Raw genomic sequence first — 56652 nt, forward strand, 5'->3', positions numbered from 1 at the left:
GCGATGACTGTGCCGTGCGTGTCTCCGAACACCTGGACCTCGATGTGCCGGGGGCGCTGCACGAGCCTCTCGAGCACCAGCGAGTCGTCGCCGAACGCGGCTGTCGCCACACGCCGCGCCGTCTGCAGCGCCGCCTGCAGTTCCGCACCCGAGCGCACGACCTCCATGCCCTTGCCTCCGCCGCCGGCGCTGGGCTTGACCAGCAGCGGATAGCCGACCGCGTCGGCCTGCGCGCGGATCTGCTCGTCGTCCCCGTCCGCGGCATTGAAGCCGGGCACCACCGGGACGCCGTGCCCGGCGACGTGGTCGCGCGCCCGCGCCTTGTCGCCCATGATCTCCAGTGCCCGGGTGCCGGGGCCGACGAACACGATCCCGGCTTCGGCGCAGGCCCGCGCGAGCGCGACGCTCTCGGAGAGGAACCCGTAGCCTGGGTGGATGGCCTGGGCACCGGTCCGGCGGGCCGCCTCGATGATGGCATCCACCCGCAGGTACGAGTCGGCGGCGGGCGCCGCGCCGATGTGCACGGCCTCATCGGCCTCGTGCACATGCGGTGCGTCGGCATCCGCATCGCTGTAGACGGCCACGCTGCGGATGCCGAGGGCGTGAAGCGTGCGGATGATGCGGCGGGCGATCTCGCCGCGATTGGCGACGAGCACGGTGTCGAACATCTTCATCTGCATCACATCCGGAAGAGGCCGAAGCGGGGTTCGGGGAGGGGTCTGCGGGAGATCACGTCGAGAGCGAGGCCGAGCAGATCGCGGGTCTGGTCGGGGTCGACGATGCCGTCGTCCCAGAGCCGTGCGGTGGCATAGTACGGCTCGCCCTGCTGCTCGTACTGCGCGCGGATCGGCTCTTCGAACTCGGCACGCTCCTGCGGCGTCCAGGACTCATCCCGCGCCGCGAGCTGGTCCTCCTTCACGGTCGCCAGCACGGATGCCGCCTGAGTGCCTCCCATGACCGAGATCCTGCTCGCGGGCCAGCTCCACAGGAAGTGCGGCGAGTACGCGCGGCCGCACATGGAGTAGTTGCCCGCGCCGAAGGAGCCGCCGATGAGCACGGTCAGCTTCGGGACGCGCGTGGTCGCCACAGCGGTGACCATCTTCGCGCCGTCTTTCGCGATCCCGCCGGCCTCGGCATCCGTCCCGACCATGAAGCCGGTGATGTTCTGCAGGAACAGCAGCGGGATGCCGCGCTGGTCGCACAGCTCGATGAAGTGGGCGCCCTTGAGCGCGGACTCGCTGAACAGCACGCCGTTGTTGGCGACGATGCCGATCGGATGTCCGTGCAGCACGGCGAAGCCCGTGACCAGCGTCGTGCCGTATTCGCGTTTGAACTCCGAGAAGCTGTCGGCATCGATGAGCCGGTCGATCACCTCGTGCACGTCGTACGCGGCGTTCACATCGACCGGGACGACGTCGTAGAGGCTCCCGGTCTGCGCGGGCGGGCGCGAAGCCGTCACCTGCCAGGCGGGCGCTGCGGGCCGCGGCAGGGTCGCGACGATGTCGCGCAGGATCTCGAGAGCGTGCTCGTCGTCTTCGGCGAGGTGGTCGACAACACCCGAGCGGCGCGCGTGCAGCTCTCCCCGCCGAGCTCCTCGGCGGTGACCACCTCTCCGATCGCCGCTTTCACCAGCGGCGGGCCGCCGAGGAAGATCGTGCCCTGATTGCGGACAATCACCGTCTCATCGCTCATCGCCGGCACGTAGGCGCCGCCCGCGGTGCAGGAGCCGAGCACGGCGGCGAGCTGCGGGATGCCCTCGGCCGACATGCGCGCCTGGTTGTAGAAGATCCGGCCGAAGTGGTCGCGATCGGGAAAGACCTCGTCCTGCATGGGCAGGAACGCGCCTCCGGAGTCGACGAGGTACAGACAGGGAAGGCGGTTCTCCAGCGCGATCTCCTGCGCACGCAGGTGCTTCTTGACCGTCAGCGGAAAGTACGTGCCGCCCTTGACGGTCGGATCGTTGCAGACGACCATCACGTGGCGTCCGTGCACCAGCCCGATCCCGGCGATCACCCCCGCCCCCGGGGCGGCGCCGCCGTACATGCCGGATGCGGCGAGCGGGGCGATCTCGATGAAGGGGCTCCCCTCGTCCAGCAGCCGGGTGACCCGATCGCGCGGCAGCATCTTGCCTCGCGATACGTGCCGTTCCCGTGACCGCTCGGGGCCGCCGAGGGCGGCCTCTGCGAGGTTCTCCCGCAGCTCATCGGCCAATTCCTGCTGGGTGAGAGCCATCGTGGGTCCTCCTCGACTCACAGGGAAGCTGATATTTCGCTTCGGATTGGTTAGTGTTCACTAACCCGACAATTCAGGTTAGCGAGGATTAACCGAAATGACAACGCTAGGAACGGCCCGTGATCGGGCGAAGGCAGAACGCACCGATGCGATCCTCGTCGCAGCCGCCGAGCTGTTCGGCGCCCGAGGGTACTCGGGCGTGAGCCTTGAGGAGATCGGGTCGGCTGTGGGTGTCTCAGGTCCGGCCGTGTACCGTCATTTCGCCGGCAAGCAGGCGCTGCTGGGTGCGCTGCTGATCGGCGTGAGCGAGCGCCTCGTCGCCGGCGGACTGGACGTGGCATCCCGCACCGACCCTGGGGTGGAGCGGATGCGGGCACTCGTGGCCTTCCACGTCGAGTTCGCGATCGGCAACGCTCCTGTCATCCGCGTACAGGACCGCGATCTGGCCCACCTCAGCGACGAAGGGCGATCCGACGTGCGCCGGCTGCAGCGAGCGTACATCGAGCTGTGGATCGACGCGCTCTCCACGCTGGTCGACGAGGATCGCGATGCGCTGCGCCTGCGTGTGCAGGCGTGCTTCGGCCTGCTGAACTCCACCCCGCACAGCACGAGCGCGGCGGTACGCGCACGGGTCGATACCGCGCATCTGCTCTCGGCGATGGCGCTCGCGGCGCTGCTCGCCGAGAGCTGAGTCGCCAGCAGAGCCGGTCAGTACAGCATCGCGCGGCCGGGCTGCTCGAGCAGATCGGCGACATCCTTCAGGAAACGCGAGCCCTCGGCGCCGTCGACCAGCCGGTGATCGAACGACACGCTCAGCGTCATCATCTGCCGCAGCGCGATCTCGCCCCGATACTCCCACGGCTGACGACGCACGGCTCCGACGGCGAGGATCCCCGACTGCCCGGGCGGAAGGATCGGGGTTCCCGCATCGATGCCGAACACGCCGATGTTCGTGATCGAGAAGGTGCCGCCCGCGAGCTCGGCCGGGCTGGTCTTCCCGGACCGGGCCGTCTGCGTGAGCCGGGTGAGCGCGTCCGCCATCCCGGTGAGCGACAGCCTCTCCGCGTCGCGGATGATCGGCACGATCAGGCCACGCTCGGTGGCCGCTGCGATCCCGAGATCCACGAAGTGGTTCTCGACGATCTCGCCCGCGTCTTCGTCCCAGGTCGCATTCAGCGAGGGATTGCGGCCGAGAGCCAGGCACACCGCCTTGGCGATCATCACCAGCGGCCCGATGCGGTGATCGGCCAGTGCCTTGTCGGCGCGCAGCTGCTCGATGAGGTCCATGGTCGCCGTGACGTCGACGGTGTGGAAGGTGGTGACATGCGGTGCGGTGAAGGCGCTGCGCACCATGGCCTGCGCGGTGTGCTTGCGCACGCCCCTGATCGGGATCCGCGTCTGCGCGCGCTCCCCGCCAGGAGGAGCGGATGCGGTACGCGGTGCGTCCGTGGTCTCACCGCCGCTCGCAGTCGTGGTCGCTGAGCCGGTTGCGCCGATGCGCTCAGCATAGGCGTCGACATCGGATCGCGTGATCACACGATCGCCCACCTCGGCGGCCACGAGCACCAGATCCACCCCGAGCCGCTTGGCGTAAGCGCGCACCGGAGGCGTCGAGCGGGGCCTCTCCCCCGTCACCGGCTCGGCCTCGCTCGGCGGCAGCGCGTCATGCGGGGCGGCTTCGATCACCGCAGCCTCCGCCGCAGCGGCGGAGGAGGTCGCCGCCGTGCCGCGTCGCGCCCTGCGCGCAGGACGCCCACTGGAGGCGGGAGCGGCACCGTAGCCGACCAGGTTCGGCTCGGTCTTCTCCTCGGCATCCGATGCCGGCTCGTCGCCCTCCGGCTCGTCACCGGCGACGTCGAAGGCGATCAGCGGAGCGCCCACGGCGACCGTGTCGCCCGCCTCGGCATGCAGCGTCGATACCGTGCCCTCGTATGGCGAGGGCAGTTCGACAACCGCTTTGGCCGTCTCCATCTCGGCGACGGTCTGGTTGAGCGCCACCGGGTCGCCGGGCTTGACCAGCCACTGCACCACTTCGGCCTCGGTGAGCCCCTCGCCGAGGTCAGGAAGATGGAACTCCGTGATCACAGCTGAACTCCCCTCAGATCGCTGACGCTGTTCGGGCGATCCAGTACGCGGTCGACGGCATCCAGAATGCGATCCAGGTCGGGCAGGTGGAACTTCTCCAGCTTCGCGGGCGGGTACGGGATGTCGTGCCCGGTGACGCGCACCGGTGCGGCCTCCAGGTACTCGAAGCAGAACTCCGTGATGCTGGCGATCACCTCGGCGGCCACCCCTGCCTCGCGCGACGCCTCATGCGCGACCACGACGCGGCCGGTGCGGCGGACGGATGCCGACACCGTCTCGTAGTCCACCGGCGAGAGGGAGCGCAGGTCGATGACCTCCAGCGAGATGCCTTCGTCCTCCGCCGCTTCGGCCGCATCCAGCGCCGTGCGCACCATCGCCCCGTAGGTGATCAGCGTGGCATCGGACCCACTGCGCACGACGTGCGCCAGCCCCATGGGCGGAGCGTCGGCGAGCGGCGCGTCGAGGTCCACCTCTCCCTTGTGGTGGTACAGCCGCTTCGGCTCGAAGAACAGCACCGGGTCGTCGCTCGCAATGGCCTGGCGCAGGCAGCGATAGGCATCCTGCGGGTTGGACACGGCGATCACGCGCAGCCCCGCAGTGTGCACGAAGTACGCCTCAGGAGACTCCGAGTGGTGCTCGGCTGCGCCGATGCCGCCGGCCCAGGGCACACGGATGGTGATGGGCATCTTCACCCGGCCCTGGGTGCGGTAGTGCAGCTTGGCGACCTGTGACACGATCTGATCGAAGCCCGGGTAGATGAAGCCGTCGAACTGGATCTCGATCACAGGACGATACCCGCGGAACGCGAGACCGACGGCGGTGCCGACGATGCCGGACTCCGCCAGCGGGGTATCGATCACGCGCTTCGCGCCGAACTCGTCGAGCAGTCCGTCGGTGATCCGGAAGACCCCGCCGAGCTTCCCGATGTCCTCGCCCATCAGCACGACCTTGTCGTCGTCCCGCATGGCCTGGCGCAGGCCGGCGTTCAGCGCCTTGCCCAGTGTCAGCTGCGTCATCTCACGCCTCCTCGAAGGTCGCCAGATACGCGGCGTACTCGTCGCGCTCCCGCTCCAGCCCGGAGTGCGGCTCGGCATAGACGCCGTCGAAGACCGCGAGCGCCGGCCGGGTCTTCATTCCCAGGCACGTGGCGCGCATCTGCCGTGCCATCTCGTCGGCCTGCGCCTGTACGGCGTCGAGGTGTTCCTGCGGCAGCTCACCGGCCGCACGCAGGTGGGCTTCCAGACGCGTGATCGGGTCACGTCGTCGCCACTGCTCCAGCTCGGCGTCGTCCCGGTAGCGCTTGGGGTCGTCTGCGGTGGTGTGCGGACCCATCCGGTAGGTCACCGCCTCGAGATAGGCGGGGCCCTTGCCGGAACGCGCGTGGTCGAGCGCCCAGCGCATGGCGGCCAGGCAGGCGACCACGTCATTGCCGTCGACGCGCAGGCTCGGGATGCCGAAGCCGGGGGCGCGGCCCGCGAGGGGAACTGCGACTGCAACCCGACCGGCTCCGAGATCGCCCAGTGGTTGTTCTGACAGACGAACACCACCGGCGCGCGGTACGACGAGGCGAAGATCATCGCTTCGTTGACATCGCCCTGGCTGGTGGCGCCATCGCCGAAGTAAGTGACCGCCACCTCATCCGCACCGTCGTGCTGGATGCCCATGGCGTAGCCGACCGCATGCAGGGTCTGCGCACCGATGATGATCTGCAGCGGTGCGATCCGCAGTTCGGCGGGGTCGTAAGCCGCGCCCTCTTCGCCGCGCCACATGCGCACGTAGTCGCCCGGTTGCGCGCCGCGGCTGTACATGACGCCGGTCTCGCGATAGCTCGGGAACACGAAGTCGCGCGCCTCCAGCGCGCGGCCGGTGCCGATCTGGGCAGCCTCCTGGCCGTTGCACGGTGCCCACAACCCGAGCTGCCCCTGACGCTGCAGCGCGACGCCTTCGGCATCGATGCGCCGCAGCACGACCATGTCCCGGTGCAGATCTCGCAGCAGCGAGAAGTCGAGGTCCTCGACATAGCGATCGAGCTGTGGATTCGGCATCCGCGTGCCGTCCGGAGCGATGATGCGCTCGATGAGCTCGAGATCGCTCTGCGTGTCTGTGATCGGTGAGATATGCGGTGACATCGGCGTCCTCCTGACGTGGGGCCCTTGTGGGGCATGCACGGCTGCTCCGACGGCTTCGTCGGCCTATCTGAAGGGTACGTCGACCTGACACGTCGCTCAAGCATGTCTGCGAGCCTTGAGCATGTTGCGCAGAATCCGCCCCGAAGACCCTGATACCGTGTGGCACTATGCCCTCTCTTGATCGCGTCGACCTCGAACTGCTCACGGCGCTCGCGGAGGATCCGCGCACCACGGTCGTGGCACTGGCCGAACGGCTGCGACTCTCCCGCAACACGATCCAGGCCCGGATGGCGCGACTGGAGCAGACCGGCGTATTCGAATCGTACGAACGCTCGTTCTCGATGGAGGTGCTCGGCTTTCCGCTGCAGGCGTTCATCAGCATCGGCCTGCGGCAGACCGAGCTGCCGCGGATCATCGCGGAGCTCGCCCGTGTGCCGGAGATCGTTCAGGCGCACGGACTGAGCGGTTCGATCGACCTGCTCGCTCGGGTGGCCTGCCGTGACGCCCGTCACCTGTTCGACACGGACGCCCGGATCCTGTCGATCGAGGGCGTCGAGCGCACCGAGACCTCACTCGCGATGGGAGAGGTGATCCCGTTCCGCGTCGCAGGGCTCATCGGCCTCGCACGGCGGGAAGCCTGAGGAAGCGCCGAATCGCACCGGCCGCCTCGGCGGGCGTCTCGTAGTGGATAAGGTGCCCGACGTCGGCGATCTCGACGAGCTGGGCCTCGGGGAACATCATCGCCAGACGCCGCTCGGCCTCGATCGGCGTGATGTCGTCACGCTGAGCCGCGATGAGCAGTGTCGGGGTGTCAATCACCCCTGCGAACGCCCGCACGTCGTGGGAAACGCTCGTGACGAAGGCGTCGTGCAGCACATCGCGATCTGCGAAGCGGGAGAAATAGGTGTCGTGCTGGTCGTGGATGTAGCGCCGCAGCGCCGGATCCTTCGTCTTGGCCATGGCGATGCTCATGATGCGGACGACGAGCGGATTGCGCAGCAGTGCAGTGCCGAGCCGTTCGGGCAGCCGTGCTCCGAGCGCGTAGTAAAGCACGGCGAGCCGGGTGAGAACGCCCTTCGGCCCCTGCAGCGCTGGCGCGCCGATGGGGTTGATCAAGATCAGTCGGGGTGTCTGCAGCCCGCCCGCGACCGCCGCTGCAGCGACGATGGATCCGAAAGAGTGACCAAGGATGACGGCATCCGGGGCCACAGCCTCTGCGAACTCCGAGAGCCAGCCGGAGTACAGTCCCAGGTCGTGCTCCCGGCCGGGAACCGGAGCGGTCTCTCCGAAGCCGGGGAGATCGGGCGAGATCACTCGCACATCCGGCAGGTACGCCACGACGGGCTCCAGTCCATGGTGCTCGCCGCGGAAGCCGTGGACGGCGATCAGCGTGGGGGCTGTCTCGTCATCCGACCCGTAGACCCAGTATGCGGTGCGCGATCCCAGCACCGTCACCTCGCGTCGCTCTACGGGAATCGCGCCCAGTCGGTCGGCGTACGGCGAGGTTGCGGGCATGCGCTCGATTCTACGGGAGCCGATGTCGGTGGCCGTCCTTATGTTCGAATAAGGAAAGGAGTCCTCATGAACACGATGTCCGAAACACTGCCCTCGCTGCGCTGGAAGACTCCCGCCCTGCGGAAGGGGCCGGAACGACTCGAGCGCGCCGGCGACCATCTCTGGCGTGTCGTCGACGCACACGGCACGATCCGCGGGCATCTGCGCGTCGTCGCCGATCCGCTCGGCATCCGCTACCGTGCCGAGCGTCTGCAGCTGGCATCTGGCCGCTTCCTTCTGGTCGGTGAGTTCTGGGAAGCCGACGATGCCGTGGCCGCGCTACGGTACTGAAGGAGCCACCACAATGCCCAGCACAGGCGCGCGTCTCAAGGAACTGCAGGCGCTGCACCGCGAACGCAACCACATGCGCGTCACCGGGTAACATGGAGGCCGACCCCCAGTAGCTCAGCGGAAGAGCATCGATCTTCTAAGTCGCCGGTCGCACGTTCGAATCGTGCCTGGGGGACGTTCACGGCCGTGTAACGGCGGGGGTGTCTGCCTCCTCGATAGGATCGACGCATGGTTTCTGCGTCTGAGAATGATCGACTCGTCTGGATCGACTGCGAGATGACGGGACTCGATCTCTCGGTCGACGAACTGGTTGAGATCGCCGTCGTCGTCACCGACTTCGAGCTCCGACCGCTGGATCCGGGCTTCCAGATCGTGATCAAGCCGAGCGACGCAGCGCTGTCGAACATGAACGAATTCGTGACGAACATGCACCGCACCTCCGGTCTGATCGAGGAGATCCCGAACGGGGTGCCGCTCGCCGAGGCCGAGGAGAAGACTCTCGAGTACATCAAGAGATTCGTTCCCCTCGAAGGCAAGGCACCGCTGGCGGGGAACACGATCGGCACCGACCGGATGTTCCTCGCGAAGTACATGCAGCGCATCGACCAGTACTTGCATTACCGAAACGTCGACGTCTCCAGCGTGAAGGAGCTCTCCCGACGCTGGTACCCGCGAGTGTTCTTCCAGGCGCCGGAGAAGAACGGCGGTCACCGAGCCCTCGCCGACATCCTGGAGTCGATCCGCGAGCTGCAGTACTACCGTGATGCGGTGTTCGTCGCCGAGCCGGGACCGACCTCCGATGAGGCGCGCAGCGTGTCCGCACGCGTCGTTTCGGAGTTCACCCCGAACATGTAATAGACTCGTGGAGTTGCCTGCTGCGGCGGGCACATGGTGGGTATAGCTCAGCTGGTAGAGCACCGCGTTGTGGTCGCGGGGGTCGCGGGTTCAAGCCCCGTTACTCACCCCAAATGGGAGAGGTTCAAACCCTCGACAAGAGTAACCACTCTTTGTCCGGTCTGAACCTCTCCCTTCTTCTTCGCTTCCGCGGCCCAGTTCAGAGCGTTCATCTGCTCCTCGGTATCGCAGAGTGAACCGAAGGGGCGTTCGTATTCGACACGGACATCCCCGTCTTCCTCGATGAAGATCCGGTGGAAGAACGCCTGATTGCACAGTCGCCGGTTTGCGTCATCGGCACGCTCATACACGCTGACGATGTTGGCAAGCAGCCCGAGCGAGTCGTCGAGGTTTGCTCTCGCTGACGCATATTCATCGTGATGCGCTTCGATTCGGTGCTGAATGTCTCCGATCTGATCTGCGATGCGATCCTGTTCCTGCTTCAACAGGTCGATCGGAACCGCACCCGAATAGTGGGCCTGCAACAGCTTCATCCGTTCTTCATCGAGCCGGTCCCGTTCGCTTGTGAGTCGCGAGAGTTCTTTTGTCTCGTTCGCCATGAGCAGGTCGAAGTCTGCGTGGATCTTTCCAGCGAGGTCTTGCCGCATCCCGGGTGACACTTCGATCATCTCGTAGTACTTCTCGATGAGCCGCTCGACATCTTCGATAAGCATGGCTTGCCTTGTGCACTCGGTCTTGCCAGAGTGCCTACCCGAGCACACGAAGTACGGGTAGACGTTGCCGTGCCGGTTCTTCGCGTTCGTGATGATCAGCCGCTCGCCGCACTGACCGCAGTAGACGGTGCCTTTCAGGTAGTGGTCATGCACCTGCGTGGCATCAGCCGCGGATTTGTGTGCGTCGAGCACGGCCTGTACCTGGTACCAGACTTCTTTGGGCACAATTGAATTGGCCTGGCTCTTGTTCCGACCGGTTTCCCTGTCAGCCGGTCGGTGACAGAAGCGTCTCGGTTTCAGCGTAGTACGCCTGTTCGACCTCGATCGGAGTACGCATATCGAATTCCCCGTGGAGCCGCTCATGGTTCCACCACCACACGTATTCGAGGGTCGCAAGCTCGACCTGCTCGACCGTCCGCCAGGGCCTTGCTGACGGATCAGTTCGGTCTTGTAGACCTTCATGGCGCCCAGCAGATCAACCAAGAAGCGACTCACGGCACCCAAGTAGCTGGTGAGCCACAGAGAGGAGCTCCGAGCACGACTTGATCTAGGTCAAGGCTGAGGCTCTGTCAACACAATAGTCTGGGTCGTGAAGGCCAGGAACCTCCTGGTCGATCCCCGTTTCGGGGTGAAGCGAAAGGACTCATCATGGCGAACGCTACTGACACCACCCACACTCTGCTGCGCGCCGAGGGTTTCTCGTGCCCGTCGTGCGTGACCAAGATCGAGAAGCAGGTCGGCAAGCTCGATGGCGTCGAGAACGTGACGGTGCACTTCGCCTCGGGTCGCGTTGAGATCGACCACGATGAGACAAGAAGTTCCGTCGACGATCTCATTGCTGCTGTCGATAAGGCCGGCTATAAGTCGAAGGCCTCCGCGTTCTAGCCAAACGGCTCCTAACGCACTAAGTTCACCAATTCGAAAGGCGGCACATTCGTGAACGCGTTCCGTAAGTGGCGGTATGGCAACTGGTTCATTCCCGTTGTCTCGGGCCTCCTCATTCTCGTGTCGTTCGGCGTCGAAAAGCTCTTCGGCGGCAGCTGGAACGTCACGGTCGGTCCGCAATGGTGGATCGACGCTGGCGAACACGCCCACGGTTCTGGTCATGTGTTTACCCTTGCGAACGCGTTCATGCTCGCCGCAGCAATTGTCGCGGGGTACGGAATCGTCGTGAAGGCCGTCCGGGCACTGCTCGTAAAGTTCATCAGTATCGACCTGCTCGTATCGATTGCAGCGATCGGCGCGACACTCATCGGCAACTTCTGGGAAGCTGCCGCCGTGACGTTCCTCTTCGCGATCGGTCACGCTCTCGAAGCCGGCACGATGAACAAGACCCGTGCAGCGCTCGCTGAGTTGGTCGCGGTGGCCCCCGACGTTGCAGTCGTGATGCGCGACGGTGAGCAGGTCGAGATCGCCGCACATCAGGTGCGCATGGGCGAGATCGTGCTAGTAAAGAACGGAGCGAAAGTTCCCGTCGACGGGCAGGTCGTGTCAGGCACTGGAGCGATCGACGAGGCATCGATCACGGGTGAGTCGATCCCGGTCGAAAAGACGAAGTCAGATCACGTGTTTGCGGGCACGATCTCGCGGGGCGGATTCATACAGGTCATGGCGACCGGCATCGGAGCCGACACGACGCTCGCGCGCATCATTCACCGTGTCGAAGAAGCGCAGGATGCGAAAGCGAAAACGCAGGCATTCATCGACCGATTCTCGAAGTGGTACACGCCCGCGGTGATGGTACTCGCGCTTGCGGCGGGCCTCATCTCTGGTGACGTAGTGCTCGGCCTCACGTTGCTCGTGATCGGTTGCCCGGGCGCGCTCGTCATCTCGATTCCCGTGGCGATCGTAGCGGGAATCGGCCGCTCGGCCCGCAACGGGATTCTCATCAAGGGCGGCGAGTACCTCGAAACCTCGGCCAAGATCTCGGCCGTCGCAGTCGATAAGACGGGGACTCTCACCGAGGGCCGCCCGGTACTCACCGACATCGTTGTGCTCAATCCTGGAGCGGATCGGCGCGAGGTGCTTCGCTGGGCAGCCGCCGCAGAAGCAGGGTCTGAGCACCCACTTGCCCGCCCGATCCTCGACACCGCACGAGAAGAAGGAGTGGCCCCCGAGGATCTTCCGGGATCGGTCACACCGGTCGTGGGCAAGGGGATCGTGGCCGACGCTCACGGCAAGCGGGTACTCATCGGTAACGTGCCGCTGCTCGAACAGTACGAGATCGTGAACGACGCGGGGGCGGCTGTGGCTGCGAACAAACTGGCGGCGGCAGGCAAGACCCCGATGATTGTCGCGGTCGATGAGAGCGTGCTTGGCGTAATCGGTGTCGCAGATACGATCCGCGAGGATGCCCCCGAGATGATCAGGCGCTTGCACGCTGGCGGGGTGCAGAAGGTGGTGATGCTCACCGGAGACACGCGCCTTGTCGCCGAAGCCATCGGTGAGGCGGTCGACATCGATGAGATCCATGCTTCGTTGCTACCCGAGGACAAGCTCGACGCTGTCGCGCGGTTGCAGCGCGAGGGGCACACGGTCGCGATGGTGGGCGACGGCGTGAACGACGCCCCGGCCCTCGCGACCGCCGACATTGGTGTTGCCATGGGTGCAGCGGGCTCAGCGGTGGCCGTGGAGACGGCAGACATTGCCTTGATGGGCGACAACCTCTTGAAACTGCCCGAAGCAATCAGCCTCGCCAAACGCACCGTGAACGTCATGCGCCAGAACATCTGGATCGCGCTCATCACCGTTGTCGTGCTGGTCGTCGGGGTCTTCGCAGGGGGTGTCACGATGGCTATCGGCATGCTCGTGCACGAGGGATCGGTGCTCATCGTAATCCTCAACGCGATGCGCCTGCTGCGCAACACCCAAGGAGCCACTGCGTTGTCGAGGAGTGAACGCGCCCGAGCCGCACATGAAACAGGCCGCCCGGTCGAACCAGCCACGGCCCAGAGTTCATCCGAACATCCATCTTAAGAAAGGAACACACACATGAGTGAGAACCAGTTCAGCGTCGGCGAGAAAGCGAAGCACTTCATCATCGACGAGGTCGCGAAAGCAAACACGAATTTTCGTCAGGTGCTCTGGACGGGAAAGCATTCCCAACTCGTCGCGATGACGATTCCGGTGGGCGGGGAGATCGGCGACGAAGTGCATGACACCACCGACCAGTTGCTGAGTTTTGTGTCAGGCAGCGGAGAGGCCGACCTTGACGGCGAGACGCACACCGTTGATGCCGGCGACCTGTGCGCTGTCCCGGCCGGTACTCGCCACAACTTCCGCAACACTGGCGATGAGCCCTTGGTGCTCTACACCGTCTATTCACCTCCGGAGCACGCAATCGACGCAGACTATGCCACGAAGGAACTCGCTGATGCGGCAGAGGCTTCGGGCGAAGACGCTCCACCACAGGCAACCGCGTAAGTGCCGCTCACGTGGAGAATGAGGAGGAATCGATAATGTCGAAAGTGCTGGTGTTCACCGCCTATGGCGGCCCCGAGACGCAGGAACTCGTTGAACGCCCCGCTCCGGCGCCTGGGCCTGGAGAGCTCGCAATCGAGGTGAAAGCGGCCGGGGTGAACCCGGCTGACTGGAAGATCCGTGCCGGGCAGATGGGCTCCCACTGGCCGCTTCCCGCACCGATGGGCCGAGAGGCCTCCGGTGTCGTCACCGCCGTAGGCGCAGAGGTCGAGAACTTCGCTGTCGGTGACATGGTGCTCGGCCTCGCGGCCAAAGGACAGGGAACGTTCGCGAAGCACACGGTGTTGGATGCGTCACAAACCGTCCAGAAGCCCGAAGAGCTTTCCTTTGCTGACGCTGCAGCACTGCCTGTCGCAGGGGCGACTGCGTATGACGTGACGCATCAGATCGAGCTGGAACCTGGTCAGACGATGCTGATTCTTGGCGCCGGAGGTGGGGTCGGGCTGATGGCGGCGCAGATCGGCAATGTGCACAAGTTCACGGTCATCGGTGTGGCCAGTGCCGCGAAGCAGGAACTGGTGGAGTCGACCGGTGCGACGTTCGTTGCCTCCGGGGATGGTGCGGCTGACCGGGTGCGTGCCATCGCGCCGGAGGGTGTTGATGTGCTCATCGACCTGGTCGGTGGGCAGGCGCTTCGTGATCTCGCGGTCGTCGCCAAAGACCCGAGCGTCATCATCAGTACCGCAGACCCGACCACCGTGCAGCAACTCGGTGGCGTAGCGGTGGTGCGCACGCGTGAAGGGCTCGAGAAGATCACCGGCGTCGCCCAGTACGGTCTCGTCGACCCGCATGTGACGGACCGATACAGTCTCGATCGGGCTGCGGAAGCCGTCGCCATGGTGGAGGCCGGGCACACTGCCGGCAAAGTGATCATCGAACCATGACCCAGCGGCCTGAGGCACCGACGGACGCCGCATTCACAGCAGCACGGACGTCTGATCCTGTGACCTCAATAAACCGGGTGGCCGATGCATACGGGTCGCCTGAGGTTGATATCGAGGGCATTCTCGGCGCCGAGATCTCACCGGATGACCCTGACCGTGCGGTCATCGAGCCGTGGGCCGCGGCAGTCGATGGCCCCATTCTCGATGTCGGCGCGGGTACCGGGCGTTGGACCGGTCACCTCGCACGCCTCGGACACACGGTGGAAGGGCTCGAACCATCGGATCGCCTCATCACAATAGCCCGTACCAGACATCCCGCGGTCGTGTTCCATCACGATTCCATCGAAGATCTCGCCCGTTGCGAGACCCGCTGGGGCGGGATCCTCGCCTGGTATTCGACCATTCACATGAGCTCAGAAGAGCTCCTACACGCGCTCGCAATACTGCGCACTCGGCTGGGTGACGGCGGATCGCTGCTGATGTCCTTTTTCGCGGGGCCGCGGCTGGAGGCATTCGACCATCCGATCGCCGCCGCATACCGGTGGCCGATGAACAAAATGGTCGAAGCCCTCACCCACGCCGGGTTCGAGGTGATCGGGCAGCGCTCGAACCCGAGGACGCCACACGCGTACATCACTGCACGCGCCACCCCTGGCTTCAGCTGAAGCGCGTGTGTTGTGCCACGAGTCGCCATACTAGAAGGGAAGGGAAGGATGCCGTTGGCTGTTTCAACCGATGTGGATGCTGATCCAGCAAATGATCTCTGCGTGGCCCGTGTACCACTGTTTCAAGGGCTCACGCATGGGCAGCAAGTGGAAGTTGCGGGATTTGCACGTACCGTCCGATTAGACGCTGTCGAGCGGGCGTATACAGCAGGCTCGGATATGTCCCAGTTGATGGTGGTGCACATCGGTCAGGTGAAGATCGCTCGCACAAGTGCGGCTGGGCACGAGCAGGTGATCCGGGTCCTCGGTCCGGGTGACTTCATCGGAGAGTCCGCGTTTCTCACCGGTGCCAGACCTGATCACGCGGCAGAAGCGCTCGTGCATACCGAACTGTGCGTGTTCCGTCATGCCGATCTCGGGCGTCTCGTCGAGAAGCATCCGAGCATCGGGCTGCGCATGCTGCAAGGAGTGAGTCAGCGCTTGGCTGATACTGAGGCGCGGCTGGCTTCTGTCATCTCGGGAAACGTGAGCTCTCGTCTCGCCGATTACCTGCTCTCGCTCCCTGCGACGCCAGGGCCGCGAGGAGCTATCTACGTGACGCTGCCGCTCGCAAAGAAGGACATCGCTTCGCTCCTGTCCACGACACCAGAGTCCCTCAGTCGGCAACTTCGCAAACTCACCGACACCGGGGTGATCTCACAACAGGAACAGGGGCGGATCACGATCACTGATGTGACCGCGCTCACCGCACTCTCAACCCTCACGAAGAGAGACTGAGAACAGCACCGTGCCAGCCCAGACCATCGCCCCACGTACCTCGGAAGTGTCACACGCAATGTCATCGGCGGGGAATTTCTTCGCACCCGCAAGCTCATGATGTTCGTGCTCGTCGGTTTGGCGACCGGGGTTATGCTCTGGTTGACCGGCGCAGAGATGGCTCTCGGGGTCACCGCATACTTGGTGCTCGGTATCGTGATCGTGATCACCGCGATCGACATGTTCAAAGATCTGATGCGCGGGCATTGGGGGCTCGACATTCTTGCGGTCATCGCCATGATCGCGACACTCGCCGTACAGGAATATGTCGCGGGGCTCATCATTGCGTTGATGCTCACCGGAGGGGAAGCACTCGAAGACCTCGCCGCTCGCCGCGCGAGCCGAGAACTCGACCAACTGTTGAACCGAGCCCCAGCATTCGCGGGTCGAATTCACCCGGTAACAGGTGAGGTCGAACGCATCGCGATCGAAGAGGTGAAAGTCGGCGACGAACTGCTGGTGCGCTCCTCAGAGATCCTCCCCGTCGACGGGGTGCTCCTATCGAATCACGCGACGATTGATGAATCATCCGTGACCGGTGAACCGATCCCGGTGAACTACCACGCGGGCGACCCACTGCTTTCTGGAACGGTCAACAGCACGACGAGCTTCACGATGCGCGCGCAGAAGGTGGCAGCCGATTCGAACTACGCCTCGATCGTACGGTTGGTCGAGGAGGCCGTGGACTCCCGGGCACCGATGGTGCGACTCGCCGACCGTTATGCGGTGCCGTTCACCATTGTGTCATTGCTGATTGCGGGCTTCGCGTGGTTTCTCAGCGGGGACCCGGTGCGATTTGCCGAGGTGCTCGTCGTGGCGACGCCGTGCCCGCTGCTCATCGCCACCCCGGTCGCGTTCATGGGCGGGATGAGTTCCGCGGCAAAGCTCAACGTCATCATCAAAGACGGTGGCGTGTTAGAGGTGCTCGCCCGGGTCCGTGCAGTCGCATTCGACAAGACCGGCACCTTGACCGAAGGTAAAGCCGACGTCGTCGAGATTCACCCTGCTGCTCGCACCGTAGACGAGACGCTGCAGCTCGCGGCCGCCGCCGAGCAGTACTCCGTGCACGTGTTCGCCGATCCGATCGTGGCATCGGCACGCACACAGCAACTTGAGCTTCCCGAAGTGGTGACGGCCGACGAGGTGGCAACAAACGGTGTCCTCGCCTCCCTGGCAGACGGCACCTCGGTGCGAGTGGGCAAGCCCTCATTTATCGAAGAGGTGACCGGGCCGATCGATCGACTCGTACTCTCAGCTGGGGAGACGGCCGTCTACGTATCGGTCGGTGACGAGCTCGCCGGAGTGATCATCTTGTCCGACCCGATTCGTGAGCAGTCTGCAGACACGGTGTCCCGTCTTCGCCGAGCAGGCGTAGCCGAGATCGCGATGGTGACCGGTGATGTCACGTCGACCGCGGAGTCTGTCGCACACGCGGTCGACATTCAGACGGTGCACGCTGAGACCACTCCCCAGACCAAGGTGCAGATTGTGCAGGCGATGCGGCCGAGACCCGTACTCATGGTCGGCGATGGGATCAATGATGCCCCGGTGCTGGCGGCCGCCGACGTCGGTGTTGCGATGGCGGGCAGGGGTGCAACGGTCGCGAGCGAGTCAGCAGCGGCGGTGATCACCTCGAACGACATCGCGCGAGTGGCAGATGTGGCCTATGTCTCGCGGCGCACGGTGCAGATCGCCCTGCAGTCGATCTGGATGGGCATCATCATCTCAGTCGGTTTGATGCTCGTCGCCGCATTCGGCTATTTGCCGGCGGTGGTGGGAGCGCTGCTGCAAGAGATTGTTGACCTTGTGGCCATTCTGTCGGCGCTCCGCGCGCTCCGAGCGCACCGGGGTGCGCGGCGCGAGAGCCCTGCTCGGCGGGAAGTGCCGGTAGGCTAACCCGCGAGGCCGACTCACACAGTCACGATCGGATCAGCCGGTTGACCGCGGCAGTGGCCTCCTGAATCTTCTCGTGGGCGGCCTCGTCGCTAAGCTTGGCGGCATCGAGCACACAGTGCTTCAGGTGATCATCGAGCAGCCCCGTCGCCACCCCCTGCAGCGAGCGGGTGAGCGCACTGACCTGGGTCAGAATGTGGATACAGTACTGCTCTTCGTCGATCATGTTCGCGATGCCCCGGGCCAAACCTTCGATTCGTTTCATGCGCTGCAGGTAGCGCTTCTTATCGCCGATATACCCGTGGTGCGACGCGTGCGATTCAGTGGTTGATGACATGTGCTGATCCTGGGCTGCGTGAGGTCAGTTCGTGCGTTCGAGCACGGCGCGAGTGCTGGCTTCTGGGCTGAGATCGATGCGGCGCAAGAGCTGGGCATTCAGCGCCACGACGATCGTCGACAGCGACATCAGAATCGCTCCGACCGACATCGGCAGCACGAACCCGACGGGGGCGAGCACACCGGCGGCAAGCGGCACCGAAATCAGGTTGTACCCGGCCGCCCACCACAGGTTCTGTTTCATCTTGCGGTAGGCAGCACGTGAGAGTTCGATCACTGAGAGCACCGAACGCGGGTCAGAGCTGGCGAGGATCACCCCTGCCGACGCGATTGCCACATCGGTGCCCGCCCCGATAGCGATACCAACATCGGCTTGCGCGAGGGCGGGGGCATCGTTGACACCGTCGCCGACCATCGCGACAGCCGTGCCTTCGTGCTGCAACTCGGCCACCTTCGCGGCCTTATCTTCGGGGCGCACGCCCGCGAACACACGGTCGATACCGAGTTCGCGAGCAACCTCCCCGCGACGGCTGCAGCGTCACCGGTGATCATCACGACCTCAACACCGAGCCGATGCAGTGCGGCGAGGGCATCGCGCGACTCCGGGCGAATCTCATCGGCGAGCTTCAGCCCGCCGATCATGATTCCGTCACGAACGACATGCAGAATGATGGCACCTTCGGCCCGCCAGGCATCGGCTGCACCGATCTCGGGCTGCCCGGTTTCTTCCAGAAGCCGGGGCCCACCGACCCGAATCTCGTGGCCGGCCACGGTGGCGGTGACGCCAACCGCCGGTGAAGAAGAGAACCCGGTGGCGGGTGCAAGGCTGAGGCCTCGGTCGCTCGCCGCGGCGACGATCGCTTTGGCGAGGGGGTGCTCGCTGTCGGCCTCGGCCGCGGCGGCCAGGGCCAGCAGGGCGTGCTCGTCAACATCGCCGACTGGCGCGACACCGGTGACAACCGGTTCGCCCTTGGTGAGTGTGCCCGTCTTGTCGAAGAGCACCGCGTCGACTTGGCGCATCGTCTCGAGCGCGAGCCGATCTTTCACGAGCACCCCGCCGCGAGCCGCGCGCTCGGTGGCGATGGAAACCACGAGCGGAATCGCCAAGCCGAGCGCGTGCGGGCAGGCGATCACTAGCACGGTAATGGTGCGCATCACGGCCGCATCTGGGTCGCCCACGAGCATCCAAACGATCGCGGTGATGACCGCTGCGGCGAGGGCGAACCAGAACAGCCACCCTGCAGCCCGGTCGGCGATGCGCTGCGCACGAGACGACGAGTTCTGTGCGTCGGCGACGAGTCGGTTGATGCCGGCAAGTGTCGTGTCGTCTCCGATGGCGGTGACTCTGACCCGCAGCCCCGAATCGGTCGCGACCGTGCCGGCGGTCACCGCATCGCCCTCGCTGCGGGTCGCGGGGTGCGATTCGCCGGTGATCATCGATTCATCCATGGCCGCACGTCCGTCAACAATCATGCCGTCGGCCGGCACACTGCCGCCCGGGCGCACGATCACGAGATCATCAACGCGCAACTCCGCCGGGCTCACCGTGACGGCCGTTTCACCCTCGACCCGCTCGGCTTCGTCGGGCAAAAGCGCCGCGAGGGAGTCGAGCGCAGAAGTGGTCTGGGCGAGCGAACGCATCTCGATCCAGTGCCCGAGCAGCATAATGACCACCAGCAGCGCGAGTTCCCACCAGAATTCGAGCTCGTGATGCAACAGCCCGAGTGTTGCGCCCCACGATGCGAGGAAGGCCACGGTGATGCCCAGGGCGATCAGCAGCATCATGCCCGGTTTGCGGGCCTTGATTTCGCTCACCGCGCCCGTCAAGAATGGGGAGCCGCCCCAGACATACATCACGGTGCCGATAACAGGTGCGATCAAGGTGGCCCAGCCTGGTACTGAATAGCCGAGGATCATGGCAAACATTGGCGAGAACGCGACGACTGGCACCGCGAGCACGAGATTCACCCAGAACAGGCGCCGAAACTGTGCCACATGATCGCCGTGGCCGCCGTGACCGCAGTGGCCCATATGGCCAGCGTGACCATCGTGATCCTCGTGCCCAGTGCGCTCATGGTGCTCGTGGCCACTGTGAGGCCCGTGGTCGTGCCCGTGGCCCGCGTGTGGCTTCGTCATGGGCGTCTTCTCTCGGCTGGGCGACCGGGCCCGGTGTGCTAGGCAGCCTGCTTGGTGATGGACGTGAAGCCGCGCAGACGCAGGCTGTTGCCAACGACGAAGACGCTCGAGAACGCCATCGCCGGCGAGCATTGGGTTGAGCATACCGAACGCTGCGACCGGAATCGCTGCCACGTTATAGGCGAACGCCCAAGACAGGTTCGTCTTGATGGTGCCGAGCGTCTTGCGTCAGAGTCGGATCACATCGACAGCGCTCCGCAGATCGCCGCGCTACTGCCTTTACTCACCGACCTTCAAGCAGTTCGTCTTCCGACCCAGACTTGTAGAGCGAATGGCAGAAGCTGTTGAGAAGTACCAAGCGCTACTTTGCCGTGCGCCGGTCGAAAAAGGTTCGGTCAAAGTCTGACGGGTTGCAGAGGAGATCGAGTGCCGTCGCACTGGCGGCGTGACTAGAACTGTCACCTATCCGTGCAGCACTCCCCACCGCCTCTGCGGCTTCCTCGATTGTGAGCCCTTGCTGACGGCGCACGACTTTGTTTCGGGTGAGGTGCTTCGAGACCGTCGCGCGGTGCACACCATACTTCTGAGCCAGGTATCCGACACTGAGGCCAGCGAGGTAGTCGTCGACCAAGCGGTCTACTTCAGCGGGGGTGAGAAAGGTTTGAGGTTTCCCAATCCTCCTGACGCAGGGCCCTCTCACGTCTTGAATGGGAGCGCTACCGACCCGCTGCGATACACGGTATACGCCTCGTTTCCAGCGAGAAATCAACGATTTCAGCTTCGGGGTGGGGCTTGAGAACTGTCTACGTAGGGACCCCAACGAAGCCCCAGGGTTCTCATGCCCTGGGGCTTCCTCCTTCCCTCGACAGAGCCCGCCCGGATGCGCGAAGACGCCTGGATGCGCCGCGACCCGCAGAGGCTGGATAGCATCGAATCATGCCTTCGCACGTCCGCCCTGCCACCGCCTCCGACCTGGAGGCGCTGTCCGGCATCGAGACCGCGGCGGACGTGCTGTTCGAGCCGCTGTTCGGGCCGACCGACTGGGGCACTCCCCTCCGGTACGGAGCGGCTGAAGAAGCCGGGCTTCATCCTGGTCACGGCCGAGCAGGAGAACGGGCCGGCCATCGGCTTCATCCACGTCATCGAGCACGACGAGGGCGCCCACATCGAACAGCTGTCGGTGCACCCGGGCCACGCGCGACGCGGACACGGGACAGCTCTGCTCCACGCGGCGATCGATGAAGCAGGGCAGCACGGCGCGACGACGCTGACATTGCGCACTTACAGCGATGTGCCCTGGAACGCGCGGTTCTACGCGGCGGCGGGCTTCCGCGAGGCGGACATCCCCGACAGCGAGTTCCACCGCGAACTCTCCGCAGCCGAGCAGCGACTCGATCTCGCCCGGCACGGGCGCCGCGTGCACATGGAGCTCCAGCTGGGCATGGAGCTGGACGCCGAGACCTTCGAGAAACTCGTGGTCGATGAACTGGATCGGCTGCCCGATGACATGGTGGACGGCCTGGAGAACGTCGTGTTCGTGGTCGAGGACGCGCCGGAGAACGGTGAGGATCTCTTCGGGCTGTACGAGGGCTTCGCCCTCACCGAGCGCGGACAGTACGGGCTGGGCGAGCTCCCCGATCGCATCATCGTGTACCGGCATGCGCACCTGGCGGCCTGCCGGACCGAAGACGAGCTGCGGGACGAGATCCACACCACCCTGGTGCACGAGATCGCCCACTTCTACGGGATCGACGACGCGCAGTTGCACGAGCTGGGGTGGGCATGAGCATCCCGGCATCCGTTCCCGTCGCCGACGAGCAGCTCACATCGGCTCCGCTGGTGCCGTGGCAGCTGGTCGTCTGGGACGATCCCGTCAATCTGATGAGCTACGTCGCACGGATCTTCCGCACCTACTTCGGCTACCCGGAGGAGAAGGCGACGCTCCTCATGCTGGCCGTGCACAACGAAGGCCATGCAGTCATCGCCACCGGCCCGCGCGAGACGATGGAGATGCACGCTCAGGCGATGCACGGCTTCGGGCTGTGGGCCACCGTGCGGAAGGCACCGCAGTGAGCGGCGGCGCACTGAACGTGGCCTTCGCCGAGATCGAAGGGCGGCATCTGCTCGCGGTGGTGGACGAGTTCATCACGCTGCTGGATGGCCCTCGCGACGGCGACGACGATGCACTGAACAGGCTCACGCCGAATCCTTATCCGAACGATCGCGACGCAGCCGGCGAATACCGTCGCAGCACGCGCGAGGAGCTGCTCGATCAGCGGCTGGTGGATGCGCTGGCAGTGCGCACCGCGCTGGACGGCTTCGAGGCCGAGCAGACCGCCGATGTCGCCACCGACGTCACAGTCCCCCGCTCCGAGCTGGATGCCTGGCTGCGCACGCTCTCCGCCATCCGCCTCGTGCTCGCCTCACGACTGGGCATCGACAAGGACGACGCACATGACCCGGACGATGTGCGCTTCGGCACCTACGACTGGCTGGGTTATCGGCTGGAGCTCCTCGTGCAGTTGGCAGACCAGCACGACGCACGCTGAGCTCGGCTACGGCGTGCGGATGGAGATGCCGGCGAGAAGGTGCGGCTCGTGCTGAGCCATATGGGCATCCTCCTGCGCCGCCCACCTGTCCCATTGCACACGGAACCCACCGCCGTCACGCGCCAGCGCACGCGCACGGCGCGACGCGTGCGGCCCGTCCACCCACACCGTCACATCCGCCAGAGGAGCGGATGCCGGCGTCAGCGCTCCGCACCCCTCCACGATGAGTCCCAGTGCCGGGTCCACTGCATGGGCCTCCGCCTCTTCACCGCGCTCCCAGTCCCACCGGCGCCAGATGCCGAGCCGGCCGCGGCCATGCGGAACCAGCACCGCCTCCCGGGCTGTCTGCGCGCCGCGCTCGAGCCCGTCCCAGCCGGGATAGATCGAATCCAGCGCGAGCAACTGCACCGGGGTCCGCAGCGGCCAGCCGCGGATCAGGCGTTCTGCAAGGCTGCTCTTGCCTGCGCCGCTGCGCCCGTCGATGACGACGACGGGGTTCGACGCCGCCACACCGAGCACCGCCGCACAGATGCGACTGGTGGCGTCCGTGAGGGCAGAGTCGAGCGGATCGCTACTTCTTGAGTGCACGGATGACGCGACTCAGCGCCCGCCCCGTGACGCACACGAACGGAACCGCGACGGCCAGCAGCGCGACGATGTTGGGCTCGAACCGCAGCCCTTCCTCGCGTCGAACATAGACGCCGACCGGGATGGAGACCCCTCCGCCACCGCCGCCGCCGTTATCGTCCTGATCGGTGCCGCCGCCGCCGAAGCCCGCCCAGGTCAGCGCCACCGGAGTGATGCTCACCCCGTCGACGTCCTGCGGCTCACCGTAGGCGCTCTTCACGCCGAAGGATGCGACCTGCTTGCCCAGTTCCAGTGCGATGTTCGGCATCCTCCAACGCTAGCCCAGGTTACGGACGTCTGCGACACTCACTCACGCCCGAAAGGCCGGGGTGCGTCGGATGCCGTACGCTCCGCGCCGCGCCCGACGTGTCGTGCGCGGGTGATCATGCCCACCCCGAATCTTGCCCGTGCGTCATCGAGCGTGCCCTCCAGCCGACGCTGCTCTTCGTCGTCATCCCACAGAGCCAGTGCGCCGCCCCCGCTCTCACCGAGCTTCTCGGCGCGCACACCCACCAGACGCACCGGATCACGGCGCTCCAGCTGATCGAACAGCGCCACGGCGGTCTCGCCGATGCGCTGGCCGACCTCGGTCGGCTCGGTGAGTGAGACCGTACGGCTGACCGTGGAGAAGTCGGCGAAGCGAATCTTGATGGCGACAGCCCCGGCACGCCAGCCGGCCGACCGCAGCCGCGCACCGACCCGGTCTCCCAGGCGCAGCAGCTCCGAGCGCAGCACGTCGGCATCGGTGATGTCGCGGTCGAAGGTCTCCTCATGGCCGAGGCTCTTCTCGACCCGCTCCGTCTCGACAGGGCGCGCGTCCTCACCGTGCGCAAGCTGCTGCATCCGCTGTGCCAGTGCGGGCCCGACGGCCCGCGACAGCGACTCGAACGGGGTCTCGCGCACGTCACGGATGAGTCGGATCCCGCGGCGTTCGAGCGCCTCCACGGCTTTCGGGCCCACTCCCCACATCGCGCCGACCGGTCGGGGGTCGAGGAACTCCTGCGTGCGCGCCGCCGGCACGATCAGCATGCCATCGGGTTTGGAGATGGTCGACGCCATCTTCGCGATGTGCTTGGTGGCCGCGACGCCCACGCTGCAGGTGATGCCGACCTCGTCATGCACGCGCCGGCGCAGCAGCACGGCGATCTGACCCGGTGTTCCCCACAGCCGCCGCACACCGCGCACATCGAGGAACGCCTCGTCGATCGAGAGCTGTTCGACGAGCGGGGTCACGCTATGGAAGATCTCCATCACTGCGGAGGATGCCGCCCGGTACTTCGTGAAGTCGGGCGGCACCACGCGGGCATGTGGGCACAGCCGGAGAGCCTGGGAGACCGGCATCGCGCTGCGCACGCCGAACCGACGCGCCTCATAGGATGCGCTGGAGACCACCGATCGGCCATCCGGGGCGCCGATGATCAGCGGAAGCCCGCGCAGCGAAGGGTCGTGCAGCACCTCCACGGAGGCGTAGAACGCATCCATGTCGACATGCAGGATCCCGGTGCCGGTGTCATCGGCATCCTCGGACGAGACGAGGCGTCCCGATCCGTCTCCGCGTCCCATGGCACCATTCTCCCCGCAGCCTCCGACACCAGCGCCCACGGACACGGCCGCCGGCGGCGGCCGGTTACTGTGCTGCGCGCTCCAGAATCAGCTCGCGCACGCGCGCGGCGTCAGCCTGGCCCTTCATCGCCTTCATTACCGCACCGATGATCGCGCCGGCCGCCTGTACCTTGCCATCCTTGATCTTCGCCATCACATCCGGCTGCGCGGTGAGCGCCTCATCGATCGCCGCGATCAACGCACCGTCGTCCGAGACGACCGCCAGGCCCCGGGCATCCACAACCTGCTGCGGCGTGCCCTCCCCGGCGATGACGCCATCGAGCACCTGCCGGGCGAGCTTGTCGGTGAGCGTGCCGTCATCCACCAGCTGCTGCAGTACGGCGACGTTCTCGGGGCTGATCAGCTCCGTCGCCTCGCGCTCGGCAGCATTGGCGACGCGGGTGATCTCGCCCGTCCACCACTTGCGCGCCGCCGCAGGCGAGGTGCCGGCCGCGATCGTCGCTTCGACGACGTCCACGAGCCCGCCGTTGCGCACGTCCTGATACTCCAGGTCGGTGAAGCCCCACTCCGCCTTCAGCCGACGACGCCGTGCGATCGGCTGCTCGGGAAGCGCCGCACGCAGCTCTTCGACCAGCTCGCGCGACGGCTGCACGGGCAGCAGGTCAGGTTCGGGGAAGTAGCGATAGTCGTCGGCATCCGACTTCGGCCGCCCCGGTGAGGTCGTGCCGGAGTCCTCGTGCCAGTGGCGGGTCTCCTGCGTGATGGTGCCCCCGTCAGCGAGGATCTGCGCCTGACGCTGGATCTCGTACTTGACCGCACGCTCGACGGAGCGCATCGAGTTGACGTTCTTCGTCTCGGTGCGGGTGCCCAGCTTCTCCTGACCGCGCGGTCGCAGCGACACGTTCGCATCGCAGCGCAGGTTGCCGCGCTCCAGGCGCGCCTCGGAGATGCCCAGGCCGCGGACGATGTCGCGGATCGCCGCGATGTACGCCTTGGCGTACTCGGGTGCGCGGTGCTCGGCGCCGAAGATCGGCTTGGTCACGATCTCGACCAGCGGCACGCCTGCCCGGTTGTAGTCCACGAGCGAGTACTCCGCGCCCTGGATGCGGCCGGTGGAGCCGCCCATGTGGGTGAGCTTTCCGGCATCCTCCTCCATGTGCGCGCGCTCGACGGGGATGGTCACGAGCGTGCCGTCCTCCAGCTCGACCTCGACGGATCCCTCGAACGCGATCGGCTCGTCATACTGCGAGATCTGGTAGTTCTTGCCCAGATCGGGGTAGAAGTAGTTCTTGCGCGCGAAGCGGCATGACTCCGCAATCGAGCATCCCAGCGCCAGGCCCAGGCTGATCGAGGAGCGCACCGCCGTCGCGTTGACGACGGGCAGCGAACCGGGAAGCCCCAGATCGACGGGGGCGATCAGCGTGTTCGGCTCAGCGCCGTGGAACTCCTCATTGGCGGGATTGGGTGCGTCGGAGAACATCTTGGTGCGGGTGTTCAGCTCGACGTGCACCTCGAAGCCGAGCACCGGCTCGAACAGCTCCAGCGCCTTGTCGTAGTCCATCAGCTTTGCGGCGGCCATCAGCGTGCTCCTCCCAGGGCGGGTGCCTTCTGCAGCAGGGGCGCACCCCACGAATCCAGCAGCGCGGCCTCCAGTGAGGCACCCACGCGGTACAGTCGGGCATCTTCACGCGCGGGCGCGAGGAACTGGATGCCGACCGGCAGGCCGTCTTCCTCCGACAGCCCCGACGGGATCGAGATCCCGGGGACGCCGGCGAGGTTCGCCGGGATCGTCGTCAGATCGTTCAGGTACATCTGCAGCGGGTCGTCGATCTTCTCGCCGATCTTGAACGCCGTGGTCGGCGCCGACGGTGTCGCGATGACGTCTACCTGCGCGAATGCCGCATCGAAGTCCTGCTGGATCAGGGTGCGCACCTTCTGCGCGCTGCCGTAGTACGCGTCGTAGTAGCCCGCCGAGAGCGCGTAGGTGCCGAGGATGATGCGGCGCTTCACCTCGGGGCCGAAGCCGGCCTCACGGGTGAGCGACATCACATCCTCCACGGTTCCGCCGCCCTCCGGGGTGACGCGCAGGCCGAAGCGCACGGAGTCGAACTTCGCCAGGTTGCTGGATGCCTCGGCGGGGAGGATCAGGTAGTAGGCGGCCACGCCGTACTCGAAGTGCGGGGCGGAGATCTCCACGATCTCAGCGCCCTGCGCCTGCATGAGTGCGAGCGAGTCCCGGAAGGATGCTGCGACACCGGGCTGGAAGCCGGAATCGGGCAGTTCGGCGACGACTCCGACCTTCAGTCCCTTGAGCACTCCGCCGTCCGCGCCCTCGCGTGCGGCGGCCGCGAATGACGGCCACTGATCCGGCAGCGAGGTGGAGTCCTTCGGATCGTGTCCGCCGATCACGTCGTGCAACAGACCGGCATCGAGCACGGTGCGGGCGACCGGCCCCACCTGGTCGAGACTGGAGGCCAGCGCGATCGATCCATAGCGGCTCACGCCGCCGTAGGTGGGCTTGATGCCGACGGTGCCCGTGACGTGCGCGGGCTGACGGATCGAGCCGCCGGTGTCGGAGCCGAGGGCGAGCGGTGCCTCGAACGCGGCCACGGCAGCGGCGGAGCCGCCTCCCGAGCCACCGGGGATGCGCTCCAGGTCCCACGGGTTCCGGGTCGGGCCGTAGGCGGAGTGCTCGGTCGAGGAGCCCATCGCGAACTCGTCCATGTTGGTCTTGCCCAGCGGCACCAGACCTGCGGTCCGCGAGCGCGCGACCACAGTGGCGTCGAAGGGCGACATGTAGCCCTCCAGGATCTTCGATCCGCTGGTCGAGGGCTGGTCGGTGGTGACGAGAACGTCCTTGATCGCCAGCGGAACGCCGGCGATCGGACCGAGCTGCTCGCCCGCAGCGCGGCGCGAATCGATGTCAGCGGCCGCCGCGAGGGCGTGCTCGTTGATGTGCAGGAAGGCGTGCACGTCGCCGTCCACTGCGGCGATGCGATCGAGGTGCGCCTGCGTCGCCTCCGTGCTGGAGATCTCGCCGGCGGCCAGTTTCTCGCCGAGTTCTGCGGCGGTGAGTCGGATGATGTCGCTCACTGCTCCTCCCCCAGGATCGCGGTGACCCGGAATCGGCCGTCCACGGCATCCGGTGCGTTCTGCAGCACCTGTTCGTGGGTGAGCGTCTGACCGACCTCGTCGGGCCGGAAGACGTTGCTCATGGCGATCGGATGGCTGGTCGCCGGCACATCGGCGGTCGCCACCTCCGAGACCTTGGCGATGTTGTCGACGATGACGTCGAGCTGACCGGTCAGCTGCGTCACCTCGTCGTCGGAGAGCTGGATGCGCGCGAGCACGCCGAGATGGCGCACGAGATCGGGGGTGATTTCAGACACCGTTCCATCCTATTCGCGCGCCACGTGCTCCGCGCCGCTCCCCGCCCGTCTATATGGCGCCAATGCCCGCGAAACGCCGGTGAACCCGTGCACGCGCGCCAGATAGACGGGTTCGAGAGGAGTCGTGTGCGGGCACGTAAGCTGGGCGGGTGACGACGTTCGATCCCCCTCGCCCGTGGACCGCAAGCTACGCGGAAGGGGTGCCCGAGGATCTGCCTGCGGTGTCCGGCTCGCTGATCGACATCGTCGAAGCCTCCGTGCGCGACTATCCGGATGCCCCGGCGCTGCAGTTCTTCGGTGCGGAGACCACCTACAGCCGGATGCAGGACGCCATCGCCCGCGCTGCGGCCGGGCTGCGTGATCAGGGTGTGCGCGCCGGCGACCCCGTCGCCATCGTGCTGCCCAACTGCCCGCAGCACATCATCGCGTTCTACGCGGTGCTGCGGCTGGGCGCGGTGGTCGTCGAGCACAACCCGCTCTACACCCTCGCGAGCTGCGCAAGCAGTTCGAGGACCACGGCGCCAAGCATGCGATCGTGTGGAGCAAGGTCGTCGAGACCGTGCAGCAGTTCCCCGCCGACCTCGCCGTGAGCAGCCTGATCTCGGTGGATGTCACCACGGCCATGCCGCTGATGACCCGCCTGGCACTGCGGCTGCCGGTGAAGAAGGCGCGCGAAGCGCGCGACGCGCTGACGACGAAGGTGCGAGGAGCGCTGTCGTGGGAGTCGATCCTGGCATCCGCCCCGCTGCCCGCGACCCACCCGCGCCCGCAGACCGACGACCTGGCGATCATCCAGTACACCTCCGGCACCACGGGCACGCCGAAGGGCGCTGCGCTCACACATCGCAATCTGCTCGCCAACGCCGCCCAGGCGCAGGCCTGGGTGCCGTCGATCACGCGCGGAAACGGATGCGTGGTGTACGCGGTACTACCGATGTTCCACGCCTACGGGCTCACACTGTGCCTGACCTTCGCGATGTCGATGGGCGCCCGCCTGGTGCTGTTCCCGAAGTTCGATCCGGATCTGGTGCTGGAGGTCACGAAGAAGCACCCGGCCACGCTTCTGCCACTGGTGCCGCCGATCGCGGAGAGACTTCTGTCCGCGTCCAAGGAGAAAGGCATCCCCCTGACGGGCACTCAGGTCGCGATCTCGGGGGCCATGGCGCTCGCGCACGAACTGGTGGTGCCGTTCGAGCAGGCTTCCGGCGGCTATCTGGTGGAGGGCTACGGCCTGAGCGAGTGCTCTCCCGTGCTGATGGCGAACCCGGTCGCCGAGAACCGCGTCGCCGGCACCGTCGGACTGCCGCTGCCGGGCACGGAGTGCCGAGTCGTGGATCCCGAGAACCCCACCGAGGACGTGCCGGCCGGTTCTGCCGGCGAGCTGGTCGTCCGCGGTCCCCAGGTCTTCTCGGGCTACTACGGCAAGCCCGAGGAGACGGATGCCGTGTTCGTGGACGGCTGGTTCCGCACCGGCGACATCGTGACGATCGACGAGGCCGGGTTCGTGCGCATCGTCGACCGGATCAAGGAGCTGATCATCACCGGCGGCTTCAACGTCGCCCCGACCGAGGTCGAAGGCGTGCTGCGTCAGCATCCGGATGTCGAGGATGCCGCGGTGGTCGGCCTGCCGAGCGATCACTCCGGTGAGGAGGTCGTCGCGGCGGTCGTCATCGACGGCGGCAAGGATGTCGATGTCGAGGCGATCCGCGAGTTCGCCCGCGGCATCCTCACCCCGTACAAGGTGCCGCGCCGCATCTTCGTGGTCGACGAGCTGCCGACCTCGCTGATCGGAAAGGTGCTGCGGCGCCAGGTGCGGGAGAAGCTGATCTCCCTCACCTCGTCCGACGGCTGAGCCCGCCGCTCTGCACGCGTTCAGGTGCAGGCACTATCGTGGGCTGGTGACTGCTGACGATAACGCCGCTGACGTGCCCTCCGCCGATCCCGCTTCCGAGACCGCCGCGGCCCCCGCCGAGGAGGCGAGCGCACCCGGCTTCGAGGAGCTCGGCATCACCGGCCCGGTACTCAAGGCCGTACGCGATCTCGGCTACGAGACACCGTCTCCCATCCAGGCCGCCACCATCCCGCTGCTGCTGGAAGGCCGCGATGTGCTCGGCACCGCGCAGACCGGCACCGGCAAGACCGCCGCCTTCGCTCTGCCCGTGCTCGAGCACCTCGACTTCAGCCAGAAGACCCCGCAGGCGCTGGTGCTCGCCCCGACCCGCGAGCTGGCACTGCAGGTGTGTGAGGCGTTCGAGTCGTACTCGTCGCGGATGAAGGACGTGCGGGTGCTGCCGGTCTACGGCGGGCAGGGGTATGGCGTACAGCTGTCGGCACTGCGACGCGGCGTTCACATCGTCGTCGGCACACCCGGCCGGATCATGGATCACCAGGCCAAGGGCACTCTCGACCTGTCCGAGCTGAAGTATCTCGTGCTGGACGAAGCCGATGAGATGTTGAAGATGGGCTTCGCCGAGGACGTCGAGCAGATCCTCGCGCAGACGCCGAAGGACAAGCAGGTCGCGCTGTTCTCCGCGACCATGCCGGCGGCGATCCGGCGCCTGGCGCAGCAGTACCTGAACGCGCCGGAAGAGATCGCGATCAAGGGCAAGACAACCACCAACCAGAACATCACCCAGCGCTACCTGATCGTCTCCTATCAGCAGAAGGTGGATGCGCTCACCCGCATCCTCGAGGTGGAGAACTTCGACGGGATGATCGTGTTCGTCCGCACGAAGAACGAGACCGAGACGCTCGCCGAGAAGCTGCGCGCCCGCGGCTACTCCGCCGCAGCCATCAACGGAGATGTGCCCCAGGTGCAGCGTGAGCGCAGCGTCAACCAGCTCAAGGACGGCAAGCTCGACATCCTGGTGGCGACCGATGTCGCCGCGCGCGGACTGGACGTGGAGCGCATCAGCCACGTCGTGAACTTCGATATCCCCACCGACACCGAGTCGTACGTGCATCGCATCGGTCGCACTGGCCGGGCCGGGCGCAAGGGTGACGCCATCAGCTTCATCACCCCGCGCGAGCGCTACCTGCTCAAGCACATCGAGAAGGCGACCCGGCAGCAGCCGGCTCAGATGCAGCTGCCGACCACCGAGGATGTCAATTCGACCCGGCTCGCGCGTTTCGACGATGCCATCACAGCCGCTCTCGAGGAGCGCGACCGCATCGAGGCCTTCCGTGACATCATCGATCACTACGTGCGCCACAATGACGTTCCCGAGACGGATGTGGCAGCCGCGCTCGCGATCGTCGCACAGGGCGCCACTCCCCTGCTGCTCGATCCCGAGAACGATCCGCTGTCCAGAGCCGTGGAGCGCGACAATCGTCCGCCGCGTGACCGTCAGGATCGTGGCGGTGACCGTGCCGACCGCGGGCCGCGCGAGCGACGCGGTCGTGGCGACTACGCGGCCTACCGCATCGAGGTCGGCCGCCGGCACCGCGTGGAGCCACGCCAGATCGTCGGTGCGCTCGCCAACGAGGGCGGGCTGGGGCGTGATGACTTCGGTGCGATCGCTATCAAGCCGGACTTCTCGATCGTGGAGCTTCCCCGGAATCTCGATTCCGCTGTGCTGGATAAGCTGCGGGACACGCGCATCTCGGGTCGCCTGATCGAGATCAAGCCGGATCGGGGCGTCCCGAACCGGCGTACACCCCGTGACGGCTTCGCGCCACGAGAGGGCGGCCGGGAGCGCCGGTTCGAGCGGGATGACCGCCCCGCGCGCAAACCCCGTCATAAGGGCTGACCGGAAGCGGCGTCAGAGCAGTCGTCGGAAGTGGTGCGCGACGATGTCCATCCGTTCGCGCAGGTAGAAGCGGTGGGCGTCGAAGCGCTGCACGCCGGAGTCCAGGTCGAGTGAACTGCAGCCCGCGGCCACCGCGCGCTCGCGCAGCTCGTCGAGCAGCATCCGCCCGTACCCGCGGGAACGCACGGATGCCGAGGTGGACAGGTCGTCGACGTAGAGCTTGCGGATCGCGCTGGTATTGGCGATGATCCGCCAGCCCGCCACGGCGACGCACCGGTCCCCGGTGAACACAGCGGTGAACCTCAGCCCCTGAGGTCCGCCCTCGGCGATCACCTGCGCGAGCAGCTGTTCCGTCAGGTGCGGACGCAGCTCCTGCAGGATGGGAAGGGCATCCGCCCAGCGCGGGTCGCCAGGGGCGAGATCGATGACGGACACGTCGTTCATGCGGCCTCCTCGGCTGCGTCGCGGTCAGGCATCCAGCGCCTCGGGACCCTGCGTGACCAGCGTGTGGAACTGGGCGGCGTCGAGGATCCGGATGCCGAGATCCTCGGCCTTGGCGAGCTTGGATCCCGCCCCCGGTCCCGCCGCGACGAAATCGGTCTTCTTGGACACCGACGAGGCCGCCTTGCCGCCGGCCTTGATGATCGCCTCCTGCGCGCCCTCGCGGGTGTATCCATCCAGTGAGCCCGTCGCGACGACTGTCAGCCCTGCGAGCACACCTCCCTCAGCGACGGCCGCACCAGGACCAGGGTGCCCGGGGGCGCCCACTGCACGCCGGCGTCGGCCCACTGCCGCACGATGTCCTGGTGCCAGTCCACCTCGAACCAGCTCAGCAGCGAGTCGGCGATGATGCCGCCGACCCCTTCGACCGCGGCGAGCTCTTCGCGGCTCGCCGCGCGGATGGCGTCGAGGGAGCCGAACCACTGCGCCAGCGCGCGGGCCGCGACCGGGCCGACGTGCCGGATGTTCAGCGACACCAGCAGCCGCCACAGCTCCTTGGTCTTCGCCTTCTCCAGCTCGGCGAGCAGCGTCGTCGCCGCTGACGAGGGTTGCGGGCCGTTCAGCCCCTGCTTCTTCTCGGACGCCGTGGGGTTGCGGCGGAACGGGGAACGGGTCTTGACGATGCCGTCGTCATCCTGTTTGGGCAGACCGGTCTCGGAATCGCGCACGACCACGTCGATCGGCACGAGGTCTTCCAGCACGAGCGAGAAGAGCCCCGCCTCGGTGTCCAGCGGGGGGACCGCCGGCGGCTCCGCCTGCGTCAGCGCAGCGGCTGTCACCTCGCCGAGCGCCTCGATGTCCAGGGCACCGCGCGAGCCGATGTGCTCGACTCTGCCGCGCACCTGCGCGGGGCACGACCGCGCGTTCGGGCAGCGCAGGTCGATGTCGCCCTCCTTCATCGGGCGCAGCGGCGTGCCGCATTCCGGGCAGAGCTCGGGCATCACGAACTCCCGCTCGCTGCCGTCCCGCTTCTCGACCACGGGCCCGAGGACCTCAGGGATCACATCACCGGCCTTGCGCAGCACGACGGTGTCGCCGATCAGCACGCCCTTGGCCTTGACGACATCCTTGTTGTGCAGCGTGGCCTGGCGGACGACGGAACCGGCGACATGGGCGGGCTCCATCACGGCGAACGGCGTCGCCCGTCCGGTGCGGCCGACCGAGACGACGATGTCGAGCAGTCTCGTCTGCACCTCTTCGGGCGGGTACTTGTAGGCGATCGCCCATCGCGGCGCACGGCTGGTGATGCCGAGTTCGTCGTGCAGCGCGAGCTCGTCGACCTTCACGACGATGCCGTCGAGCTCGTGCTCGATGTCGTGACGATGCTCACCGAAGTGGGCGACGAAATCGGCGACCTCGTCGATGCCGTGGCAGACCCTGGTGTGCGGGCTGGTGGGCAGCCCCCATTCGGAGAGCAGGTCGTACACCTCGCTCTGCGCCGACACCGGTGGATTCGGCCATGCGCCGATCCCATGCACGTACAGCGACAGGGAGTCGATGCGCAGGAGCCCTGCTTCGAGCTCGAGCCCGGTCTTCTTCTCGATCTGCTGCCGCAGCCCGCCGCTGGCTGCGTTACGCGGATTCGCGAAGGAGGGGAAGCGCCGGGCGGCCGCCGTGCGAGCCCTGTCCTCATCGAACGGCTTCTTCACGCCGCCGCGCGCCTCCCAGCGCGCCAGCGCGTCGGCATAGGCGCGGTCGCGGAACTGCGCCTGTGCGGCGTTGAGCCGCTCGAACGCCGCGACGGGGATGAACACCTCACCGCGCACCTCGACGATCGCCGGATGGCCGCTGCCGGACAGGCGCTCGGGGATGTCGGCGAGCCTCAGCGCGTTCTCGGTCACGATCTCACCCACCCGCCCGTCGCCCCGCGTGGCCGCGGAGGTGAGCACGCCGTTCTCGTAGCGCAGATTGATCGCCAGCCCGTCGATCTTCAGCTCGGTGAGCCAGGCCACCTCACGGCCGGCCGCAGCGCGGGTCTTCGCCTCCCACTCGCGCAGCTCGTCGAGGGAGAATACGTTGTCCAGGCTCAGCATCCGCTCGGCGTGCTCGATCGTGGCGAGACCGGTCGACTCGGCCGCACCCACCATCTGGGTCGGCGAGTCCTGTCCCTGCAGCTCGGGATGGCGCCGCTCGAGCTCTTCGAGCCGGTGCATCCAGCCGTCGTAGGTGGCGTCATCGACGAGCGAGGTGTCGCGGCCGTAATACGCGTCCTTTGCTTCGAGGATGCGTTCGGTCAGCTCCTCGGCCTCGGCGCGGGCGGCTTCCAGCGAGATGTTCTCCGGCACCCCGTCAGTCTAAGAGCGGGGTCCGACATCCCCTAGTTGCGCCATCCCCTACCCGCACACCCTCGGAGTTCTGCACAGATTCGGAGAAGACCAACGGATCGGGTCCGAGATCGTGCAGATCTCCGAGCCTGCGCCGAGGGGGATGCTGGCCGGAGGTCAGGCGTCGACGGGCACGGCCGACACGGTCGTGTCGATCGTGAACTGCCCCAGCACCCGGGTGCCGATGTACAGCACGGCGCTCTGACCGGGGGCGACGCCGTCCAGCGGCACATCCGGCACGACCCGCACACCGGCTTCCGTCACGAATGCCTGAGCCGGAACGGGCTCGGAATGCGCACGGATCTGCACCTCGCACGCGAACTCGGATGCTGACGGCGCCGCCCCCGCCCAGGAGAACCGCTCCCCCGAGATCTCGGCGATCGCGAGGGCCTCCTTGGGGCCGACGACGACGGTGTTCGTCACCGGACGCACTTCGAGCACGAAGCGGGGCTTCCCGTCCGGTGCAGGCACGCCCAGATGCAGCCCGCGGCGCTGGCCGACCGTGAACGCGTGCGCGCCCTCGTGCGTGCCGATCACCGCACCGGTGCGATCCACGACCTCGCCGGTCTCGGCGCCGACCTTCTCGGCCAGCCAGCCGCGCGTGTCGCCGTCGGGGATGAAGCAGATGTCGTGGCTGTCGGGCTTCTGCGCCACGGTGATGCCGCGCTCGGCCGCCTCGGCCCGCACAAGTGCCTTGGAGGGTGTGGAGCCGAGCGGGAAGTAGGTGTGCGCGAGCTGCTGGGCGTTGAGCACGCCCAGCACGTACGACTGATCCTTGGCGCTGTCCGAAGCGCGATGCAGCTCCAGCCCGTTCTCACCGTCGACGAGCGTCGCATAGTGCCCGGTGCACACCGCGTCGAAGCCGAGTTCGATGGCTCGCTCGAGAAGGGCTGCGAACTTGATCTTCTCGTTGCAGCGCAGGCAGGGGTTCGGGGTTCTCCCCGCCTTGTACTCCGAGATGAAGTCGTCGATGACGTCGTCGCGGAAACGCTCCGAGAAATCCCACACGTAGAACGGGATGCCGAGCAGGTCCGACACCCGCCTGGCGTCGAGGGCGTCCTCGATGGTGCAGCATCCACGGCTCCCGGTGCGCAGGGTTCCGCCGGCTCGAGAGAGCGCGAGATGCACCCCGACGACGTCGTGGCCGGCTTCGACGGCGCGTGCCGCCGCGACCGCCGAATCGACCCCACCGCTCATCGCCGCCAGAATACGCATGGGCTCCAGTCTACGAGCGCGAGGCTGACCGGGGGCCGGATGCCCGGGCGTACACGTCGGCGATCACCGCGAGCACGGCGTCGACATCCGCATCCGCAGAGGTGCGGCCCAGCGTGAAGCGCAGCGCGCTGCGGGCGTCCTGCTCGGTGCGGCCCATCGCCAGTACGACGTGCGAGGGCTCGGCGACACCCGCTTGACAGGCCGACCCTGTGGAGGCGGCGACGCCGGCCATATCGAGCAGGAACAGCAGGCTCTCCCCCACCGCGCCGGGGAACAGCACATGCGCGTTGCCCGGGACCCGGTCGACCGGGTCGCCGAGGAGCTCGGCCTGCGGCACGGCCAGACGGATGCCGGCGATCAGCCGTTCGCGCAGTGCGAGCAGCCGGACGCTCTCGGCCTCGAGCTCCTTCGCCGACTCCTCCAAAGCGACGGAGAACGCCGCAGCGCCGGCGACATCCTGCGTCCCTGCCCGCAGCCCGCGCTGCTGGGAGCCGCCGTGCAGCAGCGGACTCAGGCGGGCCGAGCGCGCCACGACGAGCGCTCCGGTGCCGACCGGTGCCCCGATCTTGTGCCCGGCGACGCTCATCGCCACCAGTCCCGCCGCCGGTGGCGCCTCGCCGCGCAGCATCCGGAAGGACAGCGGGATGTGCCCCCACGCCGCCACCGCATCCAGGTGCAGCGGCACGCCGGCTTCCGCCGTGGAACGAGCCAGCGCCGGAGCGTCGTTGATCGTGCCCGCCTCGTTGTTCGCCACCAGAGCCGTTGCGACAGCCGCGCCGTCCAGTGCGGCGGCGAACGCCTCGGCATCGATGCGTGCGACCGCATCCACGGGGACCGCGCGCACCGCAGCACCCTCCGCCGAGAGCGCGGAGACGGTGTCCATCGTAGCGTGATGCTCGGCATCCGGCAGCACGATCGCATCCGCTTCCGCCGCGCGCGAGCGCCACAGCCCGTGCAGCGCCAGGTTGATCGACTCGGTGCCGCCCGAGGTGAAGACCACCTCGATGGGGTCGCACCCCAGCACGGCGGCGGCACGCTCGCGGGATTCCTCGAGCACCCGGCGCGCATCCTGCCCCGCACCGTGGGTCGACGAGGCGTTTCCGACGACCTCGGCGGCGGCCAGCCATGCCTCCCGGGCCGCCGGTCGAAGCGGGGAGGTGGCCGCATGGTCGAGGTAGAACCGCATCCTCCTATTCTCGCGCCTGCGGGAGCCACTCAGTCCGAGACCGGGAATCACCGATGCCGGCACCCGGATTCACGTCCGCGCACCGCACGGCTCTAGGCTGTCTCCCATGCCTGCGCAGACTGCCGCATCCCTTGGAGGATCCGCACTCGATGACCTCGGCGTCCGACTGCATGACGGCGTCGGCACCCTCCGGGTGTGGTCGCAGAACGCCGCGTCGGTGGAGCTGGTCGTCTTCGATGCCGACGATCTGGACTGGGAGACCGCCCAGGTGCAGCTCGAGCGCCGAGCCGGCGGCGTGTGGGAGGTCACCAGCGAGCTGCTGCAGCCGGGCACCCGTTACGCACTGCGTGTGGACGGCCCGCACGGCCCCGGCCACGTCTTCAACGCGGAGACCCTGCTGCTCGACCCCTACGGACGGGGTCTGGCCCAGGGAGACGGCTACGAGGAATGGCGCTCGGTCGTCATCGAGGACGGCTTCGACTGGGGCGGCGTCACCAAACCGCGCACACCACTGGACCGCACGATCATCTACGAGGGACACGTCAAGGGGCTCACCAAACGGCATCCGGATGTCACCCCGGCCCTGCACGGCACCTACGCCGGCATCGCACATCCCGCGATGATCGAGTACTACACGCGGCTCGGGATCACCGCCGTCGAACTGCTGCCCGTACACGCCTTCGTACCCGAGCCGCGCCTGCTCGAGCGCGGACTGACGAACTACTGGGGCTACAACACCCTCAACTTCTTCACCCCGCACACCGCCTACGCCAGCGAGGCGGCGCGCAAGGGCGGTCCGGAGGCCGTGCTCGCGGAGTTCAAGGGCATGGTCAGGCTGCTGCACGAGGCGGGCATCGAGGTGATCCTCGACGTGGTCTACAACCACACCAGCGAGGAGGGCATCGGCGGACCGCGCTCGAGCCTGCGCGGCATCGACAACGCCTCGTACTACAGGCAACAGCCGGATGGCACCTACATCGACACCACCGGCGTGGGCAACACCCTGAACACCGCGACGGACGCCGGCGCCCGTCTCGTGCTGGACTCGCTGCGCTACTGGGCCGATGACATGCAGATCGACGGTTTCCGCTTCGATCTGGCGGCGGCGCTCGGCCGGGATGCGAACCACGAATACGACCGGGAGCACCCGCTGCTCACCGCGATCCGCGAGGATCCCGCGCTGGCAGACGTCAAGATCATCGCGGAGCCGTGGGATGTGGGCCTGGGCGGCTGGCAGACCGGGAACTTCCCCGACGGCTGGAGTGAGTGGAACGACCGCTACCGCGACCGGGTGCGCAACTTCTGGCTCAGCGACATCGACTACGCCCGTCGCGCCTCCGCCCCAGTCGGGGTCGGCGGCTTCGCGAACCGCCTGGCCGGTTCCGCGAACACCTACAGCGACGAGCGTGGGCCGCTGGCCAGCGTCAACTTCGTCACGGCTCACGACGGCTTCACGCTGCACGATCTGGTCGCCTACGACGTCAAGCACAACGAGGCCAACGGCGAGGACAATCACGACGGTGCGGATATGAACCGATCGTTCAACCACGGCGTGGAAGGGCCCACCGACGATCCCGCCATCCTCGCGGTGCGGCGCAAGGCCATGCGCAACCTGCTGGGAACGCTGCTGCTCTCGGCCGGTATCCCGATGGTCACCGCAGGAGACGAGTTCGGCCGCACACAGCGCGGAAACAACAACGCCTACTGCCAGGACTCGCCGCTGAGCTGGCTGAACTGGGAGCACGAGCAGTGGCAGCGCGACCTCACCGAGCATGTGGCATTGCTCACCCGGTTGCGCGCCGAGAACCCGGCGCTGCGGCCGAGCCGATATGCACGACTGGGCGAGCACATCCCCGAGTCGAGCGTGATGGACTGGTTCGACCAGAACGGCGAGACGATGGAGGTCGAGCAGTGGAACGACCCCCGCAACCGCACGCTGCAGTACGCGGCGGCCACGATTCCACAGAACGGCGAGTCCAACCGGATCCTGCTGATCGTGCACGGCACCGAAGCACCGATCGATGTGCGTCTGCCGGACTCCATCGACGGCGCCACCGCCTTCGTCGAGCTCTGGTCGAGTGCGGATGAGACCCCGTCCGTGGAACAGCGCCGTCTCTCACCCGGCGAGGTGCTCCCGATCCCGGGAACCTCGATGCGCCTGTTCCGCGTGGAGTGACGGGGCGCGCCGCGCAGGGGTGGCGTCTGCCGCGCAGAGCGGTACATTCAAGGTGTGGCATCACGAACCGCTCATGAACCCGCGGCGCTGAGAAGCCCCGCCAGGATTCCACTGCGGCCTGCCGCCGAGACCGATCCGCCCGCCGGGGTGCGTGCGGGCCGGATCCCGCTGTTCTCCCCGACTCCGCATGTGCCGCAGGGATACTCCCCCAAGGCGTTCGTCGGCGAGGTGGTGCCGTTCGGCGTCGTGGCGTTCCGCGAGGGGCATGACCGCATCGGCGTGCATGTGAGGCTGGTCGACCCGGCCGGCACGGAGTCGCTGCACCGCCTCACCCCCTTGCCGACGGCACCGATCGCTGGCGCACCGAGATCGCCCTGGATGCCGCCGGCGACTGGCGTTATCGCTTCGAGGGCTTCGCCGACGATTTCGCCACCTGGTCGCACGCGGCGCAGGTCAAGGCCGAGGTCGGCGTCGACATCGCCGTGATGAGTGCGCTGGGCGCCTCACTGCTCTCAGCTGCGGCCGGTGAGAAGGACCGCCCCGCTGCCGAGCGCACACTGCTGCGCACTGCCGCCAGGCGGCTGCGAGAGGCGGATGCCGAAACCCTGTCGGCGGTGTCGACGGATGCCGCACTCGCCGCCGCGTTCGCTGATCGCCCACGCGCCTCCCTCGGCTCGGTGACCGACTGGCTGACGCTGACCGTGGAGCGCAAACGTGCAGGCGTCGGCTCCTGGTACGAGTTCTTCCCCCGGTCGGAGGGCGCCGTGCGACGGCGGGACGGCACCGTGCGCAGCGGCACGTTCCGCACCGCGATCAAGCGGATTCCCGGCGTGGCGGGGATGGGGTTCGACGTGCTCTATCTCGTGCCGGTCCATCCCATCGGCCAGACCAACCGCAAGGGCCGCAACAATACGCTGGTCACCGAGCCCGGCGATCCGGGCTCGCCGTATGCCATCGGCTCCCCCGACGGCGGCCACGACGCGCTCCATCCCGAGCTCGGCACCGAGAAGGACTTCCGCGCACTGCTTCGCGCCGCGCAGAAGCACGGGTTGGAGGTGGCGCTCGACCTCGCGCTGCAGGCATCGCCGGACCATCCGTGGGTGAGCGAGCACCCCGAGTGGTTCACGACACTTCCCGACGGCACGATCGCCTTTGCCGAGAATCCGCCGAAGAAATACCAGGACATCTACCCGCTGAACTTCGACAACGACCCCGCAGGGATCTACGCCGAGATGCTGCGCATCGTGATGCACTGGGTAGGGCTCGGCGTGAAGATCTTCCGCGTCGACAACCCGCACACCAAACCGCTGCAGTTCTGGGAGTGGCTGATCGCGCAGGTGCGCTCCGCCGAGCCGGATGTGGTGTTCCTCGCCGAGGCCTTCACCCGGCCCGCCGTGATGCGTGCGCTCGCAGCCGTCGGATTCCAGCAGAGCTACTCGTACTTCACCTGGCGCAACACCAAGGCGGAGCTCGAGGAGTTCCTCACCAGCGTGTCGCACGAGACCAGCGACTATATGCGGCCGAACCTGTTCGTGAACACGCACGACATCCTCACCGAGTACCTGCAGTTCGGCGGACGGGCGGCCTACCGCATCCGTGCCTGCATCGCCGCGACGGCGGCGCCGGTGTGGGGCGTGTACGCGGGGTACGAACTGATCGAGAACGTCGCGCGCCCGGGTTCCGAGGAGAACATCGACAACGAGAAGTACGAGTTCAAATTCCGCGACTGGGAGGGCGCCGAGGAGCGCGGCGAATCCCTGGCCCCGCTGCTGAGGCGGCTCAACGAGATCCGTCGATCCCACCCTGCACTGACGCAGCTGCGCAACATCGCCTTCCACTGGAGCGACGACGACTCGGTGCTGGTGTACTCCAAGCATCTCGACGGGGCGTTCACCGGCACCGGTCGCAGCGACACGGTGATCGTCGTCGCGAATCTCGATCCGCATTCGGTGCGCGAGACGACGGTGCACCTCGACACGCGCATCTGGGGCATTCAGCCCGGTGATGGCTTCGAGGTGGAGGATCTGATCACGGGCTCGATCTGGACGTGGAGCGATCACAACTACGTGCGGCTCGACGCCTTCGCCGAGCCCGTGCACATCCTGAGGGTGAAGGAGCGATCATGAGTTACATCGAGGATGTCTCTGTCTCCGAGGAATGGGAGAAGGCGGCCGTCGGCGCGCATCACGACCCGCACGCCCTGCTCGGCGCGCATCCGAGCACGGATGCCGCGGGGCGCACCATCACGGTGATCCGCACGCGTCGACCGCTCGCAGAATCGGTGACCGCGGTCTTCCTGGACGGCGACCGCCTTCCGCTCGCGCACGTCGCCCACGGCATCTGGGAGGGCAGACACGCCGGTCCGCCGTCGGCCTATCGCATCGCCACGGTGTACGCGGGTCAGAACGAGACACTCGCCGGCGACCCCTACCGGCATCAGCCGGCGCTGGGCGACCTCGATCTGCACCTGATCGCCGAAGGCCGTCACGAGCGACTCTGGCAGGTGCTGGGCGCCCATCCGCGTGTGCTCGACGGTGACACCGGCGTCGACTTCGCCGTCTGGGCGCCGAATGCTCAGGCCGTGCGGGTCTGCGGCGACTGGAACGGCTGGAACGGCGAGGCCCACGCGATGCGCTCGATGGGCGGCAGCGGCGTATGGGAGCTCTTCATCCCCGGAGTGACGGTCGGCAGCCGCTACAAGTTCGAGATCCTCACCCCGGAAGGACACTGGATCCTCAAGGCCGACCCGATGGCACAGGCCGCAGAGGTGCCGCCGGCGACGGCATCCGTCGTAGCTCTCAGCGCGTACACGTGGGCGGACGGCGCCTGGATGACGCGTCGCGCCGCCACCCATGCCGTGGCACAGCCCATGTCTGTGTACGAGCTGCACCTGGGCTCGTGGCGCGAGGGTCTCGGCTATCGCGATATCGCCCCAGAGCTGATCGAGCATGTCAGGGCCACCGGGTTCACGCATGTGGAGCTGATGCCGGTCGCCGAGCACCCCTTCGGGGGTTCCTGGGGCTATCAGGTCAGCGGCTACTACGCGCCCACCAGCCGCTACGGCTCACCGGACGACCTGCGCTACCTGATCGATCAGCTGCACCAGGCGGGGATCGGCGTGATCCTGGACTGGGTCCCTGGTCATTTCCCCAAGGACGATTTTGCGCTGGCCCGGTTCGACGGCCGTCCGCTGTACGAGCATCCCGACCCGCGACGCGGTGAGCACCAGGACTGGGGCACGCTGATCTTCGACTACGGCCGCAACGAGGTGCGCAACTTCCTGGTCGCGAACGCGCTGTACTGGCTCAGCGAGTTCCACATCGACGGGCTGCGCGTGGATGCCGTGGCCTCCATGCTCTATCTGGACTACTCGCGCAAGGACGGCGAGTGGGAGCCCAATGTGCATGGCGGGAGGGAGAACCTGGAGGCGATCCGTTTCCTGCAGGAGGTGAATGCCACCGCCTACCGACTGCACCCGGGAATCGTGATGATCGCCGAGGAGTCCACCGCGTTCCCTGGTGTCACCGCGGCGACGACCGCTGCCGGCCTGGGGTTCGGGTTCAAATGGAACATGGGCTGGATGAACGACTCCCTGCAGTACATGAAGCGGGACCCGCTGCACCGTGCCCACCACGAGGGCGAGATGACCTTCTCGTTCGTATACAGCTTCGGCGAGAACTACGTGCTGCCGATCAGCCATGACGAGGTGGTGCACGGCAAGGGCACGCTGGTGTCGCGGATGCCGGGCGATCATGCGCAGAAGCTCGCGAACGTTCGTGCCTACCTCGGGTACATGTGGGGTCATCCCGGCAAGAAGCTGCTGTTCATGGGTCAGGAGTTCGGGCAGATCGGTGAGTGGTCCGTCGACCGCGAGCTGGACTGGTGGCTGCTCGATCAGCCCTCCCACGCCCAGCTGCAGCATTTCGTCACTGCCTTGAACACCGTCTACCGCCGCCAGGCTCCGCTGTGGGAGCGCGACAACGACAGCGGTGCTTTCGCGCGGCTCGGTGCCCCGACGTGGGATCCCAGCGTGATCGCCTTCGAGCGCCGCGACGCGCACGGCGGGCGTCTGGCCGTGGTCGCCAACTTCGCGGGGGTGACGCGCACCGGGTATCGGCTGGAGCTCCCGCGCGAGGGCTCATGGCAGGAGGTGCTGAACACGGATGCCGCGGAGTACGGCGGCACGGATGCCGGCAACCTGGGCCTGATCGAGGCGCACCGCGATACCGAGCACAGCGCGGCGATCGCAAGCGTGACGCTGCCCGCACTGTCGACGATCTGGTTCCGTCACCAGCCCGATCCGCACATCCCGACCATCGGCCGGGGATAGCGGGTCAGAACAGCAGCGAGGCCAGGCGGGTGCGCGCCGCGGCGACCCGCGGGTCGCTGGATCCGACGAGGTCGAACAGCTCGACGAGCCGTTCGCGCACGGGCGTGCGCTGCTCGGGCTCGACGGCAGCGAACAGGTCGAGCAGGCGAGAGAACGCGTCCTCGATGTGGCCACCGGCAAGGTCCAGATCCGCCACCTGGAACTGCGCCTCGAGATCCGTCGGGGCGGCGGCCGCGGCGGCCCGCACCTGCTGCAGATCCAGTCCCTGCACGCGATCCAGCAGCCGCACCTGGCCGAGTCCGGCCTTGGCGTCCTCGTCGCGCGGGTTCTCCGCCAGCGCACGCTGATAGGCATCGATCGCGCGCGCGTAGTCGCCTTCCTCGATCGCCGCGTATGCCTCGGCGTGCAGCGGCGGCATCGGAGCCTCGTGCGGCTCCTCGGCCTCCTCCGCTCCCGCAGCGTCGCCGACGGGAACCGACCCGGTCACGCCGTTCTGCGCGGCCACCTCGAGCAGACGGGTGAAGACCTCGCGCACCTGTGCCTCGGGCACGGCTCCGGTGAACATCGGCACCGGCTGGCCGCCGATGAGCGCGACGACCATCGGGATCGACTCCGCGCGGAAGGCCTGAGCGATCTGCGGGTTGGCGTCGACATCCACCTTCGCGAGCATGACCCGGCCATTCAGCTCACGGGTGACCTTCTCGATCACCGGACTGAGCTGCTTGCACGGGCCGCACCACTCCGCCCACAGGTCGACGACCACCGGGACGGTGCGCGACAGCTCGAGGATCGAATTGAAGGTGGCATCCGTCACATCGACGACGACCCGCCCCGATTCGGGTTCCGCGGTGCTCTGCGCTGCGGACTCCGGGGCGGCGGCACGGCCACGCAGGCTGGACAGGTCGACGGCACCACGAAGGGCCGCGGCAGAGATCTCGGTCACTTGATCACCTTCACACTGAGGAGGTCCTGATGGTACGCCAGCAGGCGGATCTGCTGGTTCGAGCCCTGTGCGGGCACGGCGAAGAACAGCTGGATGCCGTAGGTAGTGATATAGCCCTTCGATGACTCCGTCGCACCCGTGAGCGCCTTGGCCTGCGCATCGGTGCCGAATCGGATGACGGCGTCCGGATTGGTGGGCGTGACGGTCTGGGTGTCGTCGACGCTCACGGCGACGACAGCACCGCTGCCGAGTGTGGCCAGCGACAGCGGTTCGTAGTCGGCGGGAGTCATCTTGAACTCCGCCTTCGACGTCTTGTCGGCCTTCGCATCCGCTGCCTTCTGCACCACGGCCGCACGACTGTCGCGCACGGCCTTGGCCAGCTGCCCGGCGACGTCGTCGAAGTCTCCGGCGTACTCGCTCTTGTCGCCGGCATCGACGAAGTCGGAGAATGCCCCGGCGAGCTCAGCAGGCGGCAGGGACAGGAAGGCCGATTCGGCGGGCACGCGGGTGGTGCCGAGCCAGGCAGGCGCCACCTGCGGGAACTCGCCCGATGCAGGCATCTCCGCCATCGAAGTCACTCGGTATGCAGCCCACGGGTCGACCTGTGTCATGGTCACCAGCACGGGCGGCTTGGTCTCGTCCTCGGCGGCCGTCAGCGCCAGCACGTTGCGCGGCCAGCTCTCGGTCGCCTCGGGCAGCAGAATCGGCACCTTGCCGGCCGGGCTCAACAGCGTCGTGTCACGATCCTCGATCTTGCTCCGCAGCGTGTACTCGGTCTTGCGCGCCGCCAACGCAGCCCCGGTCAGCCGCGTCTCCGCGAGGAAGCGTCCAGAGCGGCATCCGCGTCGGCGAGCGTCGCGGCGATCTCGCCGACGATGCGCTGTCCCTGCTTCTGGGTGACCACGGGCTGCTTCTGATTCTCGGGGGTGACCACCGTGGCCGATGGCGTCGGAGTGGGTGTGCCGCCGTCGAACTGCGGCCAGGAATCCGCGGTGCAGCCGGTGGCCAGCACGCCGGTCAGCGCCAGCGCGGGCAGGGCGATAGCCAGACGCCGCCGGGGTGGCAAGGAGCGCTGTGCGCGTCCCGGATCGGCATCCGCGACTCCGGCGATCTCGGCATGCTCGGGCATCGTGATCGGCTGGGTCTCGGGCAGCGGACCCGGCCCCTTCCGACGCGGCCCCCGACCACGACGCTGATGGCGGATGCCAAGGATGTAGAGCACGATGCCCGCCGCGAGGAGAACTCCCCGGCGACCATCAGCGGGCCCGCCCACGGAGTGCGCGTGTCCAGCGCCCATGACACCAGGATGTTCGAAGGCGCCGGCTGCACGCCGTCCCTGGCGATGAGCACGCCGTTTCCCTCGGGGAGCTGCATCTCGGCCACCAGTGCGTCCTGGTCGGCGAAGGAGTCCAGCCAGAGGTCGGATCCCACCGGTGAGCGTCCGGAGGTCTCGCCACCCTCGGCCGGGGGCAGCTGCGCATCCACATGCGCGGTCTTCGGGTTGCCGGACTTGGTCAGCGTGACTCGGTCGTACGCCGTGTCCGAAAGCCAGGCCTTCATGTCGTCGGTGCGGCCATATGCGACGAAGATGTCGCCCTTCCTCGCACCAGCAGCGTCTGCAGGCCGGTGTGCGCACGCAGCACATCGGCGTCCACGAGCACGTATGGCGTGGGCTCATCGACAGACAGCTCCATCCGCTGCTCGGTGGGGCCCATGAAGATGGTCCGCTGAGCGATTCCCGCTCCGATGAGAACCGTGGCCAGCACGAAGGCCACGACGGCCCATACGAATCGCACGAATCAACTCCTTACGTGACCGCGGGCATCCGCCGACAGTCTCCGCTCGACATTTCAGACTATCGAAAGCACCTGTGCATTGCCCACGAGCATTCTCCCGCATGCCCTGCGCCTCTGATCGACCTGGACTATTAGGCTTGCTCGCATCCGACCGGGAGAACGATGAAGATCCACAGCCCTTTCCGCACCGCCCTGGTGGCGACGCTCGGCGTCGGCCTGGGCATCATGCTGCTCACCAGTGTGCAGATGCTCTCGACCGTGCTGCTCTACATCGGCACCGCACTCTTCCTGAGCCTGGGCCTGGATCCGCTGGTGTCCTTCCTCGCCCGGCGCGGCATGCCGCGCTGGGCGGCGGTGGTCACGACCATCGTCGCCGTGCTCGGAGCGTTCTCGGCCATCGTGCTGATCGTGCTGCCGGTCGTCATCGAGCAGATCTCGCAGCTGGTGGCGAAGGTCACCGATCTGATCATCCACGGCGATCAGACCGTGCAGAGCCTCCGAAAATGGATGACCGAGACCTTCCCGAACCTGCGGGTGGACGATGTCTTCGCCTACGTGCAGGATTGGTTGGCCAAAGAGGATTGGGCCAGGAACGTCGCCGAGTGGAGCGGCTCCATCGGCCAGGGCGTTCTGGTCGTCGGCGGTGCCGTGCTGACCGGGCTGTTCGGTGCATTCATCGTGCTGGTGCTCACGATCTATCTGACCGCGTCGACGCCGTCGCTCAAACGAGCCGTCTACCAGCTGGTGCCGGCATCGCGCCGGCAGCGCTTCATCGACATCGCCGACCAGATCACCGACTCCGTCGGCCATTATGTGATGGGCCAGGTCACGCTCGGCGTGATCAACGGCATCCTGAGCTCGATCTACCTGTCCATCATCGGCGCACCGTTCACCGCAGTGCTCGCCGTGATCGCTTTCTTCTTCTCGCTGATTCCGCTGGTGGGTACGCTCACCGGCTCCGCGATCATCGTGCTGGCCTGCCTGCTGCCCGGGGTCGGTTCGCCGGGGACGGCCATCGCTGCGGCCATCTACTATCTGATCTACATGCAGATCGAGGCGTACTTCCTCGCTCCGCGCATCATGAGTCGTGCGGTGGCCGTCCCCGGGGCAGTGGTCGTCATCGCCGCACTGTCCGGTGGCGCCCTGCTCGGCCTGCTCGGGGCGCTCATCGCGATCCCGGTCGCCGCCAGCATCCTGATCATCTACCGCCAGGTGATAATCCCGCGTATGAACGACCAATAGGGTGCGGCGCCGACGACAACCGCTGCGGCCCATCGCAGCTCACGCGATCCGCCAGCAGTGCGGATGCCAGTGCCGCCGCGCGGCCAGGTCGGCGGCCTCCCCCATCACGCCGTCCGCGCGCCAGGCGACCAGGTGGGCCGTGCCGGGCAAGATGCTCCGCCCGCAGCCGGGGCAGCTGTACTCCTTGACCGCACGCGAGGCGGACACCGGCTGCACCGTCCACTCATGACCCCGACGGGTCTCCTGGCTCTTCCAGCCCGCCAGGAGCCGATCGAAGGAGTCGTCAGCGCGGGGCCGCTCGGGGCGCCGTCGGCGTGATCGTGCCATGCCTGCGGTCTACCACCAGTGATTGCGGGTCCAGAACCCGTACGCGTTCGCCCAGCTGCCGTAGCGTCCGATGGCGTAGCCGCTCCCCCACCGCAGGTTGTCGACCGGGTTGTAGCCGTTTCCGGGAACCTTGCTGCACGGCAGCGCCTGGACGAGTCCGCAAGCGCCGGAGGATCGGTTCGTCGCGTTCGGGTTCCAGCCGCTCTCGCGTGAGACGATGTAGTCGACGTATCCCCAGTCGCTCTGGGCGATGCCGGCCGCCGTCATCCACTGCTCCTTGCTGCCGCCACCGGTGTACTTCGGCCGTGCCGCACTGCCGCCGCCCCGGATCCGGTCGACGCCGTCTGCGGCTTGGGCTTGGGCTTGGGCTTGGGCTTGACGTACACCTCGAAGGACCCGCGCTCGACGGGCTCGATGGCAGCGCCCTCCACGGTGACCGTGAGGTCCTGAGTGTCGTCGACGGCGAGCGAGAAGGCTGTGACCGTGTTCTCGGCTGATGCGCTCGGGTCCGCCACTGCGGTGCCGGTCGGAGCGAGCAGAGCGGCCGAGAAGCCGATCACGGCGAGGCCTGCGCCGAAGGCACTGAGGCGCCGGCGCAAGGGGATCCTCTTCGCCGGACGGGACGCGTTCGGGCGCGTCGAGTTCGATATCGATTCGTTATCGGGAGTCACGATGGCCATCATTCTATGCAGAACTGCCTGGGACGTCCATGAGAGCGCGCCGGAGCACCACGCTCACCGCACCGCGAGCAGCACATCGACGGTGGCATCCAGCAGGGCATCCACCTGCTCCTCACGGTAGCCACCGCGCTGCATCCGGAAGGCGGCACCCCGCACCTGCTCCACGGTGAGCGCGTCACCGTCGCGCAGGAAGGCCGAGATCCGATCCGCGACCACGTCGACCTCGTCGACGCGATAGCCGAAGGTCAGGCGGCTCGTCCGAGCGAAGCGGCGGCGCGGCGGTCGAGTGAGATGGTCGAGGATCAGCTGTGCATCCCGCCTGGCCTCCGCGACCCACGCATCCACGCCCACTGCTCGCACAGCACGCTCTCGCGCCCTGGCGGCGAAGGCGTCTTCCACCCGTCCGAGCGCCGCGTCGACCTCGGCGATCACATATCCGCGCTTGACCAGCGGGAACGATGCACTGCGTACGTCGTCGGCGCCGAAGTCGTCACGCTCGTCCTCGAAAGCGCCGCGTGCCGCCTCCAGGAAGGTGTCGACGGCAGCGCGGTGATAGCCGCGCTGGCGACCGGAGGTCAACGGGAACGCCGGCGGGGCGGGCGCGTCCTCATCGTCGAACACAGACAGATCCGCCTCAGCCATCAGACCACCATCCACGGAACGAGCAGGAACGAGAGAGCGAGAGCGGGCACGGTCGACGGAAGAATGCTGTCCAACCGATCCAGCAGGCCGCCGTGACCCGGGAGCCAGGAGCTCATGTCCTTGATGCCCAGGTCGCGCTTGAGCATCGACTCGCCGAGGTCGCCGAGTGTGGCGGAGATCAGGATCACCGCTCCCAGGATCAGCCCACCCCACCACTGAAGGTGCAGCAGGAAGATCGAGAGAGCCACTGCCACGATCAGCGAGCCGAGCACAGCGCCGGCGAAGCCCTCCCAGGTCTTCTTGGGGCTGATCCGCGGAGCCATCGGGTGTTTGCCGAAGGCGAGACCCGCCGCGTACGCACAGGTGTCGGCGGCCACGGCGATCGCCACGAAGGACAACACCCACCACTGCCCGTTCTCGCGGAACAGCAGCATGATCGCCACGGAGGTGAGGAACGGGACGTAGATCTGCACGAAGGCTCCCACGAACACGTCGGAGAGCACGTCGCCATAGGTGCGACCGTCCTTGACCATCATCTGTGCGACCATTCGCCACACGGCGATGAACGAGACGGCAACGATCAGAGCCACCCAGCTGATCCAGAACTCGCCCGATGCGCCGGCCAGCAGCACCCCGGCCGCGCCGATCATCTGCGGCAGGACGTCTACTCGGCGTCCGCCGCCGCGCAGTGCGCGTGAGAGCTCGTAGGTGCCCAGAAGGCCGGCTGCGAGGGCGATCGGCACGAACAGCCATTTGATGAACAGCAGCGATGCGATCAGCGCGGCGCCGAAGGCGACGCCGATGACGATCGCGAGGAGGAGATCCCGGCCGGTGCGCTGCTTGATGCGCTCGTTCGCCTGATCGAAGTGATCGCGCGCCTGTGACACGTGCGACTCGATCTCGTCGCGTCGACTGCGCCAGTGCTCGCGGATGGCACGGTGCTCCCCTGTGGAGAGCGCGTCGGTCGCAGGCGCCTCTCGTGCGGGTACCGCGGATGCCGGTTCCCGCGATGCAGATGCGACCGGTGCCGGCGGCTCCGGACGGGGTGGCACCAGGGACTCATCGAAGTCGGGGAACGAGGTGTCCGAGAGCGCGACGGCCCGCGGTCCGTCCGGTCCGACGCGGCGGACGCCGCGCACCGGGGTCTCGTCGTCGTCGGTATGGGGTGTCGTGGCACCGGCATCCGTCGTCGACGCATCCCCGTCCGGCAGCTCGGCTGCCGTGCGGGGACGATCCTCGGAGTCGTTGTCGCCGGACATGCAGCTCAGACCTCGAGGAGCTCTGCCTCTTTGCGCTTGAGCGCGTCATCGATCGCCTCGACGTGCTGACGGGTGAGAGCGTCCAGCTCCTTCTCACCGCGGGAGACCTCGTCTTCGCCGATCTCGGCCTTCAGCGCGTCGAGCTCGTCCTTCGCCTTGCGGCGGATGCCGCGCACGTGCACTTTGGCGTCCTCCCCTTCGAGCGCACCAGCTTGACGTACTCCTTGCGACGCTCCTGAGTCAGCTCGGGCATCGTCACGCGGACGATGTTGCCGTCATTGGTGGGATTCGCGCCCAGATTCGGCATGTCGCGGATCGCCTGCTCGATCGCTCGCAGAGCCGACTTGTCGTACGGGGTAACGATCAGGGAGCGCGCCTCGGGGTTGGCCAGCGAGGCCAGCTGTGCCAGCGGTGTGGGCGACCCGTAGTAATCCACCATGATCTTCTGGAACAGCTGCGGATTGGCGCGCCCGGTGCGGACCGTGGCGAAGTCCTCCTTGGCGGCTTCGACCGCACGCGTCATGCGCGCGGTGGTTTCGGCGAGGACATCCGCGATCACGGGGGCTCCTTACGTCAGGGGTTTCGTACGATTCTATCCGGCGAGCCGGGGCACACCGGGAGTGGCGGGGCGATCAGGCCGTGACGAGCGTGCCGATCGGCTCTCCCAGCAGCGCCCTGGTCACGTTCCCGGCCGGCTCCATGCCGAAGACGCGCATGTCCATGGCATTGTCCATGCACAGGCTGAATGCGGTGGAGTCGACCACCTTCAGGCCGCGCTGCAGGGCGTCGCGGTAGGTGACCTGTTCGATGCGCTCGGCGCTGGCGTCCTTGTGCGGGTCGGCGGTGTAGATCGCGTCCACGCCGTTCTTCGCCACCAGAACCTCCTGTGCGCCGATCTCCAGCGCCCGCTGCGCCGCGACAGTGTCCGTGGAGAAGTACGGCAGCCCGGCGCCCGCGCCGAAGATGACGACGCGCCCCTTCTCCATGTGACGCTCGGCGCGCAGGGGGATGTAGGGTTCGGCGACCTGTGTCATCGAGATTGCCGACTGCACACGTGTGGCCGCACCGGCCTGCTCGAGGAAGTCCTGCAGCGCGAGGGCGTTCATCACCGTGCCGAGCATGCCCATGTAGTCGGCTCGGCCGCGGTCCATTCCGCGCTGGCTCAGCTCGGCGCCGCGGAAGAAGTTGCCTCCGCCCACCACTACGGCGATCTCCACCCGATCAACGGCTGCCGCGATGTCACGCGCGATCTGGCTGACGACATCGGGGTTGACACCCAGCTGCCCTCCGCCGAATGCCTCGCCGGAGAGCTTGAGAAGAACGCGACGGCGTCCTGTGCGTTCGGTCATGGGTGGTGTCCTCTCGTCCGGTTTCAAGATAGTGCCTCAGACCGCTCCGGGCACACAGAAGGGGTTCGGATCGTGTGGATCCGAACCCCTTCGAGGTGTTATGCGCCGACCTTGAAGCGTGCGAAGTCGGTGATGGTGATACCGGCATCCTTCGCGACCTGGCTCACGGACAGCTTGTTGTCCTTCGCGTAGTCCTGCTCCAGAAGAGCGACCTGCTTGAAGAAGGCGGTCACACGACCCTCGACGATCTTCGGCAGAGCGGCCTCGGGCTTGCCCTCGTTGCGCGAGATCTCGGTGACGATCTCACGCTCCTTCTCCACGTCGGCTGCGGGAACGTCCTCACGGCTCAGGTAGGACGGGTTCGCGAACGAGATGTGCTGCGCGATACTCCGTGCGGTCTCCGCGTCGTCACCGGTGTAGGCGACGACGACGCCGATCTGAGGAGGCAGATCCTTGCTGGTGCGGTGCAGGTACACCGAAAGCGCGTCGCCCTTCAGCGTGCGCGCCCGGCGCAGCTCGACCTTCTCGCCGATGATCGCGGCCTCATCCGAGATGAGCTGCTCGACCGTCTGGTCGCCCGCCGGGGCGGCCAGAGCTGCCTCGAGGAGTCCGCGGCCACTGCTGCGACGGCATCCGCCACCTTGTCCGCGAGGGTGATGAAGCGGTCGTTCTTCGCGACGAAGTCGGTCTCGCAGGCGAGCTCGATCAGCGTGACGGCGTCGGCGGTCTCCCGCGCGGCGACCAGACCCTCGCTGGTGGAGCGGTCGGCGCGCTTCGCGTTGCCCTTGGCACCCTTCAGGCGCAGGATCTCGGTGGCCTTCTCGACGTCTCCGTCTGCCTCCTCGAGCGCCTTCTTGGTGTCGACCATTCCCGTTCCGAGCTGCTCGCGCAGCGCCTTGATGTCGGCGATGGTGAAGTTGGCCATGTGTGGTGGCTCCTTGCTTCGTGTCTGTGCGTGTGTGCGGTGTGCTTACTTGGCGTCTGCGTCGGCAGCGGCCTCGACCGGCGCCTCATCGGCGGCCGGCTCGGCAGTCTCTGCCTCGGCGGCAGGAGCCTCAGCGGCCTCGGCCGCGGGGGTCTCGACCGCAGCGGCCTCAGCGGCGGGCGCGTCGGCAGCGGGAGCCTCGGTGGCGGGAGCCTCGGCAGCGGCGTCGCCCTGGAGCAGTTCCTGCTCCCACTCGGCCAGCGGCTCAGCCTCGCCCGACTCGGGGTTGTGCTTCTGCTGCAGCCCCTCGGCGGCAGCATCCGCGATGATGCGGGTCAGCAGCGACACAGAGCGGATCGCGTCGTCGTTGCCGGGGATCGGGTACTGGAAGTCGTCCGGGTCGGCGTTGGTGTCGAGGATGCCGATCACCGGGATGCCGAGCTTCTTCGCCTCGTCGATGGCGAGGTGCTCACGCTTGGCGTCGACGACCCACAGCGCGGACGGAGTCTTCGAGAGGTTGCGGATGCCGCCGAGCGACTTGTGCAGCTTGTCGAGCTCACGCTTCTTGAGCAGCAGCTCCTTCTTCGTGAACCCCGAGACCGAGGGGGTCTCGTAGTCGAGCTCCTCGAGCTCCTTCATCCGCGCCAGGCGCTTGGCGATGGTGGAGAAGTTGGTGAGCAGACCGCCGAGCCAGCGCTGGTTCACGTACGGCTGGCCGACGCGGGCAGCCTGCTCGGCGAGCACCTCCTGCGCCTGCTTCTTGGTGCCGACGAAGAGGATCGTGCCGCCGCGGGCGACAGTCTCCTTGACGAAGTCGTACGCCTTGTCGATGTACGACAGCGACTGCTGCAGGTCGATGATGTGGATACCGCTGCGCTCGGTGAGGATGAAGCGCTTCACCTTCGGGTTCCACCGACGGGTCTGGTGTCCGAAGTGCACGCCGCTGTCGAGCAGCTGGCGGATGGTGACCACAGCCATGGTCGTCTCCTGGTTCTGACGCTCTCGCGTCGTTGAGGTTGATTCGCCGATCTGCTGATCGGCTGTCCTGGTGCCCGACGCACACCCGCCCTGCACGAGGGACCTGTGGATGTGGATGCCGCGACAGTGGTCGCTGTGGGCACGCGTAGTCATCCCGAGTTCGGGATGCTCCTCCAGCATACAGGATGCCGGGCGCGGCGACGGGCGCGATGAGCGCGCTTCTCCCTGCACATTCGCAGAGAAAGCGCAGTTGTCCACCGTCCCCGTGAAGGGCGCCCCCGCCCGGCACCGGGGGATGCGATGCTCAGGAGATGATGCAGATCGGAGGGCGGAACCGCGGTGCGCGGCGAGAGCACGAGACCTCGCACGCGATCGCATCCCGACGGCGTCCTCGTCTCGTCACCGCGCTGTGTCTGCTCGCGATCGCGCCCGGGCTCAGCGGTGCGAGCGCCGCAGCCACGACCCCACCCCGTTACGACGCCGCCATCATCGACCGGTCCGCAGACGACGTGCCGGGCTACCCGTGGCGATGGCCGGTACACGGCAGGCATGACGTGGTCGCGCCGTTCCGAGCCTCGGCACACGACTATGCGGCGGGGCATCGCGGAATGGACATCGCGGTGCAGTCGGATGCCGAGGTGCACTCCCCCGCCGCCGGTGTCGTCGCTTTCCGCGGCACGGTGGTCGATCGGCCGCTGATCACCATCGATCACGGCGGTGGGTATGTCACCACGCTGGAACCGGTGGTGTCGGAACGAGATCCCGGTGACGTCATCGCCGCCGGCGACGTGGTCGGCACGGCAGCAGCAGGAGGACATGCCGTGCGCGGCACGCTGCATGTGGGCGTGCGGGTCGAGGGACGGTACGTGAACCCGCGCGGACTGTTCGGAGCAGTACCGCGGGCGGTGCTGCTGCCGTGCTGCTCGCAATGAGAGTCTGCCATCGCGAACGATTCGGTGCGCCCGCGCCTCGAGTCGTCAGGCCCGAGGGTGCGCGATCCGGTAGGTGGCGGTGAGCCGCTCGGCCGAGACGTGCGTGTAGATCTGCGTGGTGCCCAGACTCGCGTGGCCGAGGATCTCCTGCACCGCCCGCAGGTCGGCCCCGCCGTCGAGCAGGTGCGTCGCGGCGGAGTGGCGCAGTGCATGCGGGCCGACATGCTCGGCGCCCACGATGGGGCCGAGCACGCGCGCGACGAGGGCATACACGGTGCGCGGTCCGATGCGCGCGCCACGGGCGCCGAGGAACAGTGCGGGCCCGGCTGCACCGTCGTTTCGGGTGCGCAGCGCGGGCCGCCCGCGAGTGAGGAAGCCCGCAAGCGCAGCAGCCGCGGGGACGCCGAAGGGCACCACTCGCTCTTTGGCGCCCTTGCCGAGCACGCGGACGGTGCGCCGGTTCAGATCGACATCGTCGACGTCGATGCCGCACAGTTCGGAGACCCGGATGCCGGCTGCGTAGAGGAGCTCGAGGATGGCATGATCGCGCAATGCGATAGGATCGCCTCCCTCCGCGGCGATCCGCTGCTCCTCGAGCAGATTCTGCACGCCCTCGGCGGAGGCCACGACGGGCAGCGTCTTCCTCGCCTCGGAGTGACCAAGCGCAGACTGGGGTCGGCATCGACCCTGCCGGTGTCATGCGCCCAACCGAAGAACGATCGCACAGCGGCGGCACGACGGGCGAGAGTGGCTCGCGCGTCGCCCCGCTGCGTCGCCTGCCAGAGCCAGTCGCGCAGGGCCTCCAAGTCGATCTCACCGAGATCGATGTCGTGGACGGCGCGCTGCAGGTCGGCCAGATCCGACCGGTATGCGCGCACGGTCGACGGCGAGAGCCGGCGCACCTGAGCCAGATGCGTCACGAACTCGTCCACAGCATCCGAGTACCTCACCCTTCCAGAATGCCGGGTGCGGCCAGCGCGAGCCGGCTCCCGCGCCGCAGCACCCTGCGGATGCCGCTCAGGCGATCCTGCGCCATCCGTCGGAGGTCTGACCGACGACGCCCTCCAGCGCCAACAGCCCGAGCAGGCTCTGCACCCTGCCGACCGCGAGCCCCGACCTCCGGGCGAGCTCGTTCGCATCACGAGGGGTGCGTGAGCTCAGTGCGTCCCGCAGCCGGATCCGCTCGGGGTTCTCCGCCGTCGACGACGACTGCTCCCCCGGCGCAGAGTCCCCCACAACTCGCGCACCTCCTGAGCCGAGGTCACGCAGATGGCGTCGTATTCGCGCAGCAGCCGATGGCAACCGGCCGATGCGCCGGAGGAGACCGGCCCCGGCACCGCCCCGATCGGCCGCCCGAGCGCCGCCGCATGGCCGGCCGTGTTGAGCGATCCGCTGCGCCACCCGGCCTCGACCACCACGGTCGCCAGCCCGACAGCGGAAATCAGTCTGTTCCGCTGCAGAAATCTCCATTTGGTGGGTGCGCTTCCGCAGGGCACCTCGCTGAGCAGCACTCCGCTGGCGCGAATCCGGTCGAACAGCTGCTGGTGGCCCATCGGATACGCGCGATCGATGCCACCGGCGAGAAAGGCGACCGTGTTCCCTCCGACGCCCAGCGCCGCTCTGTGGGCTGCGCCATCGATGCCGTATGCGCCTCCAGAGACGACCACCGTCCCCGACGCCGCCAGGTCTCCGGCAAGGTCGGCGGCCACGGATTCCCCGTACGGAGTGGCCGCTCGCGCACCCACGATCGACACTGCGGGGACGTCGGCGAGCACCTGCGGGTCACCCCGGGTCCAGAGCACCAGCGGCGCATGCACGCCCAGATCGTCCAGCCCGGACGGCCAGCTCTCATCGCCCGGGAGCAGCAGCCCTCCTCCCACCTCATGACAGGACTGCATCGC

The 56652-nt window shown here is 67.1% G+C and carries 48 protein-coding genes, 2 tRNA genes and 12 pseudogenes (2 of these 62 cut by a window edge); 25 read left to right on the forward strand and 37 right to left on the reverse strand.

Annotation, left to right across the window (positions count from 1 at the left end; all coding sequences use genetic code 11):
* Together QUE33_RS16355 and QUE33_RS04640 are read right to left on the reverse strand one after the other, a co-directional pair.
* Positions 1–680: pseudogene (locus QUE33_RS16355) on the reverse strand (acetyl/propionyl/methylcrotonyl-CoA carboxylase subunit alpha); it reaches 1263 nt to the left of the window's first position.
* Positions 680–2232, reverse strand: a pseudogene (locus QUE33_RS04640) (carboxyl transferase domain-containing protein). Before QUE33_RS04640 ends, QUE33_RS16355 begins: the two co-directional pseudogenes overlap by 1 nt.
* Before the next feature lie 97 nt (positions 2233–2329).
* Between QUE33_RS04640 and QUE33_RS04645 the strand changes: the two are divergent.
* A complete protein-coding gene (locus QUE33_RS04645; protein ID WP_286302198.1) occupies positions 2330–2923 on the forward strand; it encodes a TetR/AcrR family transcriptional regulator in 594 nt (197 codons plus the stop codon).
* Positions 2924–2940: 17 nt separating this feature from the next.
* On the opposite strand, the gene QUE33_RS04650 is transcribed toward QUE33_RS04645, so the two are convergent.
* The 3 genes and pseudogenes from QUE33_RS04650 to pdhA form a co-directional block, all read right to left on the reverse strand.
* Entirely contained in the window at positions 2941–4317 is a 1377-nt protein-coding gene (locus tag QUE33_RS04650) for a dihydrolipoamide acetyltransferase family protein (protein WP_286302199.1), read from the reverse strand.
* Positions 4314–5333, reverse strand: coding sequence for an alpha-ketoacid dehydrogenase subunit beta (locus QUE33_RS04655; RefSeq protein WP_286302200.1), 1020 nt, complete (start codon positions 5331–5333; stop codon positions 4314–4316). The genes QUE33_RS04650 and QUE33_RS04655 overlap by 4 nt, the downstream gene beginning before the upstream one ends.
* Position 5334: 1 nt before the next feature.
* Positions 5335–6446: pseudogene (pdhA, locus tag QUE33_RS04660) on the reverse strand (pyruvate dehydrogenase (acetyl-transferring) E1 component subunit alpha).
* A gap of 167 nt (positions 6447–6613) precedes the next feature.
* On the opposite strand from pdhA, the gene QUE33_RS04665 reads away from it, so the two are divergent.
* Positions 6614–7087, forward strand: coding sequence for an Lrp/AsnC family transcriptional regulator (locus QUE33_RS04665; RefSeq protein WP_286302201.1), 474 nt, complete (start codon positions 6614–6616; stop codon positions 7085–7087).
* Here the strand turns inward: QUE33_RS04665 and QUE33_RS04670 are convergent.
* Positions 7059–7961, reverse strand: coding sequence for an alpha/beta fold hydrolase (locus QUE33_RS04670; protein ID WP_286302202.1), 903 nt, complete (start codon positions 7959–7961; stop codon positions 7059–7061). The two genes, QUE33_RS04665 and QUE33_RS04670, sit on opposite strands and share 29 nt — an antisense overlap.
* A 66-nt stretch (positions 7962–8027) precedes the next feature.
* Between QUE33_RS04670 and QUE33_RS04675 the strand changes: the two genes are divergently transcribed.
* The 4 genes from QUE33_RS04675 (at position 8028) to QUE33_RS04690 (ending at position 9258) form a co-directional block, all read left to right on the forward strand.
* Positions 8028–8291: a hypothetical protein gene (locus tag QUE33_RS04675; RefSeq protein WP_286302204.1), complete on the forward strand. Its 264-nt coding sequence runs from the start codon at positions 8028–8030 to the stop codon at positions 8289–8291.
* A gap of 103 nt (positions 8292–8394) precedes the next feature.
* Positions 8395–8466, forward strand: a tRNA-Arg gene (locus QUE33_RS04680).
* Between the two features lie 53 nt (positions 8467–8519).
* The gene (gene orn, locus QUE33_RS04685) at positions 8520–9146 is read left to right on the forward strand and encodes an oligoribonuclease (RefSeq protein WP_286302205.1); all 627 of its coding nucleotides are present in this window, start codon (positions 8520–8522) and stop codon (positions 9144–9146) included.
* Positions 9147–9182: 36 nt separating this feature from the next.
* Positions 9183–9258 (forward strand) — tRNA-His (locus tag QUE33_RS04690).
* On the opposite strand, the gene QUE33_RS04695 is transcribed toward QUE33_RS04690, so the two are convergent.
* Both QUE33_RS04695 and QUE33_RS16360 read right to left on the reverse strand, forming a co-directional pair.
* Positions 9251–10084 (reverse strand): recombinase zinc ribbon domain-containing protein, encoded by an 834-nt coding sequence (locus QUE33_RS04695; RefSeq protein WP_286302207.1) that lies wholly within the window; start codon positions 10082–10084, stop codon positions 9251–9253. The two genes, QUE33_RS04690 and QUE33_RS04695, sit on opposite strands and share 8 nt — an antisense overlap.
* Before the next feature lie 40 nt (positions 10085–10124).
* Positions 10125–10238, reverse strand: coding sequence for a hypothetical protein (locus QUE33_RS16360; RefSeq protein ID WP_434019614.1), 114 nt, complete (start codon positions 10236–10238; stop codon positions 10125–10127).
* 269 nt (positions 10239–10507) lie between these two features.
* Between QUE33_RS16360 and QUE33_RS04705 the strand changes: the two genes are divergently transcribed.
* The 7 genes from QUE33_RS04705 to QUE33_RS04735 all read left to right on the forward strand — a co-directional run bounded on the left by QUE33_RS04705 (position 10508) and on the right by QUE33_RS04735 (position 17600).
* Positions 10508–10744: a heavy-metal-associated domain-containing protein gene (locus tag QUE33_RS04705; RefSeq protein WP_017791819.1), complete on the forward strand. Its 237-nt coding sequence runs from the start codon at positions 10508–10510 to the stop codon at positions 10742–10744.
* A 51-nt stretch (positions 10745–10795) separates the two neighbouring features.
* Positions 10796–12835: a heavy metal translocating P-type ATPase gene (locus tag QUE33_RS04710; protein WP_286302213.1), complete on the forward strand. Its 2040-nt coding sequence runs from the start codon at positions 10796–10798 to the stop codon at positions 12833–12835.
* Between the two features lie 15 nt (positions 12836–12850).
* Positions 12851–13282, forward strand: a complete 432-nt coding sequence (locus QUE33_RS04715; protein ID WP_286302214.1) for a cupin domain-containing protein — start codon at positions 12851–12853, stop codon at positions 13280–13282.
* 35 nt (positions 13283–13317) lie between these two features.
* Entirely contained in the window at positions 13318–14223 is a 906-nt protein-coding gene (locus QUE33_RS04720; RefSeq protein WP_286302215.1) for an NADP-dependent oxidoreductase, read from the forward strand.
* On the forward strand, positions 14220–14888 hold the full coding sequence (locus QUE33_RS04725) for a class I SAM-dependent methyltransferase (RefSeq protein WP_286302216.1): 669 nt from the start codon (positions 14220–14222) through the stop codon (positions 14886–14888). Before QUE33_RS04720 ends, QUE33_RS04725 begins: the two co-directional genes overlap by 4 nt.
* A gap of 48 nt (positions 14889–14936) precedes the next feature.
* The gene (locus QUE33_RS04730; RefSeq protein ID WP_286302217.1) at positions 14937–15665 is read left to right on the forward strand and encodes a Crp/Fnr family transcriptional regulator; all 729 of its coding nucleotides are present in this window, start codon (positions 14937–14939) and stop codon (positions 15663–15665) included.
* Between the two features lie 96 nt (positions 15666–15761).
* Complete coding sequence (locus QUE33_RS04735; protein WP_286302218.1) at positions 15762–17600, forward strand: heavy metal translocating P-type ATPase; 1839 nt, start codon at positions 15762–15764, stop codon at positions 17598–17600.
* A 22-nt stretch (positions 17601–17622) separates the two neighbouring features.
* Here QUE33_RS04735 and QUE33_RS04740 read toward each other — a convergent pair whose 3' ends face one another.
* Together QUE33_RS04740 and QUE33_RS04745 are read right to left on the reverse strand one after the other, a co-directional pair.
* Complete coding sequence (locus QUE33_RS04740) at positions 17623–17934, reverse strand: metal-sensitive transcriptional regulator (protein WP_062243683.1); 312 nt, start codon at positions 17932–17934, stop codon at positions 17623–17625.
* Positions 17935–17958: 24 nt separating this feature from the next.
* A pseudogene (locus QUE33_RS04745) lies at positions 17959–19964 on the reverse strand (heavy metal translocating P-type ATPase).
* Here QUE33_RS04745 and QUE33_RS04750 point away from each other — a divergent pair.
* Positions 19929–20111, forward strand: a complete 183-nt coding sequence (locus QUE33_RS04750) for a hypothetical protein (protein ID WP_286303211.1) — start codon at positions 19929–19931, stop codon at positions 20109–20111. The pseudogene QUE33_RS04745 and the gene QUE33_RS04750 sit on opposite strands and share 36 nt — an antisense overlap.
* On the opposite strand, the pseudogene QUE33_RS16365 reads toward QUE33_RS04750, so the two are convergent.
* Positions 20108–20339: pseudogene (locus QUE33_RS16365) on the reverse strand (hypothetical protein); the annotation flags it as partial. The gene QUE33_RS04750 and the pseudogene QUE33_RS16365 overlap by 4 nt on opposite strands.
* A gap of 628 nt (positions 20340–20967) precedes the next feature.
* On the opposite strand from QUE33_RS16365, the pseudogene QUE33_RS04755 reads away from it, so the two are divergent.
* From QUE33_RS04755 to QUE33_RS04770, 4 genes and pseudogenes are all read left to right on the forward strand, one after another.
* Positions 20968–21351 (forward strand): annotated as a pseudogene (locus QUE33_RS04755) (GNAT family N-acetyltransferase); the annotation flags it as partial.
* Between the two features lie 159 nt (positions 21352–21510).
* On the forward strand, positions 21511–21855 hold the full coding sequence (locus tag QUE33_RS04760) for a metallopeptidase family protein (protein WP_286303058.1): 345 nt from the start codon (positions 21511–21513) through the stop codon (positions 21853–21855).
* Positions 21852–22142 carry an ATP-dependent Clp protease adapter ClpS gene (clpS, locus tag QUE33_RS04765; protein ID WP_286303059.1) on the forward strand — a complete coding sequence of 97 codons (291 nt, stop codon included), beginning with the start codon at positions 21852–21854 and terminating at the stop codon, positions 22140–22142. Before QUE33_RS04760 ends, clpS begins: the two co-directional genes overlap by 4 nt.
* Entirely contained in the window at positions 22139–22618 is a 480-nt protein-coding gene (locus QUE33_RS04770; RefSeq protein WP_286302221.1) for a DUF2017 family protein, read from the forward strand. Before clpS ends, QUE33_RS04770 begins: the two co-directional genes overlap by 4 nt.
* Before the next feature lie 6 nt (positions 22619–22624).
* Here the strand turns inward: QUE33_RS04770 and QUE33_RS04775 are convergent, their stop codons facing one another.
* The 6 genes from QUE33_RS04775 to gatC form a co-directional block, all read right to left on the reverse strand.
* Positions 22625–23206, reverse strand: coding sequence for a nucleoside/nucleotide kinase family protein (locus QUE33_RS04775; protein WP_286302222.1), 582 nt, complete (start codon positions 23204–23206; stop codon positions 22625–22627).
* Positions 23190–23513: a hypothetical protein gene (locus tag QUE33_RS04780; RefSeq protein ID WP_286302223.1), complete on the reverse strand. Its 324-nt coding sequence runs from the start codon at positions 23511–23513 to the stop codon at positions 23190–23192. The genes QUE33_RS04775 and QUE33_RS04780 overlap by 17 nt, the downstream gene beginning before the upstream one ends.
* A 38-nt stretch (positions 23514–23551) precedes the next feature.
* Complete coding sequence (dinB, locus tag QUE33_RS04785; protein WP_286302224.1) at positions 23552–24808, reverse strand: DNA polymerase IV; 1257 nt, start codon at positions 24806–24808, stop codon at positions 23552–23554.
* 64 nt (positions 24809–24872) lie between these two features.
* A complete protein-coding gene (gatB, locus tag QUE33_RS04790; protein ID WP_286302226.1) occupies positions 24873–26387 on the reverse strand; it encodes an Asp-tRNA(Asn)/Glu-tRNA(Gln) amidotransferase subunit GatB in 1515 nt (504 codons plus the stop codon).
* Complete coding sequence (gene gatA, locus QUE33_RS04795; RefSeq protein ID WP_286302228.1) at positions 26387–27901, reverse strand: Asp-tRNA(Asn)/Glu-tRNA(Gln) amidotransferase subunit GatA; 1515 nt, start codon at positions 27899–27901, stop codon at positions 26387–26389. Before gatA ends, gatB begins: the two co-directional genes overlap by 1 nt.
* Complete coding sequence (gene gatC / locus QUE33_RS04800) at positions 27898–28197, reverse strand: Asp-tRNA(Asn)/Glu-tRNA(Gln) amidotransferase subunit GatC (RefSeq protein WP_286302230.1); 300 nt, start codon at positions 28195–28197, stop codon at positions 27898–27900. The genes gatA and gatC overlap by 4 nt, the downstream gene beginning before the upstream one ends.
* Before the next feature lie 149 nt (positions 28198–28346).
* Between gatC and QUE33_RS04805 the strand changes: the two are divergent.
* A pseudogene (locus QUE33_RS04805) lies at positions 28347–30049 on the forward strand (long-chain-fatty-acid--CoA ligase).
* Positions 30050–30122: 73 nt separating this feature from the next.
* On the forward strand, positions 30123–31946 hold the full coding sequence (locus tag QUE33_RS04810; RefSeq protein ID WP_286303060.1) for a DEAD/DEAH box helicase: 1824 nt from the start codon (positions 30123–30125) through the stop codon (positions 31944–31946).
* Between the two features lie 12 nt (positions 31947–31958).
* Here QUE33_RS04810 and QUE33_RS04815 read toward each other — a convergent pair whose 3' ends face one another.
* The 4 genes and pseudogenes from QUE33_RS04815 to QUE33_RS04830 all read right to left on the reverse strand — a co-directional run bounded on the left by QUE33_RS04815 (position 31959) and on the right by QUE33_RS04830 (position 37172).
* On the reverse strand, positions 31959–32390 hold the full coding sequence (locus tag QUE33_RS04815; protein ID WP_286302232.1) for a GNAT family N-acetyltransferase: 432 nt from the start codon (positions 32388–32390) through the stop codon (positions 31959–31961).
* Between the two features lie 24 nt (positions 32391–32414).
* A pseudogene (gene ligA, locus QUE33_RS04820) lies at positions 32415–34732 on the reverse strand (NAD-dependent DNA ligase LigA).
* A gap of 156 nt (positions 34733–34888) precedes the next feature.
* Entirely contained in the window at positions 34889–35986 is a 1098-nt protein-coding gene (gene mnmA / locus QUE33_RS04825; protein ID WP_286302235.1) for a tRNA 2-thiouridine(34) synthase MnmA, read from the reverse strand.
* Positions 35987–35996: 10 nt separating this feature from the next.
* The gene (locus tag QUE33_RS04830; RefSeq protein WP_286302237.1) at positions 35997–37172 is read right to left on the reverse strand and encodes a cysteine desulfurase family protein; all 1176 of its coding nucleotides are present in this window, start codon (positions 37170–37172) and stop codon (positions 35997–35999) included.
* 106 nt (positions 37173–37278) lie between these two features.
* Here QUE33_RS04830 and glgX point away from each other — a divergent pair, with 106 nt between their 5' ends.
* The 3 genes and pseudogenes from glgX (at position 37279) to glgB (ending at position 43678) form a co-directional block, all read left to right on the forward strand.
* On the forward strand, positions 37279–39348 hold the full coding sequence (gene glgX, locus QUE33_RS04835) for a glycogen debranching protein GlgX (protein WP_286302239.1): 2070 nt from the start codon (positions 37279–37281) through the stop codon (positions 39346–39348).
* A gap of 111 nt (positions 39349–39459) precedes the next feature.
* Positions 39460–41474, forward strand: a pseudogene (locus tag QUE33_RS04840) (alpha-1,4-glucan--maltose-1-phosphate maltosyltransferase).
* Positions 41471–43678, forward strand: a complete 2208-nt coding sequence (gene glgB, locus QUE33_RS04845) for a 1,4-alpha-glucan branching protein GlgB (RefSeq protein WP_286302241.1) — start codon at positions 41471–41473, stop codon at positions 43676–43678. Before QUE33_RS04840 ends, glgB begins: the two are co-directional and overlap by 4 nt.
* A 4-nt stretch (positions 43679–43682) precedes the next feature.
* Here glgB and QUE33_RS04850 read toward each other — a convergent pair whose 3' ends face one another.
* The 4 genes from QUE33_RS04850 to QUE33_RS04865 form a co-directional block, all read right to left on the reverse strand.
* On the reverse strand, positions 43683–44621 hold the full coding sequence (locus tag QUE33_RS04850) for a tetratricopeptide repeat protein (protein WP_286302242.1): 939 nt from the start codon (positions 44619–44621) through the stop codon (positions 43683–43685).
* On the reverse strand, positions 44618–45412 hold the full coding sequence (locus QUE33_RS04855) for a DUF8094 domain-containing protein (protein WP_286302243.1): 795 nt from the start codon (positions 45410–45412) through the stop codon (positions 44618–44620). Before QUE33_RS04855 ends, QUE33_RS04850 begins: the two co-directional genes overlap by 4 nt.
* Before the next feature lie 11 nt (positions 45413–45423).
* Positions 45424–45918: a hypothetical protein gene (locus QUE33_RS04860; RefSeq protein WP_286302244.1), complete on the reverse strand. Its 495-nt coding sequence runs from the start codon at positions 45916–45918 to the stop codon at positions 45424–45426.
* A 259-nt stretch (positions 45919–46177) separates the two neighbouring features.
* Positions 46178–46417 carry a hypothetical protein gene (locus tag QUE33_RS04865; protein ID WP_286302245.1) on the reverse strand — a complete coding sequence of 80 codons (240 nt, stop codon included), beginning with the start codon at positions 46415–46417 and terminating at the stop codon, positions 46178–46180.
* A 162-nt stretch (positions 46418–46579) separates the two neighbouring features.
* Between QUE33_RS04865 and QUE33_RS04870 the strand changes: the two genes are divergently transcribed.
* The gene (locus tag QUE33_RS04870; RefSeq protein WP_286302247.1) at positions 46580–47659 is read left to right on the forward strand and encodes an AI-2E family transporter; all 1080 of its coding nucleotides are present in this window, start codon (positions 46580–46582) and stop codon (positions 47657–47659) included.
* Between the two features lie 39 nt (positions 47660–47698).
* On the opposite strand, the gene QUE33_RS04875 is transcribed toward QUE33_RS04870, so the two are convergent.
* The 9 genes and pseudogenes from QUE33_RS04875 to rpsB form a co-directional block, all read right to left on the reverse strand.
* Entirely contained in the window at positions 47699–47986 is a 288-nt protein-coding gene (locus QUE33_RS04875) for an Rv1322 family protein (protein WP_286302249.1), read from the reverse strand.
* A 9-nt stretch (positions 47987–47995) separates the two neighbouring features.
* A complete protein-coding gene (locus QUE33_RS04880) occupies positions 47996–48253 on the reverse strand; it encodes an aggregation-promoting factor C-terminal-like domain-containing protein (protein WP_286302251.1) in 258 nt (85 codons plus the stop codon).
* Positions 48250–48585: a hypothetical protein gene (locus tag QUE33_RS04885; protein ID WP_286302254.1), complete on the reverse strand. Its 336-nt coding sequence runs from the start codon at positions 48583–48585 to the stop codon at positions 48250–48252. Before QUE33_RS04885 ends, QUE33_RS04880 begins: the two co-directional genes overlap by 4 nt.
* 135 nt (positions 48586–48720) lie before the next feature.
* On the reverse strand, positions 48721–49308 hold the full coding sequence (locus QUE33_RS04890) for a DivIVA domain-containing protein (protein WP_286302256.1): 588 nt from the start codon (positions 49306–49308) through the stop codon (positions 48721–48723).
* Positions 49308–50567, reverse strand: a complete 1260-nt coding sequence (locus QUE33_RS04895) for a phosphatidate cytidylyltransferase (protein ID WP_286302259.1) — start codon at positions 50565–50567, stop codon at positions 49308–49310. The genes QUE33_RS04890 and QUE33_RS04895 overlap by 1 nt, the downstream gene beginning before the upstream one ends.
* A gap of 5 nt (positions 50568–50572) precedes the next feature.
* Positions 50573–51126 (reverse strand): annotated as a pseudogene (gene frr / locus QUE33_RS04900) (ribosome recycling factor).
* 73 nt (positions 51127–51199) lie between these two features.
* The gene (gene pyrH / locus QUE33_RS04905; RefSeq protein ID WP_286302260.1) at positions 51200–51916 is read right to left on the reverse strand and encodes a UMP kinase; all 717 of its coding nucleotides are present in this window, start codon (positions 51914–51916) and stop codon (positions 51200–51202) included.
* 98 nt (positions 51917–52014) lie between these two features.
* A pseudogene (gene tsf, locus QUE33_RS04910) lies at positions 52015–52841 on the reverse strand (translation elongation factor Ts).
* A gap of 45 nt (positions 52842–52886) precedes the next feature.
* Positions 52887–53819: a 30S ribosomal protein S2 gene (gene rpsB / locus QUE33_RS04915; RefSeq protein ID WP_286302261.1), complete on the reverse strand. Its 933-nt coding sequence runs from the start codon at positions 53817–53819 to the stop codon at positions 52887–52889.
* Positions 53820–54130: 311 nt separating this feature from the next.
* On the opposite strand from rpsB, the gene QUE33_RS04920 reads away from it, so the two are divergent.
* Positions 54131–54751, forward strand: coding sequence for a murein hydrolase activator EnvC family protein (locus QUE33_RS04920; RefSeq protein WP_286302263.1), 621 nt, complete (start codon positions 54131–54133; stop codon positions 54749–54751).
* Positions 54752–54796: 45 nt separating this feature from the next.
* On the opposite strand, the pseudogene QUE33_RS04925 reads toward QUE33_RS04920, so the two are convergent.
* The 3 genes and pseudogenes from QUE33_RS04925 to dprA form a co-directional block, all read right to left on the reverse strand.
* Positions 54797–55701, reverse strand: a pseudogene (locus tag QUE33_RS04925) (tyrosine recombinase XerC).
* 67 nt (positions 55702–55768) lie between these two features.
* Positions 55769–55987: a DprA-like winged helix domain-containing protein gene (locus QUE33_RS04930; RefSeq protein WP_286302264.1), complete on the reverse strand. Its 219-nt coding sequence runs from the start codon at positions 55985–55987 to the stop codon at positions 55769–55771.
* Positions 55909–56652, reverse strand: partial view of a DNA-processing protein DprA gene (dprA, locus tag QUE33_RS04935; protein WP_286302265.1) — the 3' portion only. It continues 294 nt past the right edge of the window; 744 of the gene's 1038 nt are visible here — the last part of the coding sequence; the start codon falls outside the window, past its right edge; the stop codon is at positions 55909–55911. Before dprA ends, QUE33_RS04930 begins: the two co-directional genes overlap by 79 nt.

This window comes from Microbacterium suwonense, from assembly GCF_030296555.1.
GTDB lineage: Bacteria > Actinomycetota > Actinomycetes > Actinomycetales > Microbacteriaceae > Microbacterium > Microbacterium suwonense.

Coding starts and splice junctions, on each gene's coding strand:
- clpS (WP_286303059.1), top strand. CDS start 21,852: ATGAGCATCCCGGCATCCGTTCCCGTCGCCGACGAGCAGCTCACATCG.
- QUE33_RS04720 (WP_286302215.1), top strand. CDS start 13,318: ATGTCGAAAGTGCTGGTGTTCACCGCCTATGGCGGCCCCGAGACGCAG.
- QUE33_RS04740 (WP_062243683.1), bottom strand. CDS start 17,934: ATGTCATCAACCACTGAATCGCACGCGTCGCACCACGGGTATATCGGC.
- QUE33_RS04920 (WP_286302263.1), top strand. CDS start 54,131: ATGATGCAGATCGGAGGGCGGAACCGCGGTGCGCGGCGAGAGCACGAG.
- QUE33_RS04725 (WP_286302216.1), top strand. CDS start 14,220: ATGACCCAGCGGCCTGAGGCACCGACGGACGCCGCATTCACAGCAGCA.
- QUE33_RS04890 (WP_286302256.1), bottom strand. CDS start 49,308: ATGGCTGAGGCGGATCTGTCTGTGTTCGACGATGAGGACGCGCCCGCC.
- QUE33_RS04675 (WP_286302204.1), top strand. CDS start 8,028: ATGAACACGATGTCCGAAACACTGCCCTCGCTGCGCTGGAAGACTCCC.
- QUE33_RS04670 (WP_286302202.1), bottom strand. CDS start 7,961: ATGCCCGCAACCTCGCCGTACGCCGACCGACTGGGCGCGATTCCCGTA.
- QUE33_RS04735 (WP_286302218.1), top strand. CDS start 15,762: ATGATGTTCGTGCTCGTCGGTTTGGCGACCGGGGTTATGCTCTGGTTG.
- QUE33_RS04895 (WP_286302259.1), bottom strand. CDS start 50,567: ATGTCCGGCGACAACGACTCCGAGGATCGTCCCCGCACGGCAGCCGAG.
- pyrH (WP_286302260.1), bottom strand. CDS start 51,916: ATGACCGAACGCACAGGACGCCGTCGCGTTCTTCTCAAGCTCTCCGGC.
- QUE33_RS04830 (WP_286302237.1), bottom strand. CDS start 37,172: ATGCGGTTCTACCTCGACCATGCGGCCACCTCCCCGCTTCGACCGGCG.
- QUE33_RS04705 (WP_017791819.1), top strand. CDS start 10,508: ATGGCGAACGCTACTGACACCACCCACACTCTGCTGCGCGCCGAGGGT.
- QUE33_RS04875 (WP_286302249.1), bottom strand. CDS start 47,986: ATGGCACGATCACGCCGACGGCGCCCCGAGCGGCCCCGCGCTGACGAC.
- QUE33_RS04760 (WP_286303058.1), top strand. CDS start 21,511: ATGGAGCTGGACGCCGAGACCTTCGAGAAACTCGTGGTCGATGAACTG.
- QUE33_RS04815 (WP_286302232.1), bottom strand. CDS start 32,390: ATGAACGACGTGTCCGTCATCGATCTCGCCCCTGGCGACCCGCGCTGG.
- glgX (WP_286302239.1), top strand. CDS start 37,279: ATGCCTGCGCAGACTGCCGCATCCCTTGGAGGATCCGCACTCGATGAC.
- QUE33_RS04750 (WP_286303211.1), top strand. CDS start 19,929: ATGATCGCCGTGGCCGCCGTGACCGCAGTGGCCCATATGGCCAGCGTG.
- QUE33_RS04880 (WP_286302251.1), bottom strand. CDS start 48,253: ATGACGGCGGCCGGCATCGCCCAGAGCGACTGGGGATACGTCGACTAC.
- rpsB (WP_286302261.1), bottom strand. CDS start 53,819: ATGGCTGTGGTCACCATCCGCCAGCTGCTCGACAGCGGCGTGCACTTC.
- QUE33_RS04645 (WP_286302198.1), top strand. CDS start 2,330: ATGACAACGCTAGGAACGGCCCGTGATCGGGCGAAGGCAGAACGCACC.
- QUE33_RS04655 (WP_286302200.1), bottom strand. CDS start 5,333: ATGACGCAGCTGACACTGGGCAAGGCGCTGAACGCCGGCCTGCGCCAG.
- QUE33_RS04730 (WP_286302217.1), top strand. CDS start 14,937: ATGCCGTTGGCTGTTTCAACCGATGTGGATGCTGATCCAGCAAATGAT.
- QUE33_RS04715 (WP_286302214.1), top strand. CDS start 12,851: ATGAGTGAGAACCAGTTCAGCGTCGGCGAGAAAGCGAAGCACTTCATC.
- orn (WP_286302205.1), top strand. CDS start 8,520: ATGGTTTCTGCGTCTGAGAATGATCGACTCGTCTGGATCGACTGCGAG.
- QUE33_RS04780 (WP_286302223.1), bottom strand. CDS start 23,513: ATGCCGAACATCGCACTGGAACTGGGCAAGCAGGTCGCATCCTTCGGC.
- QUE33_RS04665 (WP_286302201.1), top strand. CDS start 6,614: ATGCCCTCTCTTGATCGCGTCGACCTCGAACTGCTCACGGCGCTCGCG.
- QUE33_RS04860 (WP_286302244.1), bottom strand. CDS start 45,918: ATGGGCGCTGGACACGCGCACTCCGTGGGCGGGCCCGCTGATGGTCGC.
- QUE33_RS04870 (WP_286302247.1), top strand. CDS start 46,580: ATGAAGATCCACAGCCCTTTCCGCACCGCCCTGGTGGCGACGCTCGGC.
- mnmA (WP_286302235.1), bottom strand. CDS start 35,986: ATGCGTATTCTGGCGGCGATGAGCGGTGGGGTCGATTCGGCGGTCGCG.
- dinB (WP_286302224.1), bottom strand. CDS start 24,808: ATGGGACGCGGAGACGGATCGGGACGCCTCGTCTCGTCCGAGGATGCC.
- gatB (WP_286302226.1), bottom strand. CDS start 26,387: ATGGCCGCCGCAAAGCTGATGGACTACGACAAGGCGCTGGAGCTGTTC.
- glgB (WP_286302241.1), top strand. CDS start 41,471: ATGAGTTACATCGAGGATGTCTCTGTCTCCGAGGAATGGGAGAAGGCG.